Consider the following 57,174-nt stretch of genomic DNA (forward strand, 5'->3'; position numbering starts at 1 on the left):
TGGAGCGCTTCGTGCGGTCGTCAGCGGTGCGAGGGGAACTCGACGACCTGCTGGAAGGTCGGGCGGTTCTGCCAGGAGATGCGGTTCTGGCTGATGCCACCCAGCGGGCGCTGCTCGATGCTGTCGGCGCACCACTGGTCGCCGGCCGAGCAGCCGGTCGAGTCACCCGGGTAGACCGTGGTCGCCGGGGTGGCCGCGGCCTGTCCCAGCGTGGTCAGCAGGGTGGACTGGCAGGAGGCGAGGTCGCCGCCGCCGCAGAACGTCTGCGCCAGCCCGCCCTGCACCGGCTTGCCCAGCACCGCCCGCAGGTCCTTGTCGACGTAGCTCCACCAGCCGTACTGGAAGGAGCTGCCCGCGTGGCTGCCGGTCGGGCCGTGCCCGGCGGACGGCGATTCGTCCACGGTGAGGTTGTTCGTCAGCGCGGTGTACAGGTCGCTGCCGAGTCCGGGCTCGAACTCCGCCTTGACCAGCAGCGGCCACCAGGCGTCCATGATGCGGATGGCGTCGGAATCGGCGTAGGTGTGCGAACCGGGCGAGGTCTCCCGGCGCTTGGCGCCGTCGTTCAGCCAGTTCTGCAACTCCTGGACGTCGTTGGCCAGTTGCGGGTCGGTGATGGGTGAGCTGTGCAGCACGGCCAGCAGGTCGGGCAGCACGTCCTCGCCGCGCAGGTCGGTGACGGCCGCGTCCTCCATGGCCTGGGTGAGCGAGGCCCGGGTGACGCCGCCCGCCTGCACGAGCTTCTTGACCCGCGCGTCCAGCAGGTTGGCCCGGTGCACCGAGCCGTCGCCGAAGTTGGCGGAGGCGTAGTCCTTGGCCTGTTTGTTGTTCCAGGAGATGTAGTAGTCCTGGTCGACCGACTGGGGGTGCTGCGCGGGCGGGGTGTAGTCGGCGGTGTTGGTCGACGGGTCGAAGCCCTGCCACTCGTACTGCGGCTCGGCCATCACCGGCAGCGACGGGTCGACGTTCGCCGCCCGCACCGGGTTGTTGCCGGAGTTGTAGTACGCGGTGTGCTCGGAGTCGGCGTAGAACCAGTTGAAGGTGTAGTTGATGTGCTGCACCGCGCCCTGGAAGCTCGCCGGGTCGTGCACGTAGCCGGGGTCGTTGAGCATCTGGAAGCCGATGATCGAGTCGGCCTCGTGCATGTACGAACTTCGCAGCGAGGTGTACGCCACGGGCTTGCCGCCGACCGTCGCTCTGGCCGTCACCAGGCCGTAGTCGGTGCGGTACATCCGCATCGTGTACCCGCCAGCGGCGGTGGAGTCGGCGAGCGTCGGGGACCAGGAGTCGGCCTGCTGGAGCTCCTGGAACGGCGTGCACGTGCCGTGGTAGAGGTAATAGTTGTCGGCCGTGGTCGGCGTGCCGCCGTTCGGGTCGCACAGCTGCACGGCGTAGGTGTCGGTGACGTCCTGCTCACCGGAGGTCGCGCTCCACGCGTAGTCCTCGCCGCGTCCCAGTTCCACGTAGAGGCTGAGGCCGGCGAACGCGGCGCCCCTGGCGTCGATCCCCGGGCCCTGGAGTTCCTCCAGCATCAGCAGTTGTGGCGCGAAGTAGCCGGTCTGCGGGCCGAAGACGGCGACCGGGTGGCCGCTGGCGGTGTGCGCGCCGGAGACCACGAGGGCGTTGGACATGCCCTTGCGCGGGTTGGTCAGCAGGTCGGCGGGGAGCACTCCGTTGTCGAAGATGCCCTGCGCCTTCTTCAGCTTCGCCGGCGCCTTGACGGGTGCCTTGGGCGGGGTGTGGGTGGTCGACTTCTGTTCGGCGGCGGCGGAGCCGGTGCGGTCGTAGACCAGCGGTTCCTGCACGACGGAGCCGGGGTCGGGCATGGCGACGCCCTGCGGGTTCGCGGGCGACTCGGCGTAGGGGAAGCTCTGGCCGTCGTGGACGGTGAGCACCGCCTCCGGGTCGTTGGCCTCCCGGAAGGACTCCCAGACCTTGGTGCCCTCGGTCATGCCGTACTTGGCCTGCGCGGCCTCAAGCGACAGCGCGTTCTGCACCTCGCCGCCGCCGCCCGAGCCGAACAGCGCGCCGATGACGGCGGCGAGCGCGATCAGGTCGGTGACGGTGAAGTGGTCGATGGTCCCGGCGTTGGTGATGGCGTTCATGTGACCGGTCAGGTCGTACTCGCCGGGGAAGTAGCGGCCCGCCTTCGACTTGTCGATGTAGGCGTTGATGCCGTCCACGTACGACTGCGCGTCGGCGAGCGCCTGCTTGCCGCGCGCCCCGTTGTCGTTCGCGATCCGGTCCACCTGCGCCTGGAGGTCGGCCTCCGTGTAGGGGGCGGCCTGGTAGAACTGCTGCTCCAGGCCCTGGTTGGCGGCGGCGCCGCCGGCGAACGAGGTCAGCTCGCCACGGCCGACGTGCCGGAACACGTCCATCAGCCACAGCCGGTCCTCGGCCGCCGCGTACCCGGCGCCGAACTCGGTGCCGGAACGGGTGGTGCCCAGGACGTGGGGGACGCCGGTGGCCTTGTCGCGGGTGATGGTGACGTCCGAGCGGGGGCTCTCCACCGAGGCGACGTCGGCGGCCGGGACGCCGAACGAGGAGTCGTTGAAGAACTGGTCGATGGACGAGTCGGTCAGCGAACCGTAGTCGTCGGACAGCGAGTCGTAGGGCCCGAGTTGGTCGTCGCTGTGCGCGGGGTGGGTGCCGAGCGCCTTGTTGGCGAGGATGTCGGCGAGCGTGGCGTTGCCGTTCTCACCGGGCGGCAGGATGTCCGAACACTGGCCCTGGCAGTAGTCGTCGGTGGCGGCGGCCGCCGCGCCGACCGCCTGTTGCGCGGGGACGACCAGGCCGGTCCCCAGCGCGAGCAGCGCGGTCAGGGTGGCTGCTCTCAGCCCGAGGATACGTCGTCGCATACCTGCTCCTCCCGTAGCCGATGCGAGACAGCGCGACGGACGTTACCGCCGGTATGCCGCGAGGTGAAGATGAGCACACGTCACGTTTCCTCGCTGGCAGGAGTTCTTCCCGTTTCGCCGGGAACGCGTTCACCAATTCCCGTAATTCGGGAGCCGATCGGCGGTCCGCTACGTCACATCCACGGACCGCGACCGATGGAGGTGGGAGAGATGGCAGGATTCCGGAGCCTCGCCAGACGGGTGCGCGACCCGAGGCTGGTGGCGGCGGAACGGCGGACGTCGCTGCGCAGATGCCTGGAGCACTTCGCCCCGTACGGCCACCGGGCCACCTGGCACCACCTGTGCGAGCGGCACGGCATGGCACCCCACGACCGGCATCCGCGACCTGATCAACTGCTCGCCGCGATGGAGGAGTTGGAGGAGGCCAGAAGGGTCTGGCAGGTCTACGAGGCCCGCTTCGCCGACCGCCGCAGACGGGAGAAGCGTGACGGCGTGCGCAAGCCGACCGCGATGGACGACTGGCACCGGCGCACCTGGGGCGGCTTCGGGGTGGCGTGGTGCGAGGACCCCGCGCGCCATCCCGACGAGCGGCTCGCCGACGTGCTGCGGCGGCTGACCACAGCCCTGGACTCGGGCCCGGGCGACGGCTGCCCGGTGTGCGCGAGCCCCCGGGTCATCTGGCACGACGACCTCGGCCACGATCCGGCGTCCGGCCCGGTCTGCGCTGCCTGCGGCATCCTCGTGCCGCCGCCCGCCCTGTCCCAGCGCGCGCTGGCCCGGGCCCTGACCGACGGCGGGGAGCAGGAGGGCGACGACGGGCGGACGCTCGTTGACAGCGCCGGACGCACCCACCATGCTGAGCAAGCGCTTGGAAACCAGCACGCGTGAGACAGCGCTGTCATGACGCATGTGGAGGCATCGGATGACGCAGCCCAGGATCTTCCCCTCGGTGGACGAGCTGCGGGCCGCCGTGGGCGAGACGATGGGGCCGACCGACTGGCTGGAGGTCGACCAGAAGCGGATCGACCTGTTCGCGGACGCGACCGGCGACCACCAGTGGATCCACGTCGACCCCGAGAAGGCGGCGGCCGGGCCGTTCGGCACGACCATCGCGCACGGGTACCTCACCCTGTCGCTGATCCCGTCCTTCACCCCGCAGCTCTTCGCCGTCGAGGGGGTGCGCATGGGCGTCAACTACGGTGTCAACAAGGTGCGTTTCCCCGCTCCGGTGCCGGTGGGCTCGCGGCTGCGGGCGAGTGCGGAGATCGCCGAGGTGGGCGAGGTGAGCGGCGGCGTCCAGCTGGTCGCCCGGATCACCGTGGAACGCGAGGGCGGCGACAAGCCGGTGTGCGTGGCCGACACGGTGGTACGGCTGTACGTCTGACCGGCGCGGCACGCCCTCGCCGCGACGGTTCCGGTCAGCGGGCGGCGTCCCGGCGTCAGCGGGCGGCGCCGACCATGCGTCGGACGAGGTCCGCGTAGAGCGTGCCGACCTCGTCCGGGGTACGGCGGCCGGCCGGGTTGAACCAGCGGGCCACGTCGATGCACAGGGACAGCACGGCGAGCGTGGTCCCGGACACGTCCGGCACGTCGAAGTCGCCGCTGTCCACGCCGTCCCGGATGATCGAGCGGATCACGTCCTCGGTGCCCCGGCGCAGTTCGACGATCTCGGTGTAGTGCTCGGGGGCGAGCGCGCCGAGTTCGTACTGGACGACGCGGCCGGTGGTGTGGTGCTCGGCGTGCCAGCGCACGAAGCGGCGCACGGCGTCGTCCAGCCGCTCGGCGGGGGTGCCGTCGGTGTCGCGGGCCGCCCGCACCAGGCTCAGCGAGCGCAGGTGGCCGACCCTGCTGATCTGGTAGAGCAGTTCTTCCTTGGTCTTGTAGTGGATGTAGAGCGCGGCGGGGCTCATCCCGGCGCGGCCCGCGATGTCGCGGGTGGTGGTGGCGTGGTAGCCCCGCTCGGCGAACGCCTCCACGGCGGCGATCACCAGCCGCCTGGCCGCGTCCGGTGTGACGTCGGCCCACCCCTCGGTCCCGCGCTCCTCCTCGTCCATGGCGGACACCCTACACGGGCGCCTGAGCAAGCGCTTAGCGGGCGTGGTCAGAACGCCGAGACACCCGTCAGGGCGCGGCCTATCAGCAGCTTGTGGATCTGGCTGGTGCCCTCGTAGAGCGTCATCACCCGCGCGTCGCGCAGCAGCTTGCCCACCGGGTACTCGTCGATGTAGCCATAGCCGCCGAAGACCTGGAGCGCGTTGTTGGCGCAGCGCACCGCGGCCTCGCTCGCGTAGAGCTTGGCGACCGAGGACTCGGTGGCGAACGGCAGCCCGCGCTCGATGTGGTCGGCCACCCGCCAGGTCAGCAGGCGCGCGGCGTCCACGTCCACCGCGATGTCGGACAGCAGTTCCTGCACGAGCTGGCGGCCCGCGATCGGGGAGCCGAACTGCTCGCGCTCCCCCGCGTACGCCACCGCCGCGTCCAGGCAGGCCTGGGCGATGCCGACGCAGCCCGCGGCCACCGACATCCGCCCCTTGGCCAGCGCCGACATGGCGACCGAGAACCCCTTGCCCTCGGGCGCGATCATCGCGGAGGCGGGCACCCGCACGCCGTCCAGGGCGAGTTCGGCGGTGGCCTGCCCGCGCAGCCCCAACTTGCCGTGGATGACCCGGCGTTCGAGGCCGGGGGTGTCGGTGGGGACCAGGAAGGCGCTGACGCCCTTGTGGCCCGGTTCGGGGCCGGTGCGGGCGAAGAGCAGGACGACGTCGGCCCAGGTGCCGTTGGTGATGAACATCTTGGCGCCGTCGATCACGTAGGCGTCGCCGTCGCGGACCGCCTTCGTGGTGAGGTTCGCCGCGTCGGAGCCGGTGCCGGGCTCGGTCAGCCCGAAGCAGCCGACCGCCTCGCCGGAGCACAGCCTCGGCAGCCACTCCCGCTTCTGCTCCTCGCTCCCCCAGTGCGCGATCGACTTGGCGACCAGGCCGAGGGAGACCGACACGATGCCGCGCACGGAGGAGTCGCCGCGCCCGAGTTCCTCGGTGACCAGGCAGTACGACAGGTGGTCGCCGCCCGAGCCGCCGTACTCCTCGGGGATCGTCAGGCCCAGGAAGCCGACCGAGCCGAGTTTCTCGACGATGGAGCGGTCCACGCTCTCCGCGCGGTCCCAGGCGATGACGTGGGGCGCGATCTCGCGTTCCACGAAGTCCCGGGCGAGCCGTCGGACGGCGGCCTGCTCCTCGCTGAGTCCAAGGTCCACGGCCGAGACTCCGTTCCGGCACCGGACCGGGCACCGCGCGCGCCGAATGTTCCACGCGCGCCGACCAGTCCGTGAGCCTGTAAATTACCAGCGCTAGTTTTTCGGGGGCAGCCTCTACTATGTGCCGCATGGCCCGTCCCCGCAAGCCCCTGCTCAGCCGAGCGGGCATCGTCGCCGCAGCGCTCGCCCTGGTCGACACCGAGGGCCTGGCGGCGGTCTCGACGCGCAGGCTGGCGGCGGAGCTGGGGGTCAGCGGGCCGTCGCTCTACAACCACTTCCACACCAAGGACGAGATCCTCGACGCGGTCGCCGACACGGTGGTGGGCGAGGTCGACCTGTCGATGTTCGAGGGGTGCACGGACTGGCGGGCGGCGCTGACCGCGTGGGCCCGCTCCTACCGGGCCGCCCTCACCGCGCACCCGAACATCGTCCCGTTCCTCGCCCAGGGCCCGGGCCGCCGCCCGGCCGGACTGCGGATGGCCGACGCGGTCTTCGGCGCGATGGTCGAGGCGGGCTGGCCGGTGGCCGACGCGACGCTGATCGGCGCCATGATGCGGTATTTCGTGGCCGGTTCGGCCCTCGGCTCCTTCGCCCGCGGCTTCGTCGGCGACCCGGCGGCCTACGACCCGTCGGCGTACCCGCACCTGGGCCAGGCGCACCTGCTGCCCGAACACCAACAGCGCGTGGACGAGGGCGCGTTCGAGATGGGCCTGACGGCCCTGCTGGACGGCCTTGCGGTGCGCTTCGTGACGCCGACGCGGGTCCCGGAGGGCGACTGAGACGGGTGGGGGTCGGCCCCCGGGGGCGAACGACCGCGCTGAACCGCCGGACTCCCGCGCCGCCTCCGTCAGAACGGCACCCCGCACCGCAGCAGCACGTTGGCGTACGGCCGGGCCTCACCGGTGCGGACGATCAGCCGGGCCCGCGCGGTCCGGGACTTGAGGGTCTCGTGCGGGACGAGTTCGAGCGTCCGCGGGAAGGCCTCGGCCAGCACGCGTGCCGCCCGCGGATTGGCCGCCTCGACCTCCCGCGCGGCGGTGGCCGCCTCCACCACCAGTTCGTCCAGCAGTCCGGCGAGCACCTCCGCGAAGGTGGGCGTGCCGAACCGGAAGGCGAGGTCCACCACTTCGGGTCCGGCCGGGATCGGCAGGCCCGCGTCGCAGACCACGACCTGGTCGGTGTGGCCGAGTGCGGCCAGCGCTCCGGCGAGGCGGCGGTTGATGATTCCGGACCTCTTCACCGGGCGGCGACCTCGTCGAGGGTGGGGTAGGACTCCTGCGCGCCCGGCCGGGTGACCGCGGCCGCGCCGACGCGCACGGCGAGGCGGACCGCCTCGGTCAGGCTCTCGCCGAGGCCGAGCCGCCAGGCCAGCGCGGCGGTGAAGGCGTCGCCCGCGCCCGTGGTGTCGACCGCCTCGACCCTCGGACTGGCCACGCGTGCCGCACCGGTGGCGTCCGCGAGCACCGCGCCGGCCGCGCCCAGGGTCACCACGACCGACCGGGGCCCGGTGGCCAGCAGCGCCTCGGCCCACTGCTCCGGCGACGCCGACGAGGCGTCGGCCGCCGGGTCTCCCGCCAGGTCCAGCAGGAAACGGGCCTCGTGCTCGTTGACCACCAACGGGTCGCAGGCCGCCAGCACTTCAGCGGGCAGCGGCACGGGCGGCGACGGGTTGAGCACCACCCGGGTGCCGTTGCGCGCCGCGGTGGCCACGGCGGCGGCGACGGTGTCGAGCGGGATCTCCAGCTGGAGCGAGACCACCCGGGCGGCGGCGAGCAGGCCCTCGGCCCGCTCGACGTCCTCGGGGGTCAGCCGGGCGTTGGCTCCCGGCGCGACCACGATGCTGTTGTTGCCGTCGGGGTCCACGGTGATCAGCGCGACGCCGGTGGGGGCACCGCCGGTCAGGAGCGCCGAGGTGTCGACCCCGGCTTCGCCCAGCGAGTCGGCGAGCAACCGCCCGTGGGCGTCCCGGCCGACCCGGGCGAGCAGCGCCGTGCCGGCCCCCAGCCGTGCGGCGGCCACGGCCTGGTTGGCGCCCTTGCCCCCGGCGTGGGTGGCCAGGTCGGAGCCGAGCACCGTCTCCCCCGCGCCGGGTCGGCGCTCGACGCGGACCACGAGGTCGGCGTTGGCCGATCCGACGACCACCAGGTCGTAGGTGTGCACTGGGATGTCCTTTCGACGGGACCGGCCGCCGGGCGCGTCGGGCCCGGCGGCCGGCTTCGGTGGAAGCGCGAGGGGTCAGGAGGCGAGGGGTCAGGACTTGAAGCCCGCGACGTTCTTCGCGGTGACGACCTCGACCGGCACCTTGATGTCGCCGGGCACCTTCTTGCCCTTGATCGCGAGCAGCGCGTTCTCCACCGCCAACTTGCCGAGCTGGGACGGCCGTTGGGCGACGTCGGCCGCTTCGGTGCCCGCCTTGACCGCGGCCAGGCCGTCCTTCTCGCCGTCGAAGCCGACGACCTTGACGGTCTTGCCCGCCTTGCTGCCGAGCGCCTTGATCGCGCCGAGCGCCATCTCGTCGTTGGCCGCGAACACGCCGTTGATGTCCGGGTGGGCCTGGAGCAGGTTGCCCATGACGTCGAGGCCCTTGGTGCGGTCGAAGTCGGCGGGCTGTTCCGCGACGATCCTGATGCCGGGGTACGCGGCGATGCCCTGCTTGAAGCCCTGCTCGCGTTCCTGCGCGGCCGAGGTGCCGGCGGTGCCCTGGAGCACCACGATCGTGCCCTTGCCGCCGAGTTGGGCGGCGAGTGCCTTCGCGGCCAGTTCGCCTCCGGCGACGTTGTCCGAGGCGACCAGGCTGGTGGTCGGTGCTCCGGTGACACCGCGGTCCACCGCGATGACCGGCACCTTGGACTTGGCGGCGAGCTTGGCCGAGGGCGCGGCGGCGTTGGAGTCCACCGGGTTGAGGATGATCGCCTGGTCGCTCTGGCTGAGGAAGTTGGACACCTGGTCGGCCTGCGAGGACGCGTCGTTGTCGGCGTCGGTCACGGTGAGGTCGACGCCCTCGGCCCTCGCCTCCGCCTGCGCCCCGGCCCGGACCGAGACGAAGAACGGGTCGTTGAGGGTGGAGAGGGTGAGGCCGATCCGCGTCCTGCCGTTGGAGCCCGAGCGGAACGCGTTCACGCCGATGACCAGGCCGATGGCGGCGACCACCGCGACCGCGCCGATCGCGTTGGTGCGCAAGCGGTTCCCGCCGCCTCGCGGTGAGCCGGTGGCGCCGGGCGTGGCCGTACGGACGGAGTCGCGGCGGCGCAGCGTGTCCAGCAGCACGGCCAGGGCGATCACCACGCCGATCACGACCTGCTGCCAGAAGGAGGAGACGTTCAGCAGGTTGAGGCCGTTGCGCAGGACGGCGAGGATCAGCGCGCCGATGAAGGTGCCGGATGCCTTGCCCTTGCCGCCGGAGAGGCTGGCCCCGCCGATGACCACGGCCGCGATCGCGTCCAGTTCGTAGCCGTCGGCCGCGTCGGGCTGGGCCGAGGCGAGGCGGGAGGCGAGCACGATGCCCGCGATCGCGGCGAACAGGCCGGAGAGCGCGTAGATCACCAGCTTCTGCCGCCTGACCCGGATCCCGGACAGGCGTGCCGCCTCCTCGTTGCCGCCGATCGCGTACATCGAACGGCCCGCGTAGGTGCGGCCGAGGACGATCGCGGTGACCACGCCCATCGCCACCATGACCAGCACCGGGACCGGGAGCCAGCCGCCGATGGTGTCACCGAGCGCGGAGACCGAGCCGGGGAAGGCGATCGGGCTGCCCTGGGAGATCACCATGGCCAGACCGCGGCCGACGGAGAGCATCGCCAGGGTGGCGATGAACGGCGGCAGCTTCCCGAACGAGATGAGAGTGCCGCTGACCAGGCCGCTGACGATGCCGGTGGCTATGGACACCACCACCGCGAGCCACACCGGCACCCCCGCGTGGGTCGCCAGCCAGGCCAGCACGGTGGCCGACAGCGCGGCCACCGAGCCGACCGACAGGTCGATCCCCGCGGAGACGATGACGAACGTGACACCGAAGGCCAGGATCGCGTCGACCGCGGCCTGGACGCCGACGTTCAGCAGATTGCTTGCGGTCAGGAAGCTGCCGGACAGCACCGACAGCGCCACCACCAGGACGAGCAGGGCGGCGAGGGCACCGTTCTCCAGCAGCAGGCGGCGCAGTCCCGCGCCTCCCGGCGCCGACGTGCCGCGTTCGAGCGTCTCAGTGGCCACGGGGGACCTCCACCTTCCTGTCCGACGGCCGCGTCGCCGCCGGGTCCGTAACCGCCAGTGCCATGACGGCGTCCTGGGTTGCCTTCGTCGCGTCCAACTCGCCCGCGATCCGTCCCTTGGCCATGACCAGCACCCGGTCGCTCATGCCGAGCACCTCGGGCAGATCGCTGGAGACCATCAGGACGGCGTGCCCGGACGCCGTCAGTTCGTTGACGAGTTGGTAGATCTCGACCTTGGCGCCCACGTCGATGCCCCGGGTCGGCTCGTCGAGGATGAGCACCTTGGAATCGGCCAGCAGCCACTTGCCGATGACCAGCTTCTGCTGGTTGCCGCCGGACAACGTGCGCACCTGCTGGTCGAGACCGGCCATGCGGACCTTCAGCTGACCGGCGATCCGGTCCGCCTCGTGGCGCTGGGCCGAGCGGTCGACGAAGCCGTAGCGGGTGCCACGGCCCAGGGTGACCAGGCCGAGGTTCTCCTCGACGGTCGCCCCCAGCACCAGGCCCTGGCCCTTGCGGTCCTCCGGGACCAGGCCGACCCCGGCGTCCATCGCCGCGTTGACGTCGCCACGGGGAAGTCGTTCGCCGAGCACCTCGACCGTTCCGGAGTCGTAGGAGTCCGCGCCGAACACCGCGCGGACCACCTCGGTGCGTCCGGCTCCGACCAGCCCGGCCAGGCCGACCACCTCACCGGCCCGCACCTCGAAACCGACGTCCGTGAAGGCGCCGTGCCGGGTCAGCCCCGTCACCTTGAGCAACGGATCGCCCGCGGCGGCCCGTTGACGCGGGTACTGCGCCTCGATGCTGCGCCCGACCATCAGCCGGACCAGTTCGGCCTCGGCGGTGTCGGCCGGCACCTGGGTCACGCTGCGGCCGTCGCGCAGGACGGTCACCCGGTCGCCCAGCGCGGCGATCTCCTCCAGGTGGTGGGTGATGAAGACGACGCCCACGCCGTCCTCGCGCAGGGCGCGCACGATGCCGAAGAGCTTGTCGACCTCGCCGGTGGTGAGTACCGCGGTCGGCTCGTCCATGATGAGGACGCGGGCGTCGAGGCTGAGCGCCTTGGCGATCTCCACCATCTGCAACCGCGCGATGCCCAGGTCGCCGACCCGGGTCTGCGGCGCGACGTCCACGCCCACCCGGGCGAGCAGTCCGGCCGCGTCCGCGTTCATCCTGCGGCGGTCCACGAGGCCGAACCTGCGCGGCTGGCGGCCGAGGAAGATGTTCTCGGCGACGCTCAACTCCGGTACCAGGTTGAACTCCTGGTAGATGGTGGCGATCCCGAGGCGCTCCGCGTCCTGCGCGCCGTTGATGCGCACCGGCTCGCCGCCGACCAAGATGCGGCCCTGGTCGGGGCGGTGGGCGCCGGAGAGCATCTTGATCAGGGTGCTCTTGCCCGCGCCGTTCTCCCCGAGCAGGACGTGCACCTCGCCGCGGCGCAGGTCGAAGTCGACGTGGTCCAGCGCCACGACTCCGGGGAAGGTCTTGCGCACCCCTTCCATCCGGAGAAGTTCCGCGGACCCTCCGGGCGTTGGCGCCGGCGGGGTGGCCGACGTGGCGACGCTGCTCAACGGCTGCTCCTTTCGGTCTCGTCGGTGTGGCCGGTCTCGCCGCCATCGCCCGTCTCGCCGCAGGACCGGCGGACGACGAGGCGGGCGGTGAGGGTGACCGAGTGCGCGGTCCTGCCCTCGATGCGGTCGACCAGGGCGCGTACGGCCGCACGGCCGAGTTCACCGGTCGGCTGGGCGATGGCGGTGACGGGCGGGGCGGTGTGCAGGAACCAGGGGATGTCGTCGAACGCGGCGAGCGCGACGTCGTCGGGCACCCGCAGGCCACGGGCGCGGATCTCGTCCATCGCGCCGAGGGCCATGAGGTTGTCGGTGGCGAAGATCGCCTCGGGCGGTCGCGCGAGGTCCAGGAAGCCCGCGGTGACGCGGCGCCCGCTGGCGGCCTGGAAGTCGCCCTGCCCGACGTACTCCCGCGGCAGCGGCAGGCCGTACTCGCCGAGGGCCTGCCGGAACGCCTCGACGCGCTCGCTCCCGGTGGTGGTCGCGGCGGGGCCCGCGATGACGGCGATCCGGCGGTGGCCGAGCGCGTGGAGGTGGGCCACCAGGTCGCGCACGGCGGCGGTGCCGTCGGTACGCACCACGGGGACGTCCAGGCCGGGGATCCAGCGGTCGACGAACACCATGGGGGTGCCGCCCTCGCGGGCGGTCTCGGTGATCATGGGCGAGCCGCCGTCGGTCGGGCTGACCAGAAGCCCGTCGATGCGGCGGTCGATCAGGGTGCGGACGTGGTGGTCCTGCAACGCGGGTTGCTCGTCCGCGTTGCCGATGACCACGCTGTAGCCGAGGGCCCGGGCCTCGTCCTCCACGGAGCGGGCCAGCTCGGTGAAGAACGGGTTGAGCACGTCGCTGATGACCAGGCCGAGGGCGCGGGTCTGGTCGGTGCGCAGGGAGCGGGCGACCGCGTTGGGCCGGTAGCCGAGGCTCGCGACGGCGGCCAGCACCCGGGTACGGGTCTCCGGCCGGACCGCCGGATGCTCGTTGAGGACCCGGGAGACCGTGGCGACGGAGACACCCGCCCGGGAGGCCACGTCCTTGATGCTCGCCATGGGCACAGCTCCTTGTGAAAACGATTCCATGCATTGGAATCGATTACATGGAGAGGCGCAAGGGCCGAGGCCGGATCGTGACCTCGCGGGCGTCGACGTGATCGGGCGCCGGGCGGATTCTCTGTGGCCGGAGCCGGAAAGACCCGTTGCGCGAACCGGCGTTTGATGACCTCTTCCAGAGGTCGGTACGGTCCGGTTCATGGAGTGGAGCTTTCAGTCCGCAGAAGAACTCACGGCCGCTTTGCGTGCCGGTGAAGTGACGTCGGTGGAGTTGACCGACGAGGCGATCGCCCGCATCGAGCGGGACGACAGGATGGTCAACGCGATCTGTGTGCCGGACTTCGACCGCGCGCGGGCCGCCGCGCGCGGTGCCGACACCGCGCGCGCCCGCGGGGAGGACCGCCCGCTGCTGGGTGTTCCGGTGACGGTCAAGGAGTCCTACGACGTCGCCGGGTTGCCCACGACGTGGGGCATGCCGCCGCACCGGAACCACATACCGGCCGAGGACGCGGTGCAGGTGTCGCGGCTCAAGGCCGCGGGCGCGGTGGTCCTCGGCAAGACCAACGTGCCGCTGGGGCTGCAGGACTGGCAGAGCTTCAACGAGCTCTACGGCACCACCACCAACCCGTGGGACCGCGATCGCACGCCGGGCGGGTCCTCCGGCGGGTCGGCGGCGGCCCTGGCGTCCGGGTTCGGCGCGCTGTCCATCGGTTCCGACCTCGCCGGTTCGTTGCGCGTCCCGGCGCACTACTGCGGTGTCTACGCGCACAAGCCGACGCTCGGGCTGGTGGCGCACCGCGGCATGGTCCCGCCGCCCGGGCCGGCCTTGCCGGTCGACCTCGACCTCGCCGTCGTCGGTCCGATGGCGCGCACCGCCCGCGACCTCGCGCTCCTGCTCGACGTCATGGCCGGGCCGGACCCGCTGACGCTCGGCGTGGCGTACCGTTTGGCGCTGCCGCCCGCGCGCCACGAGCGGCTCCGCGATTTCCGGGTCCTGGTCCTCGACGAGCATCCGCTCATCGCGACCGGGTCCGCTGTGCGGGCGGGCGTGAACCGGGTGGCCGACGCGCTCGTCGCCGACGGCGCCCGCGTCGAGCGGCACAGTCCGCTGCTGCCCGATCTGACCGAGGCCGCCACGCTCTACATGCAGTTGCTGATTTCGGGATCCGTCGCGCGTTTTCCCACCGAGTCGCAGGAGCGGTTGCGGACCCGCACTGCCGGACTGGGCGCGGACGACCGGAGTCTCGGCGCGACGCGGCTGCGTGCCATGGGGTTCAGCCACCGCGACTGGATCGAGGCGAACGACCGTCGCGAACTCCACCGCCACGGCTGGCGGCGGCTGTTCGCGGAGTTCGACGCCGTGGTGTGCCCGGTCACGCCGACGCCCGCGTTCCCGCACGACCACGACCCCGATCTGCTGGAACGGCGGATCGCCATCGACGGCGTCGAGTACCCGTTCTTCGACCAGTTCGTCTGGGCCGGTCTGCCCACCATGCCCGGCCTGCCCGCCACCGCCGTACCAGCGGGCCGGTCCCCCGAGGGCCTGCCGGTGGGAGTCCAGCTCATCGGCCCGATGTTCGAGGACCGCACCCCGCTGCGACTGGCCGAACTGCTCGAGCGGAGCATCGGCGGCTTCCAGGCACCGTAGGGGCGTACTACCGGGTGTCCGTGGGGGATGAGGGGCGGATGACCACAGCGACGTTCACCGTGGCGCTCCCCCATGACGCCTTCGGCGCCGGAAGTCCCGAACGGCCGACGCGGCCGCCGCGAGGCCCGTGGGAACGATTCCGACGAGACAGCTGAAGAGCGCGGGATTCACCCAGGCGGGGACCAGTTGGCGCGTGACCCCGCCACGAAAGACACACACGGCCGAAGGCGGGAAGGACTTGAAAGCGAGGCGTACGAAGGAGGGGTCGTCTCGGAGCGCGCCGCAGGCGTAACCGACGTAGCCAGGGCTGAACCCCGCGAAGAAGCCCGTCGCGTAGCAGCAGACCGCACCGCAGACCAACAGCAGACACGTCAAGGTGCAGATGTACGCCGCGTTCCGCTGGGCCATCACGAGTGTTCGTCCCATCCGGGTCGAACCGCCGCCTGACCGCTCTCTGTTCACCGTCTTGAGCACTGTTGCCCTCCCCTGGTCCCGTCGCGGCACCGTCCGTCTTCGGACGAGCGGTGTGCGGCAGGCGGTTCCGAGGTGACGGCCGATGCGGGCTGACGGGCCAGTACCGTGCCCCCTCCGCTCACGTCCGCGCGTTGAGCAGCCAGGCCCTGATAGCCAGCGGTCCCGGCGCCATGATGTCACCAGCCACGGCCTGATCAGCTGCGCGCGGCCTACGCTGGACGCATGGGCGCAGACATCGGGCGGCGGCTGTGCGAGGTCTGCAAGCGGCGCGGGATGACGCAACGTGAACTGGCCTCGGCGGCCGGGGTGTCGGTCTCCTTGATCCGCAAGCTGGAGCAGGGCGACCGCGCGACGAGGCCCCGGACCCGTCGCGGGCCGCCGTCACGGTGAGCACACGATGCTGGCTGCTGCTGCGCGCCTCTGCTGCAGCAGTCCGGGACAACCGTCCCGACGACGCGGACGACGCGATGCGCCTCGCACACTCCGCCGCCGTGGCCATGGGCTGCGAGGCCGCGCCCGGGGGCGACTTCCTCCAGGCGTTCGGACCGCTCACCGTCGTACTGAAGCGGGCGGAGAACGCCATGGTGACCGACAGGCCGGATCTGGTCCTCTCGATGGCTGCCAAGATCCGTCCCAGCGAGACGCGGCCGACCTCCAACAACCGCAACCGCCACCTGCTCGACGCCGCGAACGCACAGGTGGCGATGCGCCGTTGCGGCGAGGCTGTCGACATCCTCGAAGGCATCCGGCACGCCGCCCCGGAGTGGCTCGCGAACCAGCGCTACGCGCAGGACGTACTGCGCCGGATCGTCCCGCGGCGCCGCACCCTCACGCCGGAGATGCGCACCCTGGCCGGCGCGGTCGGGCTTCCGCTCCAGCACCTTGTGGCACGTCCGCCTGACGCCCCGTCAAAGTGTCATTGAGCTACGGCCTGGCCGACCCGCCGGTGTGCCGGTGGGCCGGTGTGCCGCCTGTGTGACGCCCGGGCCGTCGTGGCGCCGCCGCGTGGTCGTCACCGAGGAGGCTCAGGCCGGCAGATCCGCCAGCAGGCTGCGGCGGGCCGAGTCCACGTGTTCCTCCGCGCGGCGGGCCAGCGTGCGGCGGTCACCGGAGCGCAACAGCGCGGCCAGTTCACGGTGTTCGCCGACCACACGCGCCCGGTAGTGGTCGTAGCCGGACTCCACGCGGCGCAACTGGAAAAGGTGCAGTTGGGACCGGATGGCCTGCCAGGCGGCGACGAGCCTGCCGTTCCCGGCGGCGGCGTAGATCTGGTCGTGGAAGGCGAGGTCCAGCGCCACCAGTCGACGGGCGTCGGCGGCCCCGGCGGCCTCCGTGGCCATGCCGTCCACCAACCGGTCCAGTTCGGCCAGGTGTTCCGGCGTGGCGGCACGCCGCGCGGTCGTGGCGGCGAGCCGGTCGAGCGCGGCCCGGAGCGCGTAGACCTCCTGCACGTCCTCGGCCGTCACCTCGATGACGGTGGTGTTGCGGTGCCAGCCTCCGCGGACCAGCCCCTCCCGCTCCAGCTGCACCAGGCCCTCCCTGACCGAGCCCCGGCTGACGTCCAGCCGCTGGGCGAGGTCGACCTCGCGCAGCGCGGACCCGGGCGGGAAGTGGCCGGAGAGGATCGCCGCGCGCACCAGGTCGGCGGCCTCGTCGGCCAGCCCACGGCGAGCGGCCTTCGGCAGAACGGAAGACATGGGGTTCATGTTGACATCCAGGCAAGTTCCGCGCCAGGCCCCAGCCCCCACGACCGCCTGTCACCTGACTTGATGGATTTCCAATGTTGACATTAGGACATCTTGATGGGCAGGCTGGACCGGTCAGAGCGTCCACGCAGGGAGCCCCCGATGCCCCATCGCCCCGCCGTTCACCTGGCCGTCCCGGTCGACGACCTGGCCGCCGCCCGCCACTTCTACGGACAGGTGCTGGGCCTGCCCGAAGGACGCAGCACCGACCACTGGGTGGACTGGGACTTCGAGGGGCACCAACTGGTGACCCACCTGGTGGCGACCGCCCCGCGACCGACCGGCACCAGCGAGGTCGATCGGCACACCGTGCCGATCCCGCACTTCGGCCTGCTCCTGACCGAGGAGCGCTTCCACGAGTTCGCCCAGCGGCTGCGCGCCGCCGGAGTGCGGTTCGACATCGAGCCGTACCGACGCTTCGCCGGCGAACCCGCCGAGCAGTGGACCATGTTCTTCCGCGACCCGGCGGGCAACGCGCTGGAACTGAAGTCCTTCCGCGACGAGTCGATGGTGTTCGCCCGATGAGGGGCGTGCTGGTGACCGGGGGCTCACGCGGCATCGGCCGGGCTGTCGCGCTGGCCTTCGCGCGGGGCGGCGACCGGGTCGCGGTGCAGTACGCGGGCCGTCGCGCGGACGCCGAGGAGAGCGTGCGACAACTGCCGGGCGAGGGACACACGTTGCTCCAGGCCGACCTGGGAGAGCCCGGCGCGGCCGAACGCGTGGTGGCCGAAGCGGTCGCCGCCCTGGGCACGGTGGACGTCCTGGTGAACAACGCCGCCGTGGCGCCCGCGGCGGACACCCGCCACCCGGTCGCGGACATCCCCCTGGCGGACTGGCAACGGATCTGGCGGCGCATGGTCGACGTCAACCTGCTCGGCGCGGCCGACCTGAGCTGGGCCGTGGCCCGCCACCTCGTGGACCGCGGTGCCGGTGGCGCGATCGTCAACGTCGGCTCACGCGGCGCGTTCCGCGGCGAACCCGACTTCCCGGCCTACGGCGCCACGAAGGCCGCGCTCCACGCGCTCGGCCAGTCGCTCGCGGTGGCTCTGGCTCCGCACGGCATCGCGGTCACCTCCGTCGCTCCCGGGTTCGTGGCCACCGAGCGGCAGGCGGCGAAGCTGTCCGGGCCCGATGGTGAACGCCTGCGGGCGGAAAGCCCGTTCGGCAGGGTCGGCACACCGGACGAGATCGCCGCCACCGTGCACTTCCTGGCGTCTCCAGCGGCGGCCTGGGCGTCCGGAACGATCGTCGACCTCAACGGCGCGTCCCACTTGCGCACGTGAATCCGTACGCACACGTGCACTCGTGATCCCGCTCGCCCACGCCATCCCACTCACGCACGCCTTCCCACATACCGCACGCGATCCCACTCACGCACGCCATTCCACTCACCGCACGCGATCCCACCGGCCCCGCAGGAGGACAGACCGTCATGACGACGACCGACACACCGCGCACCCCGCCGCACCGGACGGCGCTGGCCATCCGCCACCTCGGTTTCGAGGACCTCGGCCTGCTCGAACCCCTGCTGCGCGAGCGCGGACACACCGTGCGCTACCTGGACGTCGCCACCGAGCCGGTGGACACCGCGCTGGTCCGCGAGGCAGGTCTCGTCGTCGTGCTCGGCGGCCCGATCGGGGCCGACGACGCGGACCGCTATCCGTTCCTGGCCGACGAGTTGACCGCGCTGCGCGCCCGTCTCGCGGACGGGTCGCCGACGTTGGGGATCTGCCTCGGAGCGCAGCTGATGGCCCGCGCGCTGGGTGCGGCCATCAGCCCGGGCGCGGCACGGGAGATCGGCTACGCACCGGTGCGGCTCACCGCGGACGGCGCGTCGTCCCCGCTGCGTCACCTCGAAGGGGTGCCGGTGCTGCACTGGCACGACGACATGTTCGGCGTCCCCGACGGCGCCCGCCTCCTGGCCGGTACGCCGGCCTGCCCGCATCAGGCGTTCGCGCTCGGCCCCCGCGTTCTCGGCCTCCAGTTCCACCTGGAGACGCCCGTGGAGGAGATCGAGAACTGGCTCGTCGGTCACGCCGGGGACCTGGTCGAGGCGGGCGTTCACCCGGCCGGACTGCGCGACGCGGCGGCCGAGGCGGGCCCCCGGCTGCACGCCGGTGCCACGGCGGCCATCACCGAGTGGCTTGCCACGGCGGGTTGTTGACCGCCCGGGCCGATCGGTGGCAGCGGAACGGGACCGTCAGGCCAAGTGCGAGCGTGCGACGCGGAATCCCACGTCGTCGATCCGGAACGTCGGATGGCTGCGCCGCCGCACCGAGGCCCGGCAGCTCCAGTGCTCGTCGGCCCACCCGCCACCGCGCAGCACACGGTAGGCGCCGTACACCTCGGCGTCGTAGACGTCCCAGCACCAGTCCCACACGTTGCCCAGCATGTCGTGCAGGCCCCAGGCGTTGGCCCGCTTGAGCCCCACGGGGTGCACCCGCCCGCCGGAGTTGCCGTCGTACCAGGCGACTTCGTCAAGGCCGCCGTACCGCGGGCCGGTGGAACCCGCACGGCAGGCGTGCTCCCATTCGGCCTCGGTCGGCAGCCGGTATCCGTCCGCGGAGCTGTCCCATTCGGCGGTCTCGGTGGCGGCGTACAGGTGGTAAGCGGGCGCCAACCCCTCACGCTGCGACAACGCGTTGCAGTAGTGGACCGCGTCCCACCACGAGACGCCTTCGACGGGCAGTCCGTCGCCCTGATGGCTGCTCGGCCGCTCGCCGGTGACCTGTGCGTACCGCGACTGCGTGACGGGAAACGCCGAGATCTCGAAAGAGGCGACCTCGACCTGCCAACTGCTCCGCGTCCGCCGGTCCGACAGCGTCACCCGCCCCGGCGGAATGACGACTAACCCGTTCCCCGTCCCCGTATCCACAACCGCCACCCTATCGGCGCCTTTTCCGGCTCACGGATCCACAGGCTCGGCCGGGGCCGACTTCCCCGGCTCGGCCACGTTTCGGCGGAACAACGCGGTCCACAGGAATCCCACACCGAAGAGCTCGGACTCGGGTGGCATCTCCCGCATGCGACGCAGCTCGACCTCTTCCAGATCGGAGAAGATCCAACGCAGCGACTCAGGTGTGTAGGCCAGACCGCCTTGCAGGTCGCGTTCGCGGTAGAGGTCCGCATCGCTGAGCTCCGACCCCGTCCCCTCCTCTCCGGCGGCGAAGCCGGTGAGGGCGACGTGGCCGCCGGGGGCCAGGACGCGGTCGAGGAGAGCCAGGTAGCTGACGCGGCGGTGCGGCGGCAGGTGGTGGAAGCATCCGGAGTCGACGACCAGGTCGTACGGGCCGCTCAACTCGGCGGCGGGAAGCGCGAAGGCGTCGCCCCGGAGGAAGCGGATGTCGGCTCCGGCCTCGCGAGCCCGGTCCTCGGCCCACGCGACGGCCACGGGAGACAGATCGACGGCGTCCACCTCGAAGCCGTGCGCCGCGAGGTACGAGGCGTTGCGGCCCGCCCCGCACCCGAGGTCCAGGGCCCGGCCGGGAGTGATCAGGCCCCGGTCGAGGTAGGCGGCCAGGTTCTCGTCCGGCTTCGCCACGAAGAACGGGACCGGCCGGGACCGGTCGGTGTAGAAGCGGTCCCAGAAGTCCTGGCCGTCACCGGTCGCCAGACGACCGGTCTCGGACGCGGAGGCGAAGAGTCCGTCCAGGAGCGTGAGAAGGTCCTCGACGGTGCGTACGGTCCGGTCCATCCGGCCCCCCCTTTCGACCGCGACCGATCATAGGAACGGCCGGGTTGAAAGACCAGGTCAGGGGGCGTGTGACGACGGCTTGGCATGGCTGCTGCGGCCCCGGCGGAGGCACGGAGCGGCCCCCGTTCAGTCCCCCGCCCCGCGGCTCTCCTGCCATCCCTTCAGGGCCGGGAAGGAGCCATCCCCGGCCGGCCCAGGGAGACTATTTCGTCGGATCTTCGGGTGACGCCGCGAGCCCCGGGCTTCCGTCCGCCGCGCAGGGTGCCTGCGCGGCCGTCGCCGACTCCCGCCCCCCCGTGTCCCTGTGCCCCCTAGAAGACCACCAGCGCCCGGCCGCCCTTGCCTGACAGCATCGCGTCGAACGCCGCCGGGATGCCGTCCAGGCCGATGCGGTCGGTGACCATCGCGGACAGGTCCAGGCGGCCCGCCCGGACGTGGTCCGCGAGGACCGGGAGATCCTTCTCCGGGTCGCTGTTGCCGTAGACGCAACCGGTGAGCGTGCGGCCGAAGTAGAACAACTCCAGGGCGTTGAAGGCGACTTGCTCCTCCGTGCCGCCGATGCCGACGACCGTGGTGCGCCCGCCGCGCCGCGTCGCCGACCAGGCCGTGCGGATGGTGTCCGCGCGGCCCACGCACTCGATCGCCGCGTCCGTCCCGTGGCCCCCGGTGAGCTTGCGGATGTCCTTGGCCGTGGTGTCGGAGGTGATCAGGAAGTCGGTCGCGCCGGCCGCCCGCGCCAGTTCCTCCTTCGCCGGGGAGACGTCCACCGCCACGACCGGGCCCGCCCCCGCGATCCGTGCCGCCTGGAGCACCGCCAGGCCCACGCCGCCCACGCCGAAGACGGCCACCGACTCGCCCTCGCGCAGCCGGGTCGCGTGGTGCACGGCCCCGTAACCGGTCAGCACCGCGCAGCCCAGCAGCGCGGCGTCGGCGAGCGGTACGCCGTCCGGCAGCGGCAGCACCGCGTTCGCCCCGACCACCGTCTCCTCGGCGAACACGGCCGTGCCCAGGCCCGGGTAGAGCGGCGTGCCGTCGTCCGCCCGGGTCGCGTACGGACTCCCGCCCGCCTGGCCCGCGTTGGCGCACAGCCATGGCTCGCCCAGACCGCAGTAATGACAACTCCCGCATGATGGGGCCCAGTTGAGGACCACGCGATCACCTGCGGACACCGACTCGACGCCCTCGCCGACCGCCACCACCGTTCCCGCGCCCTCGTGGCCCAGCACCGCCGGGACCGGCTGGCGCAGGGTGCCGTTGGACAGCGACAGGTCGGAGTGGCACACGCCAGCCGCGGCCAGCCGCACCCTCACCTGGCCCGGTCCCGGCTCCGGGAGGTCGATCTCGGTCAGCTCCAGCGGAGCGCCTACGGCGGGAAGGACGGCTGCGCGGACCATGGGGCTCCTCGGGGGGGGGATTCGGTGACGACGACCACTTACACGCTCAGAACTGCAACGACTTCGTCTGGAGGAACTCCGCCAGCCCGTGCGCGCCCAGCTCGCGCCCGACGCCCGACTGCTTCCAGCCGCCGAAGGGCGCGCTCGGGTTGAACCGGCCGCCGTTGATGTCCACTTGACCGGTCTCCATCCGCCGCGCGAAGGCGACCGCCTTCTCCTCGTCGTCGCACCACACCGCACCGGCCAGGCCGTACACCGTGCCGTTGGCGATCTCCAGGGCCTCCGCCTCGTCCGCGTAACGGATGATCGAGACGACGGGGCCGAAGATCTCCTCCTGCGCGATGGTCATGTCGGGGGTGACGTCGGCGAAGACCGTGGGGCGCACGTAGTAGCCGGTCGTGAGGCCGTCGGGGGCCTCGGGGCCGCCGGCCACCAGGCGCGCGCCCTCCGCGACGCCGCGTTCGATGTAGCCGCGCACGCGGTCCCGCTGCTTGCCGTTGACCAGCGGGCCGAGCCGGGTGCCGGGCTGCGCGGGGTCGCCTGGCACGTACTTGGCGACCGCCTTCGCGGCCAGCTCGACCGCCTCGTCGTAGCGGTCGGCGTCCACCAGCATGCGGGTCCACGCGCTGCACGTCTGGCCGGAGTTGGCCATCACGTTGGCGACGCCCGCCTTGACCGCGCGTTCCAGGCCGGCGCCGGGAAGGATCACGTTGGCGGACTTGCCGCCGAGTTCGAGGGCGACGCGCTTGACCGAGGCGGCGGCGGTCGCGGCGATCCCCTTGCCGACCGCCGTCGAGCCGGTGAACGACACCAGGTCCACGCCGTCGTGCTCGACGAGCGCCTGGCCCGCGACCGCGCCGAGACCGGTGACGAGGTTGAAGACGCCGGCCGGGAAGCCCGCCTCGTGCACCGCCTCGGCGAAGAGCTGGGCGACCAGCGGGGTGTCCTCGGCGGGCTTGAGCACCACCGTGCAGCCCGCGGCGAGCGCCGGGACGACCTTGGCGGTGATCTGGTGCAGCGGGTAGTTCCACGGGGTGATCGCGCCGACCACGCCGACCGGCTCGTGGTGGACGACCGAGTTGCCGACGCGCTCGCTGAACTCGTATCCCTTCAGCAGCTCGGCGTACGAGGCGGTGACCCCGGCGGGCAGGTCCGCGCTGACCATCTCGGCGAACGGCAGCGGCGAGCCCAGTTCCGCGGTCACGGTCGCCGCGATCTCGTCGCGCCGGGCGGCGAGCGCCCCGGCGAGCGCGGCGATGCGGGCGGCGCGGTCGGCGGGTGCGGTGGCCTTCCAGCCGGGGAACGCGGCGCGCGCGGCCCGTACGGCGGCGTCCACGTCCCGCGCGGTCCCGGCCGGGACGGCGTCGATGACCTGTTCGTCGGCGGGGTTGACCACCTCGATGACGTCGGTGGTCGCGGCCGGGCGCCACTCGCCGCCGATGTACATGCCGTCGTGAGCCTTCACGTCGCGTCCTTCCCGAGGGGGCGCCTCGCGGCCTCGCGTGCCGCGAGCCGCGCCGCGAGCCCCGTGGTGCAGCGGTCCCGCCCAAACTAGCGCCGCTAGTCAGTCGGGCGCCAGCAGGCCCCGCACCCGGGCACGGACCGGCACGTCACGAAGGGCGCCCGCGAGCGATTGACGGAGCCCCGCCGCAATCCTATGGTCAGCCATAGGATTCCCCGGTCACGGGGGACGGACGACGGACACCGGGAGCGGGCGATGAGCACGACGCACAGCGCGAGCAGCGGCGCGGGCGCGGGCGGCACGGAGGCGGCGCGCAAGACGGCGGGCGCCCTCACGTACTCCAGCGGCTTCGGCAACGAGCACGTCAGCGAGGCCGTCCCCGGCGCCCTGCCGGTCGGGCGCAACTCCCCGCAGCGCGCCCCCCTCGGCCTGTACGCGGAGCAGCTGTCGGGCACCGCGTTCACCGAGCCGCGCCACCACAACCGGCGCAGCTGGCTCTACCGGGTCCGGCCCTCCGCCGCGCACCCGCCGTTCCACCGGATCGACAACAAGCGGCTGCGCAGCGCGCCGTTCACCGAGGTCGAGCCGGACCCGAACCGGCTGCGCTGGAGCCCCCTGCCGGTGCCGACCGAGCCCACCGACTTCGTCGACGGCCTGGTCACCGTGGGCGGCAACGGCGACGTGCTCCAGCGCACCGGCATGGGCATCCACTGGTACGCCGCCAACCGCTCGATGACCGACCGCGTCTTCTCCGACGCCGACGGCGAGTTGCTGATCGTCCCGGAGCGCGGCGGGCTGCTGCTGCGCACCGAACTCGGCCTGCTGGCCTGCGAGCCGGGCCACGTGGCACTGATCCCGCGCGGCGTGCGTTTCCGCGTCGAGCTGCTGGACGCCGAGGCGCGCGGCTACGTCTGCGAGAACTACGGCGCGCCCTTCCGGCTGCCCGACCTCGGCCCGATCGGCGCCAACGGGCTGGCCAACGCCCGCGACTTCCAGGCCCCGGTCGCCGCGTACGACGAGGACGTGGACCGCGCGACGGAGGTGGTCAACAAGTTCGGCGGCAACCTGTGGGCGGCCGCGTACGACCACTCGCCGCTGGACGTCGTCGCCTGGCACGGCAACCACGTGCCGTACGTCTACGACCTGCGGCGCTTCAACGTCATCGGGACCATCTCCTACGACCATCCGGACCCGTCGATCTTCACCGTGCTGACCTCGCCGAGCGACACCCCCGGGCTCGCGGGCGTGGACTTCGTGGTGTTCGCACCGCGCTGGCTGGTGGGCGAGGACACCTTCCGGCCGCCGTACTTCCACCGCAACGTGATGAGCGAGTTCATGGGCCTGGTCGAGGGCGCGTACGACGCCAAGGCGGAGGGCTTCGTGCCCGGCGGCGCCTCGCTGCACAACATGATGTCGGCGCACGGGCCGGACCGGGAGACCTTCGACCGGGCGAGCGCGGCGGAGCTGAAGCCGCAACGGGTGGACGACGGGCTGGCGTTCATGTTCGAGACCCGCTGGCCGGTCGTGCCGACCGCGCAGGCGATGGCGGCGGGCCACCGCCAGGACGGCTACGACGCCGTGTGGCAGGGTCTTGAGCGGCACTTCGACGTCTGACGCTCCCCGCCCCGGCGTCCGACCCGTCCGACCGGAGCCCCACGTGAACGCCTTCGCCCCCGACCCGCTGACCCTCAACCGCAGACTCCCGCTGTGGTACCAGGTGTCGCAGTCGTTGCGTGCCTCGATACTGGGCCGCCACGCGGACGCCCCGCTGCGGCTGCCCACCGAGGAGGACCTCGCGGCGCACTACGGGATCAGCGTGCTGACCATGCGGCAGGCCCTGAAGTCCCTCGAGGAGGAGGGCCTGATCAGCAGGCACCGCAGGCGCGGGACGTTCATCGAGCCGGGCGCGGGCCGGGTCGCGCCGGTGCGGCTGCTGGGCTCGGTCGACGCGATCGTGGCCCAGCAGTCCGGCCAGCGCGCCACGTTGCTGGGCCACGGTCCCGTCCCGGTGCCGCCGGAGCTGGCCGAGCACTTCCCCGGTGGCGCCGAGGTGGTCGCGTTCCGCAGGCTGCGCTGCGACGAGGAGGGCACGCCGACCAACTGGGCGGAGAACCACGTGCTGGCGCCGCTCGCCGAACGCGTCGACCCGGCCGACCTGGAGCACTGGCCGATGACCAAGGTGCTGCGGGACCGGCTGGGGGTGCGCATCAGCCGCAACACCGAGACGGTCGAGGCCCGGCTCGCCGACCCGCGCACCGCGGAACTGCTGGCGGTGCCGCTGCTCAGCCCGATCCTGCACTACACCGGCGTCACCTACGACGAGGACGGGCGGGTGGTGGACGTCGCCCGCATCCACTACCGCGGCGACCGGTTCGCGTTCTCCGTGACGATGGAAGCACGGTGAGCCCGCGGGGCCGGAGGGCGCGGCGGTCGGGCGCGTACGGTGCGGGGGCTTGCCCGGAGCGTCGTGCGGGCGTCGGGCCGCTCGCATAGCATGCGGCCGGTGAGTGACGAGGCGGTGAGTGACGAAGCGGTCGCGCTCGCGGAGCTGATGCCCTGGTCCAGCGCCCCGGTCAGGCCGGGCCGCGAGTGGGTGACGGCGCCCGATCCGCGGTCCCTGACGGCGCGGTGGGACGCGTTGCTGCGCGCCGGTGGTGGGCCGGAGCGCGCCGCGTTGTTCGGCGAGACCCGCTCGCGCACCCTGCGCTCCCGCGTGCCCCAGCTGCCCGGACAGACCGCGCCGACGGTCCCGTTGGCGAGGGCCGAGGAAGCTTGCCCGCCGCCCGTGCCGGTGCTGTTCGGCCCGTACGACCAGCGGTGGCTGATCCCGGACCACCGCGTCCTCGACGCCGCACGGCCCGAGGTGTGGCGGGTCGCCGACGGCGAACAGCTCTTCGTCGTCGAGGCCGCCGACCCCGACACGGCGGACGAACAGGTCGCCGTGACCGGGCTGTTGCCCCTGACCCGAGGCGGCCGGATACGTCCGCTGCACCGGCGGCCCGGCGGCGTGGAGCCCAATCTCGCGCCGGGGCTGCTGCCGCTGCTGGCCGACCGGTTCGGCCGCGTGGTGGACGCCCGCGGGCTGACCGCGTGGACCGCCGCCGCCACGACGACCGGGCCGCGCGGCGACCTCGTGGTGCCGTTGCCGGGGAATCCTGAACTGTGGGACGAAGGCGTGGAGTTGGGCCGCGAGGCGCTGCGGCTGCGGCCCGGGCTGCCGGGAGGCGGCGAGCGGCCGAAGCTGCCGGGCGGGCGGCGTCCTTACGTCCGAGCGCCGATCCCGGCTCGTCCGGTGGCGCTGCGCTACGAGGCCGAGGACGAGGCGTTGCTGCTGCTCGGCGACGACGGGAGCGAGGGGCGGATCGCGCCGGTGGCGCGCGCGGTGTGGGAGTTCCGGGCGGGCGGCGCGGGGGTGCTGGAGAGCTGGTTCGCGGGCCGGGCGGCCGGGGCGGGCGGTTCCGGTGCGTCCGAAGGGCTCGCCGCGATCGGGCCCGCCGGGTGGTCCAGGAGGGGGACCTCGGCACTGCTGGAGCTGATCACCGTGCTGACGCTGGCGGCGGACCTGCGACCGCGCCGCCGGGCGTTCGCCGAACGGCTGCGTCAGGATGCGCACCTCATCGGGACGCGGGCGCTGACGCGGGCCGGGGTGCTTCCGGTGCCGTCCGCCGCGCGGCGTCCGGCCTCGGTGCTCGACCATCACGAGGAAGGGCCGGACGGCCAGTTCGCGCTGGTGTGATGGCGCTCCGGACGCGGATCACGTTGGCGACGGACGCGGATCACGCCGGTGATAAGGGCGGTGCGGGCCGGGTGGAGCGATGCGTGCCGCCGGTTTCGCGGGGGTGCGCGGGAGCGGGTGCGCCGGGTCGGACCGAAGGGCGCGGGGCCTCATCGGTCCGGCCGGCGGACGGGCCGGCGGCTACGCGGAGTGCGCGCGGGGGACGCGACGAACGGGGCGTGCGCGACGCGTCAGTGGCGGCTGCCGAACAGCGAACGACGGAGCCTGCGCAGCGGCGCGAAGAGCGAGACCCGGGCGCCGCGGCTCTCGCGGACACGGCTGGTGTCGCGCGCGGTCAGCTCCCGCATCAGCAGCGTCGCGTCGGCGGACTCGACGCGCGGTATGGCGGGGCCGCCCAGCACCGCGAGATGACGGTCGAGGCGGGCGCTGGTCGCACCGCTCCCGCAGTTGATGGCAGGCACACGTGGCCTGCTGCGCACTATCTGTTCCATTGCTACTCCCCACCCGTACGAGACACCCGGCCCGGGCAGCGTAACCCTATCGCCCTCGCGCGTCACCCGCGCATTCGCCGAGACCGATTCACCTTCCGTACAAGGGTGTTGACGCGCGCCTGTACGCATCGTCGCGCGCCGGGCGGCGACCCGCCGCGTGGGAGCGGCGACCCGCCGCGTGCGGTGGCGGATCCGGTGCGGCGCGCGCCTCGTAGCACATCGCGAGCCGGACGACGGGGGCTTCCCCGGACTCCTTGACGGCCCGACGCGGGCTGCGCGACATTGAACTCCTGCCGGACATCCGGCACTTCCGGGGGGCATCGTCGCGAATGTATCCGATTACCAGGGAAACGCTGCCGCTGCTGGTCGGTGCCGCCGTGGGCACCGGAGGGGTCGGCGCGGCACTCGTTCTGGCGAACATCCAGTCGCCGCTGCGCGCGCCGTTCACCTTCTTCTTCCTCGTGGTCGCGCCGGGCGCCGCGCTCGCCTCGACACTGCTCGGCCTCGACCCGCTCACCAGGATCGTGATCGCGGCGGCCGGGTCGCTGGTGGTCGACCTGCTCGTCGCCCAACTGCTGCTGATGCTGCGGATGTGGTCGATCCGCGGCGGGGTCGCGGGGGTCGCCCTGGTCAGCGCCGTCCTGTTCCTGCTGCCGCTGGTGCGGCACGGCTACGCCCGTACGGCCGGGAAGCGGGCCTCCGCGAGCGGCCGGACGGGACGGGCCTCCTGACGCGAGGCCCGACCCGACCCCGGAAGGCCTCCCCCTGCGCCGCTTCGGCCTGACCCTTACGCCGCTTCGGCCTGAACCGCACCCCGCACCGCTTCGGCCTGAACCGCGCGCTCCGTCCGCCCGGTTGCCCACGCCCGCGCACGCGCCGGTCCAGCGAACGTGCCGTCCCGGCGTACGTAGCGTTCCGCCGGACGACCGTTTCCTGCATATCGCCGACCGGTAATCCCCGGAATCGGTAAAGGCTCAGACCATTCCTTTCAAGATCGCCCGGCGATTCATGATCGCATTCCGCACCCGGACGAAGAATCAAGAGGTCGTTTCAGCCAAACGCCATTCACCCGCGCGGGTCTTGCCATAGAGTCGCATCCATCAATACCGTCGTACATCCGCCCGCACTGTCCCATCATGCGAGAAGTGGCCTTCGGGAGGGGCTCGTTGGGTCACGCTGGAGCGAGTGCGGGGCGCGGTAGGGGGGTGCCGTGCCCGGACGTATTCCTTGTGCGCCGGGCCGCGTACCGCGCGGCGAGAAGCAGACGCCGACTCGCCGGGCCGGCAAGGCGTCGGGCCGACCCATGGCCGGAATTCGCCATGGGAAATCCCGCGATCAGGCCCGCCGAGAACCCCCTTTCGAACCGGACACACCATGAGGACCGCCCGGGGGGCGGGCGGTCCGCGGGACGAGAGGGAAAACGCACCATGAGTTCCTTTGTCCATCCGGCCGTGCCCAGGCCGTCGTCCAATAGCGACCCGACGCAGAACGCATCCCCCACAGCGGTCGCCGACGTCCGTATTCCGGAACGCTTTCCGAGCTTCCCTGACAGATTCCGCGCGATTTCCTCGCACTTGGCGATCGCCCCGCCGGTCAGTGTGGTCATTCCCGCGATGAACGAGGCCGAGAACCTGCCGCATGTCTTCGCCACCCTGCCGCCCTGGATACACGAGGTCGTCCTGGTCGACGGGCACTCCACCGACGACACCGTGAAGGTCGCCCGCGCGCTGCGGCCGGACGTCCGGGTGGTCGAGCAGCGGGGCCGGGGCAAGGGCGATGCGTTGATCAGCGGTTTCGAGGCGGCCACCGGCGAGATCATCGTGATGGTCGACGCGGACGGCTCGGCGGACGGCAACGAGATCGTCTCCTACGTCTCCGCCCTGGTCTCCGGAGCCGACTTCGCCAAGGGCTCGCGGTTCGCCAACGGCGGCGGCACCGACGACATGACGTTCGTCCGCAAGCTCGGCAACCGGGTGCTGTGCGCGCTGGTCAACGCCAAGTTCGGGGCCCGCTACACCGATCTGTGCTACGGCTACAACGCGTTCTGGCGGCACTGCCTGGAGCAGATCGCCCTGGACTGCGCCGGGTTCGAGGTGGAGACCCTGATGAACATCCGGGTCGTCACGGCGGGCCTGCGGGTGCAGGAGATACCCAGCCACGAGCACCTGCGCATCCACGGCGCGAGCAACCTGCGGGCGGTGCGCGACGGGCTGCGCGTGCTCAAGGTGATCCTGCGCGAGCGCCGGGCCCGCCGGGCCGGGCCCCAGGCACTGCTGGCCGGCGCGGGCCTCGGGGAGGGCGCGTGACGCGGATGGCCGTCTCCGTGGTCATCTGCGCGTACACCGAGGACCGCTGGGGCGACGTGCTCGCCGCGGTGGCCTCGGTGCGCGCGCAACTCCTGCCCGCCGCCGAGACGTTGCTCGTGGTGGACCACAACCCGGCGCTGCTGTCCCGGCTGACCGCGCACTACGCGTCGGACGCGGACGTGAACGTGCTGGCCAACGCGGGCGTGCGGGGCCTGTCCGCGGGCCGCAACACGGGCATCGCGGCCTCCCGCGGCGAGGTGGTCGCGTTCCTCGACGACGACGCGGTCGCCGAGCCGGACTGGCTGGAGCGCTTCGCCGACGCCTACCGCGACCCGCGGGTGATGGCGGTCGGCGGCCGGACCCTGCCGCGATGGGACTCCGGGCGACGCCCCGCGTGGTTCCCGCGCGAGTTCGACTGGGTCGTCGGCTGCGCCTACCTGGGCCTGCCCGAGGGCCGCGCCGAGGTGCGCAACGTGCTGGGCGGCAACGCCTCGTTCCGCCGTGCCGCCTTCGACGCGGTCGGCGGCTTCGCGACCGGCATCGGCCGGGACGGCGACCGCAGGCCGCTGGGGTGCGAGGAGACGGAGCTGTGCATCCGGCTGCGGCACGCCCTGCCGGACGCGGTGCTGCTGCTGGAGAACCGGGCGGTGATCCACCACCGGGTGCCGGCGGCCCGCCAGCGGTTCGGCTACTTCAGGACCCGCTGCTACGCCGAGGGGCTGTCGAAGGCGCTGGTCACCGCAAGCGTCGGCGCGCGCGACGGGCTGGCCAGCGAACGCCGGTACACCACACGGGTGTTGCCCGCGGGGGCGCTGCGCGGGGTGCGGGACGCGCTGCTCGGGCGCCGGGGCGGCGCGGGGAGGACGGCGGCCATCGTGGCGGGCCTGGCGACGACCGCCGCCGGGTACGCGGTCGGCCGTCTGCGCTCGCGCGGCACCGCGACACCGTTCACGATCTCGGCCACCGTCGCCTCCGGGAGCGTCCCGGAGCCGGTGCCCGTACCGGAGGCCGTGCCCGAATCCCTTCCCGCGCCGGGAGAGGTGGTTGCGTGAATCGCGCGACGGGGGACGGCGACGGGCCGGCCGTGCCGATCCTGATGTACCACGCGGTCTCCGACGACCCGGCACGGGCCGCGCTGGGTCTGTCGGTGACCCCGGGCGCGTTCGCCGAGCAGATGGACGTGCTGGCGGCACGCGGCCGGACCCCGCTCAGCACGCGGGAGCTGGCGCAGCGGTGGCGGCTGGGCCGTCCGCTGCCCGCCCGGCCGGTGCTGATCACCTTCGACGACGGCTACGAGGGCGTGCACCGGCACGCCCTGCCGGTGCTGAGGGCGCACGGCTTCGCGGCGACCCTCTTCGTGACGACCGGCTGGCTGCGCGGCCGGGCCCTGCCGGACCTGGCGGGGTCGGCGCCGGACCGCACGCTCGGCTGGGACCAGGTGCGCGAACTGGCCGCCGCGGGCGTGGAGATCGGCGGCCACAGCCACAGCCATCCGCAGCTCGACCAGCTCGGCGACGAGGCGCTCTGGTTCGAGGTGCTGCGCTGCAAGGAGATCCTCGCGGAGGAACTCGGCACTCCCCCGGTGTCGTTCGCGTATCCGTACGGCTACTCCAGCCGCCGGGTACGGCGTACGGTACGGGGCGCGTACGCGATCTCGCTCGCGGTCGGCAACGACCTGGCCCGGCGCGGGCAGGGCCCGTACGCGCTGCGACGGGTGACCGTGCGCCGGGGCACGGACACCGAGGAGTTCGAACGGTTGCTCGACGGCCGGGCGATCGGCCGGAACTTCGCCAAGGACCGGCTGCTGACCAGGGGTTACGCGATGGTGCGCGGATCCCGCCGAGCCCTGCGGAAGGTGTCACGAGCTCGTGTCTGAAACGACCACCACCACCTCGCAGCCGTCGCCGGCGGCGGTCCCGGGCGAACCGGCCGGGCGGCGGCCCCGGTTGAGGCTCCCGGGGCGGCGCGCGGACGCCGCGAGCGGCGCGGGCGGCCGGCACGGTGCGCGGGGCGGTGGCCGCGGCGGCGGGCGGGACCCGCTGCTGCGCAACGCGTACGCGCTGATGCTCAACACCGGTGTCTCGGCGGTGCTGGGGCTCGGCTACTGGCTGGTCGCGGCCCGCTACTACTCGCCGGAGGCGGTCGGCCAGGGCTCGGCGGCGATCGCGGCGATGAAGTTCCTGGCCGGGATCACGGCGGTGACGCTGACCGGTGCGCTGGCCCGGTTCATCCCGGTCTCCGGGCGGCGCACCGGGCGGATGGTGGCGACGACCTACCTGGCCAGTTCGGCCGTGGTGGCGCTGGCCGCCATGGTCTTCCTGCTCACGCTGCGGCTGTGGGGGCCCTCGTACCACTTCCTGCACGGGCCGCTGCCGGGGCTGGCGTTCGTCGGCTCGGTGGTCGCCTGGTCGGTGATGACGCTCCAGGACGGGGTGCTCACCGGACTGCGCAGCGCGGTGTGGGTGCCGGTGGGCAACACGGTGTTCTCCACCGGCAAGCTGGTGCTGCTGGTGGTGCTGGCCACGACGGTCCCGGTGACCGGTGTGTTCGTCTCGTGGGTGGCGGCCGTCGCGCTGTCGGTGCTGCCGCTGGGCTGGCTGGTCTTCCGGCGGCTGGTGCCGCGTCACGTGGCGGCGACCGAGGGACGGGCGCAGCCGCCGACCCGACGGGAGATCGGCCGGTTCCTCGCCGGGGACTACACCGGGTCGCTCTTCTCGCTGGCCGTGGTCTACCTGGTGCCGGTGATCGTGGCCTCGCAGATCAGTTCCCGGCAGAACGCGTACTTCTACATCACCTCGACCATCGGCAGCACGGTCGACCTGCTGGCCATCAACATGGGCGCCTCGCTCACCGTGGAGGGCGCCCACGACCCGTCGCGGATCGCGGACAACCTGCGGGCGGCGCTGCGCCGGATGGCCCGCATCATGATCCCGATCTGCATGTTCCTCGCGGTCTTCGCGCCGTACGTGCTGCGGGTGTTCGGGCCCGGCTACGCGTCGCAGGGCGCGCCGCTGCTGCGGTTCATGGTGACCGCGACGCTGACCCGGGTGCTGTTCGAGGCGTACTTCGGGGTGCTGCGCGCGCAGAGCAGGACGTCGCTGGTGGCGCTGTTGCAGGGCGCGTTGTGCGTGCTGGTGCTGGGCTCGACGCTGGCGCTGCTGCGGCCGCTGGGGATCGTCGGCGCGGGCGTGGCCGAGTTGTGCAGCCAGTGCGTGATCGCGGCGATCGCGTGCGTGGGGCTTGTGCGGATACTCCGGGCGTCGCCCGCCGCGAAGGAACGCGAACAGGCTGCTGAAGAGGGCGAGTTGGCGGCGCCCGAGGTGAGGACCGACGACACGCTGGTACTGGGCACCGGTCGGGCGCGCTCCGGGATCGACCAGGACACGCTGGCGCTGGGCGTGCGGCTCGACTTCGAACACCAGGAACGGCGCCCCTACGTACCGGCCGAGGCGGGCGCGGAGCGGGCCGCCGCGCCCGCGACCCCGAACGGAACAAGGGAGCCGAAGCCACCGAAGGAGCCCAAGCCCCGGGTGCCGCTGCGGGCGTGGCTGCCGGAGGCGGGCGGCTGGGCGGTGCTGCTGGCGGCGCTCGCGCTGTACTGGCTGCCGCTGCGCGGGATGGACGACGCCTCGCTGGACCGGATGAACGGCCTGGGCCTGATCTCCGTCCTGCCGCACGCGACGCTCGCGGGCGCGGCGCTGCTGGTGGTCGCGTTCTGCTGGGGTCTGGGCCTGCGTACACCGCGCCGGTGGCTGCTGCTGGCGGCGCTGCTGGCCACCGTGGTCTCGCTGCACGCGGTGCCCGCGCTGCTGGAGGCGCAGCCGAGGTTCGCGACCGCCTGGCAGCACGCGGGCTTCGTCGAGTACATCGACCGCACCGGGCAGACCCGGCCGTACCTGGACGCCCGCTGGTCGTGGCCGGGGTTCTTCGCGGGCGTCGCGCTGGTGACGAAGGCGTGCGGGATCACCGACCTGACGCAGGTGCTGCGCTGGTGGCCGCTGGCGGTCGAACTCCTCTACCTGGCGCCGCTGATGCTGCTGCTGCGGGCGGTGCGGGCGAGCTGGCGGGCGAAGTGGTGCGCGGCGTGGCTGTTCGTGCTGTGCGGCTGGGTCGGGCAGGACTACTTCTCGCCGCAGTCCCTCAACGTCTTCTTCTACCTGGTCTTCGTGGCCGTGCTGCTGGTGTGGTTCCGCTCGCCGTCCGGCGACCCGGGCGGCAGGCGGCTGCCCGGCGAGGAGCCGGTGCCCGCGATCGGGCGCGAGGAGCGCGGGGTGCTGCTGGGCGTGCTGCTGGCGGTGTTCGTCGCGTCGGTGGTCAGCCATCAGCTCACGCCGTTCGTGATGCTGGGCGTGGTGGCCTCGCTGGTGATCTGGAAGCGTTGCGCGCTGCGCGGACTGCCGCTGCTGTGCGGGGTGCTGGTGACCGGCTGGGTGGGCTTCCTCGGCGAGGCGTACTGGTCCGGGCACTTCAACGAGCTGTTCGGCGGCCTGGGTTCGCTGGGTGGCAACGTCACCTCCAGCGTCTCCGGCCGCATCAAGGGCGGCGACGACCTGCACCACGTCGTGCTGTACGCGCGGGTGCTGCTGGCCGCCGGGACGCTGGCGCTGGGCGGGTTCGGCTGGCTGCGCAGGCGGCGGGTGGGCATCGGCGACCGGTCGCTCCTGATCCTGTCGCTGGTGCCGTTCCTCGGCTTCGGGATGCAGTCGTACGGCGGCGAGATGGCGCTGCGGGTCTTCCTGTTCGCCTCGCCCGGCGCGGCGGTGCTGGCCGCGTTCGCGTTCTTCCCCCGGGTGCCCGCGGCGTCCGGCAGGCCGTGGCTGGGCACGCTGGCCGCGCTGGTGGCGGGGCAGGTGCTGATCTTCGGCTTCCTGCTGGCGCGTTGGGGCAACGAGGGCTTCGAGCGGGTGCGCTCCGGCGAGGTCGCGGCGATGGACTGGGTCTACGGCCACGACGCGCCGACCGCGCGGGTGCTGTGGCCGACGGAGGACACGGTCGACGACGTGACGCCCAACCTGCCGTGGAGCGCCAGGGACATGGACAAGGTGGTCTACCGCGGGGTGCTCGCCCCGGTGGACCCGGCGCGGGTGACCGGGCTGGTGCAGGACCTGCGCGCCTCGGGCCCGCAGTCGTACCTGATGATCACGACCGGCACGGCGCAGTACCTCGTGCAGAACGCGGGCTATCCGGCCGACTGGCAACGTGAGGTGGTGGGCGCGCTCGCCGCCGATCCCCAGGTGCGCGAGGTGATGTCGAACAGGGACGCGGCCGTCTTCGCGATGGCGACGCCACCGGCGGGCGCGGTGCCGCAGCCCGCGATCGGCGGGATCGGTCCCGTGGTGACCTGGACGCCGTGGACGGTGGTCGGCGCGGTGGCGGGCGTGCTGCTGGCGCTGGTGCTGGCGGCGCGCGAGGTGGCCCGGGTGCTGGTGCCCGCGCGGCGGCGGATGCGGGCGATGTCGGTGTCGTTCCGGGTGTCGCTGGTGCTGCTCGCGGTGTTCCTGGCGGCGCTGGCGGACCGGTTCGTGACGCTGAGCTGAGCGCCCCGGCCGCCGTGGGGTGGGTGATCAGGCGCCGGACGGGAGCCAGTTGACGCCGTACGCGGCCAGAGTGACCGTCGTGCCGCCGACGCGCGCGGTCAGTTGGTGGCCGGTGGTGTTGACGGCGACGGTCGCGGTGCGGCCGGCGAGCGCCCGGACGCCCGGGGTGTCCACGGTGACCGGGCGCGCGGGGGCGCCGGGCGGGAAGGCGGCGGCGAAGCGGCGCAGCAGGGTGAGCATGGGCTGCGCGGCGCCGCCGTCCGGGTCGCCCGCGGTGGCGTTCCACAGGCAGCCGGGGCAGTCGCCGTCGCGGGTCTCGGGGTTCCAGTAGAAGGCGGCCGCCGCCCCGCCCTCGACGAGTTCCATCATCGCGGCGGCCTGTGCGGCCAGCAGCCGGTCGGCGGGCCAGGAGGCGTCGTCCGGCTTGACGTACCACTCGGCCCACCACACCGGCAGCCCGCCGCCGACCCGCCGCAGCCAGTCGCCGACCGCGGCGAACTTCTCCGTCGCGGTGAACGGATCGGGGTCGAGGGCGCCGTCGTGCGTGGTGCTGGCGCCGTCGACGACCAGGAAGTCGGCGCCCTCCTTGTGCGCGAGCCAGTAGTCGAGCGCGTCCACCACCCGCTGGTCGAGGCTGCCCCAGGCTCCGCGTACGGAGGAGGCGTCGGTCCTCTGGCCGGGTGCGACGCTGTCCATGTCCAGATAGGGACCGCCCACCAGATCATGCGGGGCGACCTTCTTGATCGCCTCGTAGACCAGGTTGTAGAGCCGGGTGTAGTCCTGGTAGTCCCAGCGGTCGGCGCCCTCGTCCCAGAACCCCTTGAACTCGTTCCACACCAGGAAGTGCGTGACGTCCGGGTAGCGGCGGGCGACCTTGGCGGCGAGCGCGGCGAAGTCCGCGTAGTGCGCGGGGTCGGGGGCCTGCTCCAGCTTCGACCAGTCGGTGGTGCCGGGTCTGCCGCCCTTCATCCAGTCCGGGGCGCAGCACAGCGTGAGCACGGGCACCCCGCCGGTCGCGCGGATCAGGGCGATGCGGCTGTCGAGGTTGGTGAAGTCGTAGGCCCCGGGCGCCGGTTCGGGGTTGTCGGCGCCCCAGCCCATGATCGCCTGGTCCTGCGGAAGCGGCTGGGCGGCGAGGGCACGGGCGGCGGTGCGGTCGGCCGCGGTGGTGCCGTCGTCGGCGCTGAACTGGGTGTGGGTGAACCCGAACCCGAGGTCCGCGCTGGGCGGGCCCGGGGTACCGGGGGTGCCGAAGACGCCGGGGGCCGGGGTGCCGTGGGTGACCTCGACGTCACCGTGCCCGCCGGGGAGCCCGAAGACGGCGAGCAGCGTGCCGAGGCACAGCAGGCAGGCGACGAACACGGCGGACGCCACCAGGACCCGGCGACGGTCCGGCCCGGGCCGACCGGTGCGCGGGCCCTCATGACGCGCGATCACGCTCCGCACTCTAGGGGCGGACGACGCCCGGAACCGGCGCTTTCGGGGTACTCCCAGGAAGGGCCGGGGGTGCGCCGGGCGCCCGGCGCGGGCGCGCGATCAGCCCGGCCCGCCCGCTCGGAACGGGCGTCGACGCGTGCCCGCCCGGCTCAGGACGGGCGTCAGCCCGCGCCCCCTGCCCTGAGCGCGCGCCGACTCGCGCTCACCCACCCCGGAGCCGGCGTCAGCCCGTGCTCTCCCGTTCGTACCGCGCGCGCAACGCCTCCTCGATGGCGGTGAGCGCGTCCGCGCGGCTCAGGCCGAGGCGGTGGGCCTGCGTGGCGTAGGCCTCGGCGGCCTGCGCCGCGTGGCGGTGGGCGGCGTCGCCCGCGGCGGCGACGAACGTGCCGTGTCTGCCGCGGGTCTCGATCACGCCGTCCGCCTCCAGCGCGCGGTACGCCTTGGCCACGGTGTTGGCGGCGAGGCCGAGTTCGGCGGCGAGGCCGCGTACCGTCGGCATCCGGTGGCCCACCGGCAGCTCGCCCGCCCGGGCGCCCTCGGCGACCTGGCGCCGCAGTTGCTCGAAGGGCGCGACGGACGACTCCGTGTCGACGGTGATGCGCAGGCTCACGTGCGGTCTCCCGCTGGCTCGGCGGACGGTGGCTCGGCGGACGGTATGCCGTGATCATTGTGCGGCAGGGCGACCGCCCGGCCGGGACCTTCGGGGTCGTGGGCGATCGAGTCGCCCGGGCGGTGCCAGTGCAGGACGAAGCGGTCACCGGCGCGGTACGCGTCGAGGCCCGCCCTGCAGTACGCCACCATGTCGTCCGGCAGGGCGTCGAGCCGGTGCCAGCCGACGCCGGAGCACTTGTCCGGTTCGCGGTTGACCGGCTCGCCCCGCCAGTCGCGCGCCTCGAAGAACCAGCCGGTGCGCGGCGCGCCGTCCGGCGCCTTGTGCTGCATGACCAGGGCGACCCGGATCGCCGCCGGGTCGATGACGACGCCCACCTCCTCGTACGCCTCGCGGATCATCGCCTCCCGGACGTCCTCGCCGTCCTCGACGTGTCCACTGGGCGCGTTGAGCAGTCCGTCCGCGTACCCGGTGCCGGATCTGCGGGCGAGCAGCACCTCGTCGCCGCGCCGCAGGATGAGGTGGACGTCCACGATCTCGGTGTGGCGGCGGGGCGGCGCCGGTGCCGACGGGTGGACGACGGCGACGTACCGCTCGTCGTGGACCGGGCGGCCCCACAACGCGCTGTCGTGGCCGAGCTGTTCGATGTGCGTACGGCCGCCGAGCGGGGCGGTCAGTGCGGCGAGGTCGTCGGTGGCGAGGCCCACCGGATCGCTCTCGCCCCAGCGCCCCTCGACCAGCACCAGCCGCCCGCCCCGGCGCAGCAGCCGGGCCCAGCGGCGCAGCGCCGCCGCCGGATCGGGCAGCGCCCACAGCACGTGGCGCACCAGCACCACGTCGAACGCGCCCTCGGCCAGCGGCGGCCGGGCGGCGTCGCCGAGCAGGACCCGGGCGCCGGTGCCGGCCAGCTTGGCGGCGGCCCGGGCGGCCATGGGCGCCGAGCGGTCGACCGCGACGACCCGGTGTCCGTCCCGCGCGGCGAGCAGGGCGAGGCTGCCGGTGCCGCAGCCCAGGTCGAGCACGGCGCAGGGCGCCTCGGGCAGCCAGCGCCGCAGCCGCCGCGCCCAGGCGTCCCGGACCGCCGGATCGCGCAGTCCGTGATCCGGCTCGTCGTCGAAGGCGTCCGCCGCCGCGTCCCAGAAGGAGGCGTCCGCGGTGGGCGGGTCACCACTGTCCGCAGTCATGATCCGATCCTCGCACCCACCACTGACAATCGCCCCGCGACCGCTCACGGCGGCTGTGGCGGGGGTCGTTCAGCCCAGGCCGAGTGTGCGGTAGCGGGCGCGGCGGGCGGTCAGGCGCTCGTCGCGGTCGCGGGCCCGCAGCGCGGTCAGTTCGGCGCCGAGGGTCTCGCCGAGCAGGGTGAGGAAGGGCGCGGGGTCGTCGGCGGCGTCCGGGGTCTCCTCCACGATCCGGTCCACCACGCGGTGGGCCAACAGGTCGGCGGAGCGCACCCCTTGGCGCTCGGCGACCTCGTACGCCCGCTCGGTCGTCCGGTACAGGATCGCCGAGGCGCCTTCCGGTGGCAGCGGCGAGAGCCAGGCGTGCCGGGCGGCGAGCACCCGGTCGGCGGGGAGCAGGGCGAGCGCGCCGCCGCCCGCGCCCTGCCCGAGCAGCAGGCAGAGCGTGGGTGCGGGCAGCGTGACCAGGTCGGCGAGGCAGCGGGCGATCTCCCCGGCGAGGCCGCCCTCCTCCGCCTCGCGGGAGAGCGCGGCCCCGGCCGTGTCGATGACGGTCAGCAGCGGCAGGCCGAGTTCGGCGGCGATCCGCATGCCCCGGCGGGCCTCGCGCAGTCCCGCCGGGCCCAGCGCGGGCGGCCGGGAGGCGCCGGGTCCGCCGTCGCCGCCGTCGCTGCCGTCGCCGTCATTGCCGTCATCGCCGCCGCCGTCCAGCCGGTCGTGGCCGAGGACGACGCAGGGCGCGCCGCCGAACCGCGCCAGCGCCAGCAGCAGTCCGGGGTCACGCTCTCCCGCGCCGGTCCCGCTGAGCGGGGTGACGTCCCGCCCCGCGGTGCGCAACAGGGCGCGCAGACCCGGTCGTTCGGGCCGCCGGGACCGCCGCAGCGACTCGGCGGTGTCGACCGCGCCGCCCGCCCGATCCGCCTCCGCGTCCGCCCCGGCACCCCCCTCGGCGCCGTCCGCCCGCCGCGCCTCCGCGGCCACCCCGTCACCCCCGTCGACGCCGCCGTCCCCGTCACCTCCCGCCCCGGCACCCGCACTTGTCCCGTCGAGCCGCTCTCCGTCCTCCCCGCACAGCACCGCGAGCGCGCGGGCCGCCGCCGGGGCGAGGGCGTCGGGTGGCAGGACCGCGTCGACCAGGCCGTTAGCCAGCAGGTTCTCCGCGAGCTGGACCCCCTGCGGGAACTCCTCGCCGTACAGCGCCTGGTGGACGCGGGGGCCGAGGAAGCCGATGAGGGCGCCCGGTTCGGCCGCGGTGAGGTGGCCGAGCGAACCCCAGGAGGCGAGGACCCCGCCGGTGGTGGGGTGGCGCAGGTAGACCAGGTAGGGCAGGCCCGCCGCCTTGTGGTCGGTGACGGCGGCGGCGACCTTGACCATCTGGAGGAACGCGATCGTCCCCTCCTGCATGCGGGTTCCGCCGGAGGCGGGCGAGGCGAGCAGCGGGAGGCGTTCACGGGTGGCGCGTTCGACCGCGCGGACCAGCCGCTCCCCCGCGTCCACCCCGATCGACCCGGCGAGGAACGCGAACTCGCAGGCGATCAGGGCGACCCGCCGACCCCTGATCCGGCCCTCGCCGGTGACCATGGACTCGTCGAGTCCGGTGCGGGCGCGGGCGCGTTCGACGTCGGCGCGGTAGCCGGGGTCGTGCGGCAGGGTCGTCACCGGCTCGTCCCAGCGGTGCCAGGTTCCGGGGTCCACCACGGTCTGCAGCAGATCGAGTGCGGTCATGCGATCACCCTGTCACGATCACCTAGGGCCGCCGCTGACCGCCTCCGGCCGCTCCTCGTCCGTCGCGGCGTTCACGCCGAAGTCCCGCCGCCACCGGGCCGGGTGGCGGCGGGACGCGGCGGGTTCGGGCCCTCAGAGCGCCGAGGCGCAGGTGGTCTGCGTGGCGTGCGCGGGGTCGAGGGCGTTGGCGACCTCGTGGTAGGCGACGCGGTCGGTCAGTCCGATGGCGACGTGCTCGGACAGGTCCACCGGGCACAGGTCCTGGAGCAGCACGTTGTGCACGTCGGGACCGGACAGGTACTCGGAGGTGTAGGGCGTGACCACCTCGTCGTACTGCGTGGCGATGACGGTGTAGTGGACGCCGGGCACGGTGTCGCCGCCCGCGTTGAGCTGGGTGATGAAGGGCGATCCGGCGACCTGGTCGGTGAGTCCGGGGGCGCCGGACTGGAGGTAGGAGGCCGCGCCGGGGAAGTAGGGCAGCAGCGCGGTCAGTCCGTCCAGGGTGGTGCCGTGGTTGTCGGGGGCGAGGCCGATGAGGGCGTTGGTCCTGGCGGCGCCGCCGAGGAACTTCAGGTAGTAGCGGGGCATCATGCCGCCCTGCGAGTGCCCGACGATGTCCACCTTGCTCGCGCCGGTGGCCGCGAGCACCTTGTCGACCTCGTCGGAGAGTTGCTGCGCGGAGTCGGCGATGGGCCCGAGGCCGTCGAAGAGCGTCTCGCCGGGCAGTTGCCCGTAGTCGAAGGAGAAGACGCAGTAGCCGCGGTCCACCAGATACGGCGCCAGCACAAGGAAGTTGTCGGTCTCGTTGCCGAGGGTGCCGGGAACGAGCACCACGGGACGCGGGTGCGCCGAGGACGGTTTGCAGCCGTAGTCGTTCCAGCCGCTGGTCGTGGCGGCACTGGCCGGGGTGGGGGTGGCGACCAGTGCGGCGAGGGCGAGTGCGAACGCGGGCAGGAACGCCGCCGCGCGGCGGCGGTGTCTGCGCGCGGGTGTGGGCAGCTTCATGTGATCTCCTCGCAGGTCAGGGCATGCGAACAGAAAGCGGCCTGTGATCCGGATCACAAGATTGCTACTTGCTGGAAAGTTACGGGCGGGTAGCGTCGGCTGCCTAGTTACGCGTCGGTAAAGTCTTCGTCATCCAGCGGACATACAGCCCGGCTGCAGCCCGGCCACCGCCGCGCCTCAGGCCACCCCGAGCAGCCCCGCCGGTCCGGCCGCGGTCGGCCCGAAGAGGGCCCTGGCCCGGTCGGTGACCTCCTCCAGGCGCCGCGCCCGCTCGTCCGCCGGGTCCAACGCGAGCTGGTGGGCGGCGAGTTCGGCGCCGATCAGCCCTTCGGCGCGCAACGAGACCGCGCGGACCCGGGCGCGTTGCAGACCCAGCGCGGCGTGCATGCGGTACGCGGCGTCGGTGAGCGCGGCGGTGTGCGCGGTCGCCTCCGGCAGGGCGCGGGTCCTGGTGGTCGTGGAACGGTCGGCGTACCGCACCACCAGCGTCAGCGACCGCGCCGCCAGCCGGTCCCCGCGCAGCCGGGCCCCCAACTCGTCGGTGAGCGACAGCAACGCCCGCCGCTGCCGTGCCGGATCCAGCTCGTCGCGGTCGAACCGCCGCTCGGCGCCGACCGACCGGGCCGGCGCGTTCGGCGTGACCGGCGCCGGGTCGACGCCGCGGGCCCGCTCGCGCAGCCTGCGCCCGGCCGCCGCCCCCAGCAGCCGTTGCAGGGTGCCGAGCGGCGCGTCGGCGATCCGGCCCACGGTGTCGAGCCCGTAGCGCGCCAGCAGTTCCGCCGTGGCGGACCCGACCCCGTCGAGCGCTTCGGCGGGCTGCCCGGCCAGGAACGCCGCGACCGCCTCCGGTTCTTCGGGCAGCACGCGGACCGCGCCGGGCGGACCGCCGCGCCCCGCCATGCGGGCGAGCAGCGGGTTGGCCGCGACGCCCACCGTGCAGTCGGTGCCGTGCCGGGCCAGCGCCCGCACCCTGATCAGGGCGGCCAACTCGGCTGCGGTGCGCCCGAAGTAGCGCAGGCTGCCGCGGACGTCGGCGAGCGCGGCGTCCGGCGGCAGCGCCTGGACGACCGGGGTGACCTCTCCGAGCAGCGCGAGCAGGCCCGCGTAGACGTCCTCCCCGAGCGCGGGCGCGCCGACGGGCGGATGGAAGCGCAGGTGGAGCACGCGGGCGGCGGCGGCACCGGAGGCGGGGACCGCTTCGGGAGCAGGGACGGCACCGGAGGCGGGGACCGCGTCGGAAGCAGCGGCAGCGGCTCGTGTCATCCCGCGCTCCCCGGGCTGGAGTGCCACAACTTCCGCCCCGCGGAAGCCGGTTCGCCCGCCGGTCTGAGGTCGGCCCAGGGGTGGAGTTCGTAACCGGTGGGCAGGTGGATGCGGCGCCCTCCGGTGGGGTCGTCCGGGCTCCGGCCGGACGGCTCCCGCTCGGGCGGTGCCGCCAGCCGGGCCGCGACCGCGTCCAGCCCGCCCTCGCGGCGCAGTTCGGCGAGTTCCGCGAGGTCCCAGGCGGCCGCGCCCACCACGCTCAGGCCCCGCGCGCCGCGCCGCTGCACCACTCCGCGCACCAGCAGCAGCCAGGAGTGGAAGACGGTGTGCGCGCACGCCTCGTGGCTGTCGTCGAAGAACGCGCAGTCGGCGAGGCCCGTGCCGTCGTCCAGGGTGAGGAAGATGACCCGGCGGCCGGAGCGGATCGGCGGCGTCTGGGTGGCCACCTTCGCCCCGGCGACCAGCACCGTCCGGCCGTGCTTCGCGTCCCGCAGCGCCTTGGCGGGCAGCGCTCCGAGTTCGGCGAGGAACGCCCGCTGGTCGTCCATCAGGTGCCGGGAGGCGTCGATGCCCAGGACGCCGAGTTCGGCGCCGAGCCGTTCACCGTCGTCCATGTCGGGCAGCCCGGCCGCCGCGGTGGGCTGCCCGAAGTCGCCCACCGGGAGCGGCAGTTGGTCCGGAGCCGGGGCCGCCCTGCCCTGCCGGTGCAGTTCGGCGACCTGGAGCAGCAGGTCGCGCCGGGTGGCGCCGGGCGCCGCGAAGGCGTCCGCCGCGCCGACCTGGACCAGCCGTTCGGCCACCGGGCGGCTGGGGCGGCCCCGTCGCCACAGATCGGGCAGCGAGGCGTAGGGCTGTCCCGCGACCAGGCGCGCGGTCTCCTCCTCGCCGATGCCGCGCACGTCGGACAGCGCGAGCCGCACCCCCCACCGACCGGACACCAGTTCGATCCGATAGTCGGCCGCGGACCGGTTGACGTCCAGCGGCAGCACCGGGACCCCGCGCCGCCGGGCGTCCGCGAGCAGCAGCCGCTTGGGGTACATGCCGGGATCGTGGGTGAGCAGTCCCGCGTAGAAGGCGGCCGGGCGGTGCGCCTTGAGCCAGGCGGACTGGTAGGTGGGGACCGCGAACGCGACGGCGTGCGCCTTGCAGAAGCCGTACGCGCCGAAGGCCGCCAGGATCGTCCAGGTGCGCCGGACCGCCTCGGTGGAGTGGCCGCGGGCGCGGGCGCGTCCGGCGAACCAGGCGTGCACCCGGCCGCGCGCCTCGGGGTCGGACAGCGCGCGGCGCATCTCGTCGGCCTCGTCGAGACCGCACCCGGTCATCACGTCGATGATCCGGATGACCTGCTCGTGGAAGACCACCACGCCGTGCGTCTCGCCGAGCACGTCCTCCAGCGCCGGGTCCGGGTACTCGGGCGCGCGGCGGCCGTGCCGGGCCTCGACGAACGGCCGGACCATGTCGGCGGCGACCGGGCCCGGCCGGAAAAGCGATATGTCGACCACGAGGTCGTGGAAGGTCCGGGGCTGGAGCCTGCCGACCAGGTCGCGCTGACCGGGCGACTCGATCTGGAAGCAGCCCAGCGTCTCGGTGGAGCGGACCAGTTCGTACGTGGCCGGGTCGTCCGGCCGCACCCGGGCCCGGTCGTCCAGGTCGACCCGCTCGCCGGTGGCGCGTTCCACCTCGGCGACGGCGTGCGCCATCGCGGACTGCATCCGCACCCCCAGCACGTCGAGCTTGAGCAGCCCGAGCGCCTCCACGTCGTCCTTGTCGAACTGCGACATCGGGAACCCCTCCCCCGGGGTCGGCACGACCGGGGTGCGCGCCGGCAGGGCCGCGTCGGACAGCAGCACCCCGCACGGGTGCATGGCGACCCCGCGCGGCAGCCCGTCCAGCGCCTCGACCAGGTCCCACATCCGGGTGCCGTAGCGGTCCGCGTAGCCCTGCGCGTCGATCGCCCGCAGCTCCGGCAGCTCGGCCAGGGCGGCGCGGGCGTCGCGGGCCCTGATGTGCGGGAACGCCTTCGCCAGCCGGTCGGTCTCCAGCGGGTCCATGCCGAGGGCGGCGCCCACGTCGCGCACCGCGTGCCGGACCCGGTAGGTCTCCGGCATGGCGACGGCGGCCACCCGGCGCTCGCCGAAGCGGCCGAGGATCGCGCGGTAGACCTCCAGGCGGCGGGCGGACTCCACGTCGATGTCGATGTCGGGCAGCGCGACGCGGCGCACCGAGAGGAAACGTTCCATCAGGAGCCCGTGCTCGACCGGGTCCGCGGTGGCGATGCCCAGCAGGTGGTTGACGAAGGAGGACGCGCCGGAGCCGCGGGCGGCGACCCGGACGCCCAGCGCCCGGGCGTCGTCGACGACCGCGGCGACGGTGAGGAAGTACCCGGCGAGTCCCAGCCGGGCGATCACCCGCAGTTCGTCGTCGAGCCGGTCCCAGCGTTCCCGGTCCCGGTCGTGGCGGCGGGTCACCATGGCCGCCGCACAGCGCGAGCGCAGCACCCGGTCCGCGGTCCGCCCGCCCACGCCGACCAGTTCCGGCTCGGGGAAGTGCCTGCCGCCCATCCCCAGGTCGTCCCCCGGGTCCACGGCGCACTCGGCGGCGGTCTCCTCGGTCATCCGCAGCAGGCTGTACGCGGCGGTGCGGCGGAACCCGGCGGCCTCGGCGACCAGTTCCGCGGTCCTGGCCATCGCGTCCGCGCCCTTCAGCCACGCCTCACCGCTGTCCAGCGCCTGCGGCTTGAGGATGTCGACGGGCACCAGCAGCCGGGCCGCGTCCAGCACGTCGGCGACCTCGCCCTGACCGGGGTCGGCGTACCGCACGGCGTTGGTCAGCACCGGGCGCACCCCCTGCCGCGCGGCGAAGCCGAGGGTGCGGGCCGCCAGCCGCAGCGAACCGGGACCGGTGCCCGGCCTGCCGTGGCTGACCACCTCCAGGCGCAGGGCGTCGCCGTACCGCTCGCGCCAGGGGGCGAGCAGCCGGGCGGCGCGGTCGGGGCGGCCGGCCGCCAGCTCCACGCCGATCCCGGAGTCCGGTCCCAGCAGGACCGTCAACCCTTCACCGATCAGATCCGGCCATTCCAGCCGGGTCCGGTCCCGCTCCCGGTGCGCCGCCGTGATCAGGCGGCACAGCGCCGCCCAGCCGACCGCGCCGTCGCGGGCGAGGAAGAGGGCGCGCGGCGCCGGCTCGTCCACGAAGACCCCGCCGCGCGCCGGGGCCGGGCCGCGCCGCCGCTCGTCGCCGGGGCCGCCAGGGGCGCCGGGGATGCCGGGGACCGCGAGCACGGCGCCGAACAGCGGCCGCACCCCCGCCCTCCGGCAGGCCGTGGCGAACCGGACGGCGCCGGCCACGGTGGCCCGGTCGGTCAGCGCGAGGGCGTCCATCCCGCGCTCGGCGGCGCGCTCCGCGAGGTGTTCCGGGAGGGAGGCTCCGTAGCGCGCGGAGAAACCGGAGACGGTGTGCAGGTGGGTAAAGCCCTGCATGCCGCGCACCTCCCGCTCCCCATCGCGCCCCCTCCTGCGGTCTCCCGCGGCCCGGCCCTCGGACCTCGCGTTTCCACCATAGACCAGATTTCGAATATCTGTTCGACCCGGCCGGTTTCGTACTGCCCGCGACCGACACGGGACGGAGCGTTCCGGCTCTGTACAGGCGGCACACAGACGTCTCCGTATGGTGATCCCGCCGAGTCCTAATCTTGGCCTTCGCTTTACAAGACCCCTGCAACCACTTGCGTAGAGTCCATGTCTCTAGGTATGGCGGATGTACCTGACGAAGTGACGTGAGTGGAGCAAGAGTGGGGCGGATCAAGCGCAGCATCGGGGTCGCACTGATGGCGGGTGCCGTGCTGGCAACCGCCAGCGCGTGTGGCGGCAATGCCTCGGCGACCGGAACGGACGGGAAGAACGCGCAGGCGGCTGCGAGCAGTGGCGTGAGCCACAGCCCCAGCGCCAAGCCGTCGCCGACGCGTCCGGCGGGGCCGCCGATGCTGCTGGACACGATCGAACCCGAGGACGGGACCACGGTGGGTGTGGCGATGCCCATATCCGTGGACTTCAGCACGCCGGTCGCCACCTCGGCCCGGGCGAACGTCGAGAAGCACCTGAAGATCACCACCTCGACGCCGGTCACCGGCGCGTGGCACTGGTTCAGCAGCACCCGGGTCGACTTCCGGCCTAAGCAGTACTGGACCCCGGGCACCAAGGTCAGCCTGGACGCCGCGCTGACCAACGTGCCGGACGGCAACGGCCGTTACGGCACGCACGACTACAAGCACAGCTTCACCATCGGCCAGGACATCGAGGCCAAGGTCTCCGTCCCGGGCCACAGCATGACGGTCACCAACGCCGGCAAGACCGTGCGGACCATGCCGATCGACGCGGGCAGCCCGCAGTTCCCCTCGTGGGACGGCACCATGGCCGTGATGGACAAGGCCCGTGAGGTCCGGATGACCTCGTGCAGCGTGGGCATCACCTGCGACAAGAGCAACCCGAACTTCTACGACCTGACCCTGCCGTGGGACGTGCAGCTGACCACCTCGGGCACCTACGTCCACTACTCGACGGGCGACCCGTCCCCGGGTCACAGCTACGGCTCGCACGGCTGCGTGCACCTGTCGTACTCGGACGCCGAGTGGTTCTACAACTACGTGCAGCAGGGCGTCCCGATCACCATCACCGGCTCCCCGCGCGGCGACGCCGCCGGTGACAACGGCTACGCGGACTTCAACGTCTCCTGGACCGACTGGCTGTCGTCCAGCGGCTCCGGCGAGTTCACCACCAGCGCTTCCTGACGCTCCTCACGGACGCCCGGACGCACCGGCCCACGGCAGGCCCCGGGCGGCGGTTCCCCTCAGCGGGGGTCGTCGCCCGGGGCCTGCCGCGTGTCCGGGGCGCGGTGCTCGCGTTCCCACAACGGATGCTCCCTGCGGGCCCAGGCGCGGGAGACCCAGCCGGTGCGCAGGCCGCGGCGGGCCTCCGGGTCGCGGACCGCCATCCAGACGTGGCCCGCCACCAGCACGCCGATGACCAGCGCCAGCCAGTCGTGCACGAAGGTCGACCCGGTGCGCCACACCAGCGGGGTCAGCGACGGGAACCACATGACGATCCCGGTGCCCAGCATCACCAGCACCGCGCCCGCCACGAACGCCGCGTACAGCTTCTGCCCGGCGTTGAACTTGCCCGCCGGACGCGGCCCCGGCACCCGGCGCAGCACCCGGCCGATCCAGCGCCGGTCGTGCACGCCGAAGCGGTTGAGCCGTCCCAGGTCGGCGCGGTAGGCGCGGGAGACGAGACCGGCCAGCAGCGGCAGCGGCAGGAGCACCCCCGACCACTCGTGCACGGTCACCAACAGCCTGCGCCTGCCGACCAGTTCGGCCAGCGCGGGCAGGTAGAGGAAGGCCGCGGTGACGATCGCGGTGCCCATCAGCGCGGCGGTGACCCGGTGGATCCACCGCTCGGCGGGCGTGAAGCGGCGCAACTCGCCTGCTGCGGAACGCTCTTCGGGCGTCCGCCGCGGGTCACGAGGTGGGGGCATCGTCGCGTCCGTTCGACCGGCCGACCCAGGCGTCGACGTCGTAGCCGTAGTGCTCCCAGTAACCGGGGATCACCTGATCGGTCACGGTGATCCCGGACAGCCACTTGGCCGACTTGTAGAAGTACATCGGCGCCGCGTACAGCCGCACCGGCCCGCCGTGCGCGGCGGTCACCGGCTTGTCGTCCATCCCGTAGGCGACCAGCATGTCGGGGCGCCTGGCCTGGTCCAGCGTGAGGCTCTCGCTGTAGACCCCGTCGAAGCAGGTGAAGCGCAGCGCCTTGGCGCCCGGCTTCACCCCGGCCGCGTCCAGCAGGTCCGACAGCCGCACGCCGGTGAACGCGTAGTGCGGAACGCGCCAGCCGGTCACGCACTGCACGTCCCGCACCAGCCGGGTGGGACGCATCGCCCGCAGCTGCGCCAGGCTGTACGTGGCCGGGTGCTCGACCAGGCCGTCGACGGTGAGGCGGTAGGCCGCGTCGGAGCGGTGCGGGATGGAGTCGGAGACCGAGTAGAAGCGGAATCCGCCGCCACCGGGCAGCAGACCGCTCAGCCCGGTGGGGTCCTTGGAGGCGATCGAGGCCAGCAGGTTGTCGAGGCCGTTCTGCAGGTAACCGCCGGCGGCGACCCCGGCCGCGCCCAGCCCGAGCATGCCGAGCACCACCCGCCGCCCGACGGGCGCGCCCTCGCCGTCCTCCACCATGTCCCGATTCGACCACCCTCTCCCCCACCTCGACATCCTCCTCGGGCGGACGTCAGCCTTCCGTAAGGCTTGTGGTCGCGCCCACGAGGCAGGGAGTGACGGTGCGCGGGTCCCAACGCGCCGAGGGCCGTACGCGCGAGCGCTCGCGCGTACGGCCCTCGGCGGGTGGGGGGATCCGCGATGGTTCGAGGGGTTACGGACCTGTGCGGTGTCATGCCGATCGGCGTGGCTGAGTTTCCCAATCCGGCGCGAGGCGGCGCAAGACGCAACCTGTGAAAAACCTGTGATGGAGACCGGGTGAAGACGGGCCGGGCTCAAGCCTCGGGAGGCCGCCCGGTGACCGGATCGGTGCGGTCCGCCGGGTCGACCGGCGGCAGCGGGTCGGGCGGCGGCACCGGCGGGGCGGACGGCCCGGTCCCCGGCGGCTCCTGGGGCTCGACGGGGTTGACGGGGTTGACCGGGTCCACGGGGTCGCGCAGTTCGGGAACGTCCTCGAAGGCACCGAGCCCCTCGCCAGGACCGGCGCCGTCCTCGTCGCCCTCTCCCGGGGCCGGTCCGAGCGCGGCGGCGGCCGGGTCGGTCGACTCGCGCAGGGCGGGATCGCCGAGCGCGGGATCGAGGAAGGGGCCGGGGCCGAGGTCGGTACCGAGGGCCGGATCCGCGCCCTGGGCCGGGTCCGCGTTCAAGGCCGGGTCCGTGTCCTCGGCGGCGGGAGCGACGGCATCCGCAGGAGCCGGGCCACGGGCCGGGGCGGGCGGTTCCTGCTGCTGGAGCGGCTGGTTCTGTGCCGCCCGCTCCAGGAAGCGCAGCAGTTCCACCGGGAACGGCAGCACCAGCGTGGAGTTCTTCTCGGCCGCGACCGCGGTCACCGTCTGGAGCAGCCGCAGCTGGAGGGCGGCCGGCTCGTGGGCCATCGCGGCGGCGGCCTCGGCGAGCTTGCGGGAGGCCTGGAGCTCGGCGTCGGCGTTGATCACCCGGGCGCGGCGGTCCCGGGCCGCCTCCGCCTGGCGGGCCATCGAGCGCTTCATGCTCTCCGGCAGCGACACGTCCTTGATCTCGACCCGGTCGATCTGCACGCCCCAGCCCAGCGCCGGGCTGTCGATCATCAGCGCCAGGCCCTCGTTGAGCTTCTCGCGGTTGGACAGCAGGTCGTCCAGGTCGCTCTTGCCGATGATGGACCGCAGCGAGGTCTGCGCGACCTGGAGCACCGCGAAGCGGTAGTCCTCGACGTTGATGACGGCGTCCACGGGGTGGATGACCTTGAAGTAGACCACCGCGTCCACCCGGACGGTGACGTTGTCGCGGGTGATGCCCTCCTGGGACGGGATGGGCAGGGTCACGATCTGCATGTTGACCTTGACCAGCCGGTCGACCCCGGGGACGACCAGCTTGAACCCGGGCGGGCGCACCTCGGACCGCAACCGGCCGAGCCGGAAGACCAGTCCGCGTTCGTACTGTTTGACCACCCGGGCGCCCGCCAGGAGGTACACGGCGCCGAATGACAGCACCGCCGCCACCACGTCAACGATCATCACTGCCCCCTGCCGGGCCGATAGCGCACGTGGGCACCGCGGGCGGCGGACCCGCCCACGGGATGTCCTGTTTTCACCGTACGCCCCGGTACCGTCGCCGTCAGGTGGCCGACGCGTCCCGTCCGTCGGGGGCGGCGCGCAGCAGCCGCTCGGCGACCTCGCGCAGCCGCGGCGCCAGCTCCGGCGGCTCGTGGATCTCGAACTCGACGCCGAAGAGCGCGATGTAGACGGCGAGCGCGTCCAACGAGGCGAAGCCGGTGCGCAGCACGCAGCGGGTGTCGTCGACCGCCTCGACGGTGGCGGTCCCCTGCGTGGTGTACTCCGCGATCCGCTCGGCGGGCGCGTACAGGGTCACCACCGCCTGGTGCCGGTAGACGCCCGAGGTCACCCCGCGTGCCACGTACGCGGCGGCGTCCCGCGGCGGCTCGCGCGGGGTGAATCGCAGGCCCGTCGGGACCCTGGGGGCCATCCGGTCGACCCGGAAGGTGCGCCAGTCGTCGCGTTCGGTGTCCCAGGCCAGCAGGTACCAGCGGCGGGCGAGGTGCACCAGGCGGTACGGCTCCACCTCCCGCCTGCCGACCCGCCCGTCGTGGCCGGTGTAGCCGAACCGCAGGCGCTCGTGGTCCCGGCAGGCGGCGCCGATCGCGGTGAGCACGGCCTGTGCCACGGTGGGGGCGCCCTCCTGCTGCGAGACCGCGATCGCCTCGGTGGCCTGCACCCGGTGCCGCAGCCGGGAGGGCAGCACCTGCTCCAGCTTGGCCAGCGCCCGGGTCGCGGTCTCCGCCATCCCGGCCACCCCGCCGCTCGCCCCGGTGCGCAGGCACAGGGCGACGGCCACCGCCTCCTCGTCGTCCAGCAGCAGCGGGGGCAGCTCCGCGCCGGCGCCCAGCCGGTAGCCGCCCGCGGTGCCGGAGGTGGCGTGCACCGGGTAGCCGAGGCCGCGCAGCCGGTCCACGTCGCGCCGGACCGTGCGGGTGGTCACCTCCAGGCGTTCGGCGAGCTGCGCGCCGGACCACTCGCGGCGAGCCTGGAGCAGCGAGAGCAGGCGCAGCAGTCGGGCGGAGGTCTCCAGCATGGGCCCATGCTGCCATCTCTCGCGGACAGAGCCGGTCCGCGAGCGTGGACCGGCAGGCGGACGCTCAGTCCAGGCTCACGCCGTAGCGCGCGAGGGCGGCGGTGACCGGCTGGTAGTACGTCGTGCCGCCGGTCGCGCAGTCGCCGTTGCCGCCGGAGGTCAGGCCCAGCGCGGTGTCGCCCGCGACGAGCGGCCCGCCGCTGTCACCCGGCTCGGCGCACACGTCGGTCTGGATCAGCCCGGTCACCACGTCGCCGTCGCCGTAGTCCACGCTGACGTCCAGCGCGGTGACGGTGCCCCAGCGCACCCCGCTGCTGCTGCCGGCACGCGCGACGCGTTCGCCGACGCGGGGCTCGCCCGCGCGGACGACGACGCGGCCGTCGACCGTGGTGCGCGGGGCCTGCCGGGCGGGCCCTTCGGCGCGCACCAGCGCGTAGTCGTGCCCGGGGTAGGCCCAGGCAGCCGTCGTGCCGATCCTGACGGTGCGTTCGGCGTCCGCGTACCAGGTGCGCGCGGCGCGGCCGCAGTGCCCGGCGGTCAGGAAGTACCGGGCGCCGCCACGCCGTACGCCGAACCCGAACGAGCAGCGGTACCCGGCGCCGTAGACCGCGCCGCCGCCGGTGGGCACGGGGGCGAGCACTCCGGCGGCACGCTCGATGCGGACCGCGCCGCCGAACCGGGCGGTCCCGGCGCGCAGCCTCGCGAGCTGGTCGGGGCGGACCCGGGCGTCGGCGGTCACCACGAGCTGTCCGGTCGCGGGGTCGCCGCTCCAGGCGGTGCCGGGTATGCCCAGCGCCCGTACCGCGGCGGCGACCGCGCCGAGCCCGGCGGCGGCGTACCGCGCGGCGCCCGCGGCCGGGACCCCCACGACCGCCCCGGTGGCCAGCAGCGCGGCGGTCGCGGCGGCGGCGACGCGGCGGCCGGCCGGGGCGGGGTGGTCGCGGGGTCCGGTGCGCGGGGGATGGCGTGGGATCACTCTGGGCCTCCTCGGCGATGCGGAGGGTCACTGCCGCAGGAGTATTCAGACCACCGGGGGCGTCGTACAAGGGCGCCCCCTCGGGCGCGCGGCCGCAGGGGCGGCGCACCGGCGCGGCGCGCATCCCGCGCGGCGGGCCGAACGCCGCGGTCCTGCGCCAGGTGCCCGACGTCGCCGACTGAGCCTCCGTCAGGACCGGGACGATCAGGCCGTCGTAGGGGGTGGCGACCCGGGCGGGCCGAGCGTGGTCGTCGCGCGGCGCCAGGCACAGGCCGCACAGATGGGCCGGCCGTCCACGAGGTCGCGAGTCCTTCGGAGAGCCGATGACGGCACGGCCTGACGATCCCGAACAACTCTCCCTCAGCGCGTTTCGGCCACGACCGGCGGGTCATATTACCTGTCCGGGCCCTGGGCCGGACGGCGGCGCTCATTCACTCTCCCGTGCGTCACCGACCGAATTTTTTTTCCATGGCCCGTCACCTTCCGTATTCCGCCTGCCACCTGACGTGTCGCCACCCGCGCCTGTGCACCAGAACCGTCACGAAACCGTGATGTCAAGGGTTTCCGCTTGGCGCATCATCAGCATCATGGACGACCATAGGAGGGCGGACGGTACAGACCGCACGTGAGAGGAGGCGTCCATGGGTTCGGTGCGTAAGGCCAGCGCTTGGCTGGGACTCGTCGACGACAGCGGCGACGAGCGGTACTACGACGAGGAGTACACGGACTACGCCGAGGGACCGGTGCCCAGTGACGCCTGGGTGACCGACCCGCGGGTGCGGGTGGCCGCCGACGCGGCGCAGGAGACCGGCCGCCGGATCGCCACCGTGACCCCGGACGGGTTCCGGGACGCGCGTGGCATCGGCGAGTTGTTCCGCGACGGCGTCCCGGTGATCGTCAACCTGACCGCGATGGAGTCGTCCGACGCCAAGCGCGTCGTGGACTTCGCGGCCGGGCTGACCTTCGGACTGCGCGGCGACATCGAGCGCGTCGCCAACCGGGTCTTCCTGCTCACCCCGGCCGAGTACACCGTGGTCAGCGGGGAGAGCGCGGGCCGCGCCTCGGACGGCTTCTTCAACCAGAGTTGACCGGGGCGCGCCCCGCCGCCGGGCGATCAGCGCCGCCCGGCGGAAGGCGTCGGTCAGCGGAAGGCGTCGAGGCCGGTCAGCGCCTTGCCCAGCACCAGCTGGTGCATCTCGACCGTGCCCTCGTAGGTGAGCACCGACTCCAGGTTGGTGGCGTGCCGCATCACCGGGTACTCCAGCGAGATCCCGTTGGCGCCGAGGATCGTGCGCGCGGTGCGGCAGATCTCGATGGCCTCGCGCACGTTGTTGAGCTTGCCGAAGCTGACCTGCTCCGGGCGCAGCCGCCCGGCGTCCATACGGCGGCCGAGGTGGTGGGCGAGCAGGATGCCCTTGTGCAGTTCCACCGCCATGTCGGCGAGCTTGGCCTGGGTGAGCTGGAAGCCGCCGATCGGGCGGCCGAACTGCTCGCGGGTGGTGGCGTACTCCAGCGCCGCCTCGAAGCTGGCGCGCGCGGCGCCCATCGCGCCCCACACGATCCCGTACCGCGCGTGGCTCAGGCAGCTCAAGGGGCCGCGCAGGCCGGTGCCCTCGGGCAGCACGGCGTCGGCCGGCAACCGTACGTCGTCCAGGACCAGTTCGCTGGTGACCGAGGCGCGCAGGCTCCACTTGTGCTTGATCTCCGGGGCGGAGAAACCGGGGGCGTCGGCCGGGACGACGAAGCCCCTGATGCCCTCGTCGGTGCGGGCCCAGACCACGGCGACCCCGGCCACCGAGCCGTTGGTGATCCACATCTTGCGGCCGTTGATCACCCAGTCGCCGCCGTCGCGCTTGGCGTAGGTGGTCATGCCCGCGGGGTCGGAGCCGTGGTCCGGCTCAGTCAGGCCGAAGCAGCCGATGACCTCGCCGGAGGCCATCCGCGGCAGCCACGCGTTCTTCTGCTCCTCGGAGCCGAAGCGGTGGATCGCGTACATGGCCAGCGAGCCCTGCACCGACACCAGTGAGCGGATGCCGGAGTCGGCGGCCTCCAGCTCCAGGCAGGCCAGCCCGTACTGCACGGCGGAGGCACCGGCGCAGCCGTAGCCGGTCAGCGACATCCCGAGCGCCCCGATCGAGCCGAGTTCACGGGCGAGCTCGCGGATGCCGGGCAGCTCGCCGCGTTCGTACCAGTCGGCGACGTGCGGCAGCACCCGGTCGGCGGCCCAGCGGCGCACGGTGTCGCGCACCGCGAGGTCCTCGTCGCTCAGCAGGTCGTCGATGCCGAGCGGGTCGCGCGGGTCGAAGGACGGCAGTCCACTGCCACTCATGACGGGCCTCCGCTTTCGGTCACGGCCCGCGGCCGCCCGGCGCCCTGCCGCCGGACGATCATCGCAGGTCGTCGCCGACGCTACGGGCCTGGCCGGGCGGCGTAAAGCCCTTCGGGACACGGGTCGCGGGCGTCACACGGCCCGCACGGCTCCCGTCTGCCGACAGACCCCCGCGCGTCACACCGGTCGCACGGACCGCGCCCCTCACACCGCCCGGCCGGCCGCCTGCGGCTCGCGCGGGGCGGGCACCTCGACGGCCTCCGCGTCGCGCGCGCCCCGGGCCGCCTCGTCCTCCTCGCACGCCGCGCCGTCGAACGCCCTGGGCAGCCGCAGCGCGGCCACCGCCCCGGCCAGCAGCAGCACGGCGCTGACGACCAGGGTGACGTGCAGCCCGTGGACGAACGCGTGCCGGGCCGCCGCGCGCAGGGTCTGGCCGGTGCGGCCGCCGAGCCGGTCGGCCAGGTCGTACGCCTCTCCCAGCGAGCGTCCGGCGCTCGCGCTGTCGGCGGCGGGCACGCCGGGCAGGTGCCGCAGGCCCGGGGTGTAGACCGCGTTCATCACGGAGCCCAGCAGCGCGATGCCGATGCCGGCGCCCAGCTGGTACGAGGTCTCGCCGATCGCCGCCGCACCGCCCGAGCAGCCCGCCGGGGCCTCGCTGAGCATGGACTCGTAGGAGCCGAACAACGTGGTCTCCAGGCCGAATCCGAGTGCCACGAACGCGCCGGTCAGCAGCCACGGCCGGTCCTGTTCGCCCGTCGCGGTCAGGGCGAGCACGGCGGACGCGGTCAGCAGGAAGCCGCCGCAGACCATCGCGCGCGGCCCGAAGCGGCGCAGGGTGCGCGAGCCGGTGAGCCCGGCGGCCATGGCGGCGAAGGTCAGCGGGAGCAGCCGCAGTCCGGTGTCGACGGGCGGGAGGTCCAGCACCAGCTGGAGGTACTGCACGGCGATCAGTTCCAGCCCGACGAGCGCCAGCATGGCCAGCACGATGCAGCCGACCGAGGTGCCGAACGCGGGCCTGGCGAACATCGTGACGTCCACCAGCGGGTGCCGCAGCCCGCGCTGGCGGCGGACGAAGAGCCACAGCAGGGCCGTCCCGGCGAGCAGCGGGACCAGCGCGACCGGGGAGAGCGGCGAGAGCCCGGCGCCCAGTTCCTTGACGCCGACGACGGCGCCGAGGATGCCGAGCGCGGCCATGAGGGCGCCCAGCACGTCCCACGGCCCGTCCCGGTCACCGGTGGACTCCGGCACCAGGCGCCGGGCGAACGGCCAGATGACCGCCATCAGCGGGATGTTGATCAGGAAGACCGAGCCCCACCAGAAGTGCTCGACGAGGAAGCCGCCGAGCACCGGCCCCACCGCGGCGCCGACCGCGGCCACCGCGGACCACACGCCGATGGCGACGGCCCGCTCGCGCCGGTCGGGGAAGACCTGGCGGACGATCGACAGCGTCGCGGGCATGATCATGGCGCCGCCGACGCCCAGCAGCGCCCGGGCGCCTATCAGCACCGCGGGGCTCCCGGCGAGCGCGGCGATCCCGGAGGCGGCGGCGAACAGCGCGTACCCCAGCAGCAGCACCCGGCGGCGGCCGACCCGGTCGCCGAGGGTGCCGAAGAGGATCAGCAGGGCGGCGGCGGCCAGCGGGTAGACGTCGACGATCCACAGCAGTTCGACGGCGCCCGGTCGCAGGCTCTCGGTGAGCGAGGGCACCGCGACGTGCAGCACGGTCGCGTCCAGGGCGACGAACAGCAGGCTCACGCAGAGCACGACCAGGACGGTCCAGCGGTTGGCGGGAGAACCGGCCGGGCCGAGTCTGGCGTGCCGTCCGCGCCGCCGTGCCGTGTCGCGGGGCCCTCCGGCCGTGCCGGGCCGCCGGGTGGGGCCGGGCCGCCGGTCGTCCTCCGGGACGGCGGCGGTCGTGGTCCGACCGCCGGCCGTGGTCGTCCCGGTCATCCGTGCACCTCCGCTGTGTTCGCTCGCTCCGGGCGATTCGTGGGGGCGGCGAGCGGGCGGCCCCGTCGGGCCCGGTGGGGATCGGCGAGTGAGCGGCCAGGGTACGCGAGTCCGCGTCGCCGTCAGGGGTTCCGGCGGTCCCGGGCCCTGTGCGGCCGGGCCGTCGCGGCGTCCGCCGAGCGTGTGACGCCAGTGGCGTTCGTCACACCGGCGCGGCCACCGGGACGTCACCGGGCGGCCGCCGGGACGACGCGCCGCCGTTACCGATCTTGAAACGGAACGACACGAAGCCCCGTAACCTGATGCGACGTCAGGGAGTGAGTTGGCGCCGGGAATGTCCGGCCGCACAATTCACAGGATTCTCCGGAGGAAAGCCGGGAAGGAAAGCCGGGGGCTTCGACCGGCCCTTCACCGGCCGACGTTCGGGGGAAGTGGAAAATGTGAG

General features: G+C 73.4%; 47 protein-coding genes. 19 read left to right on the forward strand and 28 right to left on the reverse strand.

Annotated features, from left to right (window positions below; all coding sequences use genetic code 11):
- Positions 1-20 precede the first annotated feature (20 nt).
- Positions 21-2,855 (reverse strand): penicillin acylase family protein, encoded by a 2,835-nt coding sequence (locus K7472_RS06930; protein WP_222975081.1) that lies wholly within the window; start codon positions 2,853-2,855, stop codon positions 21-23.
- Positions 2,856-3,065: 210 nt separating this feature from the next.
- Between K7472_RS06930 and K7472_RS06935 the strand changes: the two genes are divergently transcribed.
- Positions 3,066-3,743, forward strand: coding sequence for a hypothetical protein (locus tag K7472_RS06935; protein ID WP_252395161.1), 678 nt, complete (start codon positions 3,066-3,068; stop codon positions 3,741-3,743).
- 34 nt (positions 3,744-3,777) lie between these two features.
- Positions 3,778-4,239, forward strand: a complete 462-nt coding sequence (locus K7472_RS06940) for a MaoC family dehydratase (RefSeq protein WP_222975083.1) — start codon at positions 3,778-3,780, stop codon at positions 4,237-4,239.
- A gap of 55 nt (positions 4,240-4,294) precedes the next feature.
- Here the strand turns inward: K7472_RS06940 and K7472_RS06945 are convergent, their stop codons facing one another.
- Together K7472_RS06945 and K7472_RS06950 are read right to left on the reverse strand one after the other, a co-directional pair.
- Positions 4,295-4,909: a TetR/AcrR family transcriptional regulator gene (locus K7472_RS06945; RefSeq protein ID WP_222975085.1), complete on the reverse strand. Its 615-nt coding sequence runs from the start codon at positions 4,907-4,909 to the stop codon at positions 4,295-4,297.
- A gap of 47 nt (positions 4,910-4,956) precedes the next feature.
- The gene (locus K7472_RS06950; RefSeq protein WP_222975087.1) at positions 4,957-6,108 is read right to left on the reverse strand and encodes an acyl-CoA dehydrogenase family protein; all 1,152 of its coding nucleotides are present in this window, start codon (positions 6,106-6,108) and stop codon (positions 4,957-4,959) included.
- A gap of 128 nt (positions 6,109-6,236) precedes the next feature.
- Here K7472_RS06950 and K7472_RS06955 point away from each other — a divergent pair, with 128 nt between their 5' ends.
- The gene (locus K7472_RS06955) at positions 6,237-6,887 is read left to right on the forward strand and encodes a TetR/AcrR family transcriptional regulator (protein WP_222975089.1); all 651 of its coding nucleotides are present in this window, start codon (positions 6,237-6,239) and stop codon (positions 6,885-6,887) included.
- A gap of 68 nt (positions 6,888-6,955) precedes the next feature.
- Here K7472_RS06955 and rbsD read toward each other — a convergent pair whose 3' ends face one another.
- The 5 genes from rbsD to K7472_RS06980 all read right to left on the reverse strand — a co-directional run bounded on the left by rbsD (position 6,956) and on the right by K7472_RS06980 (position 12,930).
- On the reverse strand, positions 6,956-7,348 hold the full coding sequence (gene rbsD, locus K7472_RS06960; protein ID WP_222975091.1) for a D-ribose pyranase: 393 nt from the start codon (positions 7,346-7,348) through the stop codon (positions 6,956-6,958).
- Positions 7,345-8,268: a ribokinase gene (gene rbsK / locus K7472_RS06965; protein ID WP_222975093.1), complete on the reverse strand. Its 924-nt coding sequence runs from the start codon at positions 8,266-8,268 to the stop codon at positions 7,345-7,347. The genes rbsD and rbsK overlap by 4 nt, the downstream gene beginning before the upstream one ends.
- 90 nt (positions 8,269-8,358) lie before the next feature.
- Positions 8,359-10,317, reverse strand: a complete 1,959-nt coding sequence (locus K7472_RS06970) for an ABC transporter permease/substrate-binding protein (RefSeq protein ID WP_222975096.1) — start codon at positions 10,315-10,317, stop codon at positions 8,359-8,361.
- On the reverse strand, positions 10,307-11,818 hold the full coding sequence (locus K7472_RS06975; RefSeq protein WP_222975098.1) for a sugar ABC transporter ATP-binding protein: 1,512 nt from the start codon (positions 11,816-11,818) through the stop codon (positions 10,307-10,309). Before K7472_RS06975 ends, K7472_RS06970 begins: the two co-directional genes overlap by 11 nt.
- A gap of 65 nt (positions 11,819-11,883) precedes the next feature.
- On the reverse strand, positions 11,884-12,930 hold the full coding sequence (locus tag K7472_RS06980; protein ID WP_222975100.1) for a LacI family DNA-binding transcriptional regulator: 1,047 nt from the start codon (positions 12,928-12,930) through the stop codon (positions 11,884-11,886).
- Positions 12,931-13,129: 199 nt separating this feature from the next.
- On the opposite strand from K7472_RS06980, the gene K7472_RS06985 reads away from it, so the two are divergent.
- The 3 genes from K7472_RS06985 to K7472_RS06995 all read left to right on the forward strand — a co-directional run bounded on the left by K7472_RS06985 (position 13,130) and on the right by K7472_RS06995 (position 15,975).
- Positions 13,130-14,578, forward strand: coding sequence for an amidase (locus K7472_RS06985; RefSeq protein ID WP_222975102.1), 1,449 nt, complete (start codon positions 13,130-13,132; stop codon positions 14,576-14,578).
- A gap of 696 nt (positions 14,579-15,274) precedes the next feature.
- Entirely contained in the window at positions 15,275-15,442 is a 168-nt protein-coding gene (locus K7472_RS06990; protein ID WP_222975104.1) for a helix-turn-helix transcriptional regulator, read from the forward strand.
- Positions 15,439-15,975 carry a hypothetical protein gene (locus K7472_RS06995; RefSeq protein ID WP_222975106.1) on the forward strand — a complete coding sequence of 179 codons (537 nt, stop codon included), beginning with the start codon at positions 15,439-15,441 and terminating at the stop codon, positions 15,973-15,975. Before K7472_RS06990 ends, K7472_RS06995 begins: the two co-directional genes overlap by 4 nt.
- A gap of 102 nt (positions 15,976-16,077) precedes the next feature.
- Here the strand turns inward: K7472_RS06995 and K7472_RS07000 are convergent, their stop codons facing one another.
- Positions 16,078-16,749 carry a GntR family transcriptional regulator gene (locus tag K7472_RS07000; RefSeq protein WP_222975108.1) on the reverse strand — a complete coding sequence of 224 codons (672 nt, stop codon included), beginning with the start codon at positions 16,747-16,749 and terminating at the stop codon, positions 16,078-16,080.
- Positions 16,750-16,899: 150 nt separating this feature from the next.
- Here K7472_RS07000 and K7472_RS07005 point away from each other — a divergent pair, with 150 nt between their 5' ends.
- From K7472_RS07005 to K7472_RS07015, 3 genes are all read left to right on the forward strand, one after another.
- Positions 16,900-17,322 (forward strand): VOC family protein, encoded by a 423-nt coding sequence (locus K7472_RS07005; RefSeq protein WP_222975109.1) that lies wholly within the window; start codon positions 16,900-16,902, stop codon positions 17,320-17,322.
- Positions 17,319-18,080, forward strand: a complete 762-nt coding sequence (locus K7472_RS07010) for an SDR family NAD(P)-dependent oxidoreductase (protein ID WP_222975110.1) — start codon at positions 17,319-17,321, stop codon at positions 18,078-18,080. The genes K7472_RS07005 and K7472_RS07010 overlap by 4 nt, the downstream gene beginning before the upstream one ends.
- A gap of 149 nt (positions 18,081-18,229) precedes the next feature.
- Positions 18,230-18,961 carry a glutamine amidotransferase gene (locus K7472_RS07015; RefSeq protein WP_222975111.1) on the forward strand — a complete coding sequence of 244 codons (732 nt, stop codon included), beginning with the start codon at positions 18,230-18,232 and terminating at the stop codon, positions 18,959-18,961.
- Positions 18,962-18,997: 36 nt separating this feature from the next.
- Here the strand turns inward: K7472_RS07015 and K7472_RS07020 are convergent, their stop codons facing one another.
- From K7472_RS07020 to K7472_RS07035, 4 genes are all read right to left on the reverse strand, one after another.
- Positions 18,998-19,672, reverse strand: coding sequence for a formylglycine-generating enzyme family protein (locus tag K7472_RS07020; protein ID WP_222975113.1), 675 nt, complete (start codon positions 19,670-19,672; stop codon positions 18,998-19,000).
- Positions 19,673-19,702: 30 nt separating this feature from the next.
- Positions 19,703-20,491 carry a class I SAM-dependent methyltransferase gene (locus K7472_RS07025; RefSeq protein ID WP_222975115.1) on the reverse strand — a complete coding sequence of 263 codons (789 nt, stop codon included), beginning with the start codon at positions 20,489-20,491 and terminating at the stop codon, positions 19,703-19,705.
- A 311-nt stretch (positions 20,492-20,802) separates the two neighbouring features.
- The gene (locus K7472_RS07030; protein ID WP_222975117.1) at positions 20,803-21,885 is read right to left on the reverse strand and encodes a Zn-dependent alcohol dehydrogenase; all 1,083 of its coding nucleotides are present in this window, start codon (positions 21,883-21,885) and stop codon (positions 20,803-20,805) included.
- Between the two features lie 46 nt (positions 21,886-21,931).
- Entirely contained in the window at positions 21,932-23,350 is a 1,419-nt protein-coding gene (locus K7472_RS07035; protein WP_222975119.1) for an aldehyde dehydrogenase family protein, read from the reverse strand.
- 252 nt (positions 23,351-23,602) lie between these two features.
- On the opposite strand from K7472_RS07035, the gene hmgA reads away from it, so the two are divergent.
- From hmgA to K7472_RS07050, 3 genes are all read left to right on the forward strand, one after another.
- On the forward strand, positions 23,603-24,961 hold the full coding sequence (hmgA, locus tag K7472_RS07040; protein WP_222975121.1) for a homogentisate 1,2-dioxygenase: 1,359 nt from the start codon (positions 23,603-23,605) through the stop codon (positions 24,959-24,961).
- 43 nt (positions 24,962-25,004) lie between these two features.
- Complete coding sequence (locus K7472_RS07045) at positions 25,005-25,751, forward strand: GntR family transcriptional regulator (protein ID WP_222975124.1); 747 nt, start codon at positions 25,005-25,007, stop codon at positions 25,749-25,751.
- Between the two features lie 90 nt (positions 25,752-25,841).
- Positions 25,842-27,083, forward strand: a complete 1,242-nt coding sequence (locus K7472_RS07050; RefSeq protein WP_222975126.1) for a type ISP restriction/modification enzyme — start codon at positions 25,842-25,844, stop codon at positions 27,081-27,083.
- A 230-nt stretch (positions 27,084-27,313) separates the two neighbouring features.
- Here the strand turns inward: K7472_RS07050 and K7472_RS07055 are convergent, their stop codons facing one another.
- The gene (locus K7472_RS07055) at positions 27,314-27,574 is read right to left on the reverse strand and encodes a hypothetical protein (RefSeq protein ID WP_222975128.1); all 261 of its coding nucleotides are present in this window, start codon (positions 27,572-27,574) and stop codon (positions 27,314-27,316) included.
- A 329-nt stretch (positions 27,575-27,903) separates the two neighbouring features.
- Between K7472_RS07055 and K7472_RS07060 the strand changes: the two genes are divergently transcribed.
- From K7472_RS07060 to K7472_RS07080, 5 genes are all read left to right on the forward strand, one after another.
- Positions 27,904-28,305, forward strand: a complete 402-nt coding sequence (locus K7472_RS07060; RefSeq protein ID WP_222975130.1) for a hypothetical protein — start codon at positions 27,904-27,906, stop codon at positions 28,303-28,305.
- Positions 28,306-29,001: 696 nt separating this feature from the next.
- Positions 29,002-29,880 (forward strand): glycosyltransferase family 2 protein, encoded by an 879-nt coding sequence (locus K7472_RS07065; RefSeq protein ID WP_222975132.1) that lies wholly within the window; start codon positions 29,002-29,004, stop codon positions 29,878-29,880.
- 5 nt (positions 29,881-29,885) lie between these two features.
- Positions 29,886-30,932: a glycosyltransferase family 2 protein gene (locus K7472_RS07070; RefSeq protein WP_222975275.1), complete on the forward strand. Its 1,047-nt coding sequence runs from the start codon at positions 29,886-29,888 to the stop codon at positions 30,930-30,932.
- A 44-nt stretch (positions 30,933-30,976) separates the two neighbouring features.
- Positions 30,977-31,756: a polysaccharide deacetylase family protein gene (locus K7472_RS07075; protein WP_222975277.1), complete on the forward strand. Its 780-nt coding sequence runs from the start codon at positions 30,977-30,979 to the stop codon at positions 31,754-31,756.
- A complete protein-coding gene (locus K7472_RS07080) occupies positions 31,749-35,417 on the forward strand; it encodes a lipopolysaccharide biosynthesis protein (protein WP_222975133.1) in 3,669 nt (1,222 codons plus the stop codon). The genes K7472_RS07075 and K7472_RS07080 overlap by 8 nt, the downstream gene beginning before the upstream one ends.
- Positions 35,418-35,444: 27 nt before the next feature.
- On the opposite strand, the gene K7472_RS07085 is transcribed toward K7472_RS07080, so the two are convergent.
- The 7 genes from K7472_RS07085 to K7472_RS07115 form a co-directional block, all read right to left on the reverse strand.
- On the reverse strand, positions 35,445-36,851 hold the full coding sequence (locus K7472_RS07085) for a glycoside hydrolase family protein (protein ID WP_222975279.1): 1,407 nt from the start codon (positions 36,849-36,851) through the stop codon (positions 35,445-35,447).
- Positions 36,852-37,077: 226 nt separating this feature from the next.
- Entirely contained in the window at positions 37,078-37,464 is a 387-nt protein-coding gene (locus K7472_RS07090; RefSeq protein ID WP_222975135.1) for a GntR family transcriptional regulator, read from the reverse strand.
- The gene (locus K7472_RS07095) at positions 37,461-38,648 is read right to left on the reverse strand and encodes a methyltransferase domain-containing protein (protein WP_222975137.1); all 1,188 of its coding nucleotides are present in this window, start codon (positions 38,646-38,648) and stop codon (positions 37,461-37,463) included. The genes K7472_RS07090 and K7472_RS07095 overlap by 4 nt, the downstream gene beginning before the upstream one ends.
- Before the next feature lie 69 nt (positions 38,649-38,717).
- Positions 38,718-40,370, reverse strand: coding sequence for a carboxyl transferase domain-containing protein (locus K7472_RS07100; RefSeq protein WP_222975139.1), 1,653 nt, complete (start codon positions 40,368-40,370; stop codon positions 38,718-38,720).
- Positions 40,371-40,502: 132 nt separating this feature from the next.
- The gene (locus tag K7472_RS07105; RefSeq protein WP_222975141.1) at positions 40,503-41,375 is read right to left on the reverse strand and encodes an esterase/lipase family protein; all 873 of its coding nucleotides are present in this window, start codon (positions 41,373-41,375) and stop codon (positions 40,503-40,505) included.
- A 177-nt stretch (positions 41,376-41,552) separates the two neighbouring features.
- A complete protein-coding gene (locus K7472_RS07110) occupies positions 41,553-42,638 on the reverse strand; it encodes a DNA polymerase Y family protein (protein WP_222975143.1) in 1,086 nt (361 codons plus the stop codon).
- The gene (locus K7472_RS07115; protein WP_222975145.1) at positions 42,635-46,117 is read right to left on the reverse strand and encodes a DNA polymerase III subunit alpha; all 3,483 of its coding nucleotides are present in this window, start codon (positions 46,115-46,117) and stop codon (positions 42,635-42,637) included. Before K7472_RS07115 ends, K7472_RS07110 begins: the two co-directional genes overlap by 4 nt.
- 311 nt (positions 46,118-46,428) lie before the next feature.
- Between K7472_RS07115 and K7472_RS07120 the strand changes: the two genes are divergently transcribed.
- Positions 46,429-47,424: a L,D-transpeptidase gene (locus K7472_RS07120; RefSeq protein ID WP_222975281.1), complete on the forward strand. Its 996-nt coding sequence runs from the start codon at positions 46,429-46,431 to the stop codon at positions 47,422-47,424.
- Positions 47,425-47,483: 59 nt separating this feature from the next.
- Here the strand turns inward: K7472_RS07120 and K7472_RS07125 are convergent, their stop codons facing one another.
- From K7472_RS07125 to K7472_RS07145, 5 genes are all read right to left on the reverse strand, one after another.
- Positions 47,484-48,167, reverse strand: coding sequence for a cytochrome b/b6 domain-containing protein (locus K7472_RS07125; protein ID WP_222975147.1), 684 nt, complete (start codon positions 48,165-48,167; stop codon positions 47,484-47,486).
- Positions 48,151-48,867 carry a molybdopterin-dependent oxidoreductase gene (locus K7472_RS07130; RefSeq protein WP_252395162.1) on the reverse strand — a complete coding sequence of 239 codons (717 nt, stop codon included), beginning with the start codon at positions 48,865-48,867 and terminating at the stop codon, positions 48,151-48,153. Before K7472_RS07130 ends, K7472_RS07125 begins: the two co-directional genes overlap by 17 nt.
- Before the next feature lie 314 nt (positions 48,868-49,181).
- Entirely contained in the window at positions 49,182-50,399 is a 1,218-nt protein-coding gene (locus K7472_RS07135) for an SPFH domain-containing protein (RefSeq protein WP_222975152.1), read from the reverse strand.
- Positions 50,400-50,499: 100 nt separating this feature from the next.
- The gene (locus K7472_RS07140; protein WP_222975154.1) at positions 50,500-51,474 is read right to left on the reverse strand and encodes a helix-turn-helix transcriptional regulator; all 975 of its coding nucleotides are present in this window, start codon (positions 51,472-51,474) and stop codon (positions 50,500-50,502) included.
- A gap of 64 nt (positions 51,475-51,538) precedes the next feature.
- Positions 51,539-52,450, reverse strand: coding sequence for a S1 family peptidase (locus K7472_RS07145; protein WP_308013796.1), 912 nt, complete (start codon positions 52,448-52,450; stop codon positions 51,539-51,541).
- A gap of 641 nt (positions 52,451-53,091) precedes the next feature.
- Here K7472_RS07145 and K7472_RS07150 point away from each other — a divergent pair.
- Positions 53,092-53,538, forward strand: a complete 447-nt coding sequence (locus K7472_RS07150; protein WP_222975156.1) for a cell division protein SepF — start codon at positions 53,092-53,094, stop codon at positions 53,536-53,538.
- Between the two features lie 53 nt (positions 53,539-53,591).
- Here the strand turns inward: K7472_RS07150 and K7472_RS07155 are convergent, their stop codons facing one another.
- The gene (locus tag K7472_RS07155; RefSeq protein ID WP_222975158.1) at positions 53,592-54,779 is read right to left on the reverse strand and encodes an acyl-CoA dehydrogenase family protein; all 1,188 of its coding nucleotides are present in this window, start codon (positions 54,777-54,779) and stop codon (positions 53,592-53,594) included.
- 204 nt (positions 54,780-54,983) lie between these two features.
- Positions 54,984-56,729: an MFS transporter gene (locus K7472_RS07160; RefSeq protein ID WP_222975160.1), complete on the reverse strand. Its 1,746-nt coding sequence runs from the start codon at positions 56,727-56,729 to the stop codon at positions 54,984-54,986.
- Between the last annotated feature and the right edge of the window lie 445 nt (positions 56,730-57,174).

Source organism: Streptantibioticus parmotrematis (assembly GCF_019890615.1).
Classification (GTDB): Bacteria; Actinomycetota; Actinomycetes; order Streptomycetales; family Streptomycetaceae; genus Streptantibioticus_D; species Streptantibioticus_D parmotrematis.

Excerpts from the sequence above, each read along its gene's own strand:
- K7472_RS06930 (WP_222975081.1), bottom strand. The coding sequence starts at position 2,855 with ATGCGACGACGTATCCTCGGGCTGAGAGCAGCCACCCTGACCGCGCTG.
- K7472_RS06935 (WP_252395161.1), top strand. The coding sequence starts at position 3,066 with ATGGCAGGATTCCGGAGCCTCGCCAGACGGGTGCGCGACCCGAGGCTG.
- K7472_RS06940 (WP_222975083.1), top strand. The coding sequence starts at position 3,778 with ATGACGCAGCCCAGGATCTTCCCCTCGGTGGACGAGCTGCGGGCCGCC.
- K7472_RS06945 (WP_222975085.1), bottom strand. The coding sequence starts at position 4,909 with ATGGACGAGGAGGAGCGCGGGACCGAGGGGTGGGCCGACGTCACACCG.
- K7472_RS06955 (WP_222975089.1), top strand. The coding sequence starts at position 6,237 with ATGGCCCGTCCCCGCAAGCCCCTGCTCAGCCGAGCGGGCATCGTCGCC.
- K7472_RS06975 (WP_222975098.1), bottom strand. The coding sequence starts at position 11,818 with ATGGAAGGGGTGCGCAAGACCTTCCCCGGAGTCGTGGCGCTGGACCAC.
- K7472_RS06980 (WP_222975100.1), bottom strand. The coding sequence starts at position 12,930 with ATGGCGAGCATCAAGGACGTGGCCTCCCGGGCGGGTGTCTCCGTCGCC.
- K7472_RS06985 (WP_222975102.1), top strand. The coding sequence starts at position 13,130 with ATGGAGTGGAGCTTTCAGTCCGCAGAAGAACTCACGGCCGCTTTGCGT.
- K7472_RS06990 (WP_222975104.1), top strand. The coding sequence starts at position 15,275 with ATGGGCGCAGACATCGGGCGGCGGCTGTGCGAGGTCTGCAAGCGGCGC.
- K7472_RS07000 (WP_222975108.1), bottom strand. The coding sequence starts at position 16,749 with ATGTCTTCCGTTCTGCCGAAGGCCGCTCGCCGTGGGCTGGCCGACGAG.
- K7472_RS07005 (WP_222975109.1), top strand. The coding sequence starts at position 16,900 with ATGCCCCATCGCCCCGCCGTTCACCTGGCCGTCCCGGTCGACGACCTG.
- K7472_RS07010 (WP_222975110.1), top strand. The coding sequence starts at position 17,319 with ATGAGGGGCGTGCTGGTGACCGGGGGCTCACGCGGCATCGGCCGGGCT.
- K7472_RS07015 (WP_222975111.1), top strand. The coding sequence starts at position 18,230 with ATGACGACGACCGACACACCGCGCACCCCGCCGCACCGGACGGCGCTG.
- K7472_RS07025 (WP_222975115.1), bottom strand. The coding sequence starts at position 20,491 with ATGGACCGGACCGTACGCACCGTCGAGGACCTTCTCACGCTCCTGGAC.
- K7472_RS07030 (WP_222975117.1), bottom strand. The coding sequence starts at position 21,885 with ATGGTCCGCGCAGCCGTCCTTCCCGCCGTAGGCGCTCCGCTGGAGCTG.
- hmgA (WP_222975121.1), top strand. The coding sequence starts at position 23,603 with ATGAGCACGACGCACAGCGCGAGCAGCGGCGCGGGCGCGGGCGGCACG.
- K7472_RS07050 (WP_222975126.1), top strand. The coding sequence starts at position 25,842 with ATGCGGCCGGTGAGTGACGAGGCGGTGAGTGACGAAGCGGTCGCGCTC.
- K7472_RS07055 (WP_222975128.1), bottom strand. The coding sequence starts at position 27,574 with ATGGAACAGATAGTGCGCAGCAGGCCACGTGTGCCTGCCATCAACTGC.
- K7472_RS07060 (WP_222975130.1), top strand. The coding sequence starts at position 27,904 with ATGTATCCGATTACCAGGGAAACGCTGCCGCTGCTGGTCGGTGCCGCC.
- K7472_RS07065 (WP_222975132.1), top strand. The coding sequence starts at position 29,002 with ATGAGTTCCTTTGTCCATCCGGCCGTGCCCAGGCCGTCGTCCAATAGC.
- K7472_RS07070 (WP_222975275.1), top strand. The coding sequence starts at position 29,886 with ATGGCCGTCTCCGTGGTCATCTGCGCGTACACCGAGGACCGCTGGGGC.
- K7472_RS07075 (WP_222975277.1), top strand. The coding sequence starts at position 30,977 with ATGTACCACGCGGTCTCCGACGACCCGGCACGGGCCGCGCTGGGTCTG.
- K7472_RS07095 (WP_222975137.1), bottom strand. The coding sequence starts at position 38,648 with ATGACTGCGGACAGTGGTGACCCGCCCACCGCGGACGCCTCCTTCTGG.
- K7472_RS07100 (WP_222975139.1), bottom strand. The coding sequence starts at position 40,370 with ATGACCGCACTCGATCTGCTGCAGACCGTGGTGGACCCCGGAACCTGG.
- K7472_RS07105 (WP_222975141.1), bottom strand. The coding sequence starts at position 41,375 with ATGAAGCTGCCCACACCCGCGCGCAGACACCGCCGCCGCGCGGCGGCG.
- K7472_RS07110 (WP_222975143.1), bottom strand. The coding sequence starts at position 42,638 with ATGACACGAGCCGCTGCCGCTGCTTCCGACGCGGTCCCCGCCTCCGGT.
- K7472_RS07115 (WP_222975145.1), bottom strand. The coding sequence starts at position 46,117 with ATGCAGGGCTTTACCCACCTGCACACCGTCTCCGGTTTCTCCGCGCGC.
- K7472_RS07125 (WP_222975147.1), bottom strand. The coding sequence starts at position 48,167 with ATGCCCCCACCTCGTGACCCGCGGCGGACGCCCGAAGAGCGTTCCGCA.
- K7472_RS07130 (WP_252395162.1), bottom strand. The coding sequence starts at position 48,867 with ATGGTGGAGGACGGCGAGGGCGCGCCCGTCGGGCGGCGGGTGGTGCTC.
- K7472_RS07135 (WP_222975152.1), bottom strand. The coding sequence starts at position 50,399 with ATGATCGTTGACGTGGTGGCGGCGGTGCTGTCATTCGGCGCCGTGTAC.
- K7472_RS07140 (WP_222975154.1), bottom strand. The coding sequence starts at position 51,474 with ATGCTGGAGACCTCCGCCCGACTGCTGCGCCTGCTCTCGCTGCTCCAG.
- K7472_RS07150 (WP_222975156.1), top strand. The coding sequence starts at position 53,092 with ATGGGTTCGGTGCGTAAGGCCAGCGCTTGGCTGGGACTCGTCGACGAC.
- K7472_RS07155 (WP_222975158.1), bottom strand. The coding sequence starts at position 54,779 with ATGAGTGGCAGTGGACTGCCGTCCTTCGACCCGCGCGACCCGCTCGGC.
- K7472_RS07160 (WP_222975160.1), bottom strand. The coding sequence starts at position 56,729 with ATGACCGGGACGACCACGGCCGGCGGTCGGACCACGACCGCCGCCGTC.